Source organism: Brevibacillus laterosporus (genome assembly GCA_007833815.1).
In the GTDB taxonomy this organism is placed as follows: domain Bacteria; phylum Bacillota; class Bacilli; order Brevibacillales; family Brevibacillaceae; genus Brevibacillus_B; species Brevibacillus_B laterosporus_D.
This window is the reverse complement of record CP033464.1, coordinates 3928772-3986442: the sequence shown is the minus strand read 5'-3', so window position 1 is coordinate 3986442 and position 57671 is coordinate 3928772. Positions and strand designations below refer to the sequence as shown.

General features: G+C 44.1%; 31 protein-coding genes and 4 pseudogenes (1 of these 35 cut by a window edge). 23 read left to right on the top strand and 12 right to left on the bottom strand.

All coding sequences use genetic code 11. The features are described 5' to 3' along the window. The first annotated feature begins 172 nt into the window (after positions 1-172). The 7 genes from EEL30_19440 to EEL30_19410 all read left to right on the top strand — a co-directional run bounded on the left by EEL30_19440 (position 173) and on the right by EEL30_19410 (position 7242). On the top strand, positions 173-799 hold the full coding sequence (locus EEL30_19440) for a TetR/AcrR family transcriptional regulator (GenBank protein ID QDX94263.1): 627 nt from the start codon (positions 173-175) through the stop codon (positions 797-799). Beyond that, positions 796-1416, top strand: coding sequence for a DUF47 domain-containing protein (locus EEL30_19435; protein QDX94262.1), 621 nt, complete (start codon positions 796-798; stop codon positions 1414-1416). The genes EEL30_19440 and EEL30_19435 overlap by 4 nt, the downstream gene beginning before the upstream one ends. Before the next feature lie 17 nt (positions 1417-1433). Continuing rightward, entirely contained in the window at positions 1434-2432 is a 999-nt protein-coding gene (locus tag EEL30_19430; protein ID QDX94261.1) for an inorganic phosphate transporter, read from the top strand. Positions 2433-2609: 177 nt separating this feature from the next. After that, complete coding sequence (locus EEL30_19425; protein ID QDX94260.1) at positions 2610-3038, top strand: Rrf2 family transcriptional regulator; 429 nt, start codon at positions 2610-2612, stop codon at positions 3036-3038. A 113-nt stretch (positions 3039-3151) separates the two neighbouring features. Next, the gene (locus tag EEL30_19420; protein ID QDX94259.1) at positions 3152-5434 is read left to right on the top strand and encodes a DEAD/DEAH box helicase; all 2283 of its coding nucleotides are present in this window, start codon (positions 3152-3154) and stop codon (positions 5432-5434) included. Further along, positions 5424-6725: an exonuclease gene (locus EEL30_19415; GenBank protein ID QDX94258.1), complete on the top strand. Its 1302-nt coding sequence runs from the start codon at positions 5424-5426 to the stop codon at positions 6723-6725. The genes EEL30_19420 and EEL30_19415 overlap by 11 nt, the downstream gene beginning before the upstream one ends. 244 nt (positions 6726-6969) lie before the next feature. After that, on the top strand, positions 6970-7242 hold the full coding sequence (locus EEL30_19410) for a hypothetical protein (protein QDX94257.1): 273 nt from the start codon (positions 6970-6972) through the stop codon (positions 7240-7242). Positions 7243-7393: 151 nt separating this feature from the next. On the opposite strand, the pseudogene EEL30_19405 reads toward EEL30_19410, so the two are convergent. The 4 genes and pseudogenes from EEL30_19405 to EEL30_19390 all read right to left on the bottom strand — a co-directional run bounded on the left by EEL30_19405 (position 7394) and on the right by EEL30_19390 (position 11569). After that, positions 7394-8360 (bottom strand): annotated as a pseudogene (locus EEL30_19405) (MFS transporter). Between the two features lie 18 nt (positions 8361-8378). Further along, positions 8379-8652, bottom strand: a pseudogene (locus EEL30_19400) (hypothetical protein). 208 nt (positions 8653-8860) lie between these two features. Further along, on the bottom strand, positions 8861-10219 hold the full coding sequence (locus EEL30_19395) for a transposase (protein QDX94256.1): 1359 nt from the start codon (positions 10217-10219) through the stop codon (positions 8861-8863). A 159-nt stretch (positions 10220-10378) separates the two neighbouring features. Further along, a complete protein-coding gene (locus EEL30_19390; GenBank protein ID QDX94255.1) occupies positions 10379-11569 on the bottom strand; it encodes a F420-0--gamma-glutamyl ligase in 1191 nt (396 codons plus the stop codon). 120 nt (positions 11570-11689) lie between these two features. Between EEL30_19390 and EEL30_19385 the strand changes: the two genes are divergently transcribed. Beyond that, the gene (locus EEL30_19385) at positions 11690-12580 is read left to right on the top strand and encodes a LysR family transcriptional regulator (protein ID QDX94254.1); all 891 of its coding nucleotides are present in this window, start codon (positions 11690-11692) and stop codon (positions 12578-12580) included. Between the two features lie 835 nt (positions 12581-13415). Here EEL30_19385 and EEL30_19380 read toward each other — a convergent pair. The 5 genes from EEL30_19380 to EEL30_19360 are packed head-to-tail and all read right to left on the bottom strand — an operon-like array spanning position 13416 to position 19677. Further along, complete coding sequence (locus EEL30_19380; protein ID QDX95827.1) at positions 13416-15155, bottom strand: ABC transporter ATP-binding protein; 1740 nt, start codon at positions 15153-15155, stop codon at positions 13416-13418. Then, positions 15155-16966, bottom strand: a complete 1812-nt coding sequence (locus EEL30_19375) for an ABC transporter ATP-binding protein (protein ID QDX94253.1) — start codon at positions 16964-16966, stop codon at positions 15155-15157. Before EEL30_19375 ends, EEL30_19380 begins: the two co-directional genes overlap by 1 nt. Continuing rightward, the gene (locus EEL30_19370; protein QDX94252.1) at positions 16956-18401 is read right to left on the bottom strand and encodes an ATP-binding cassette domain-containing protein; all 1446 of its coding nucleotides are present in this window, start codon (positions 18399-18401) and stop codon (positions 16956-16958) included. The genes EEL30_19375 and EEL30_19370 overlap by 11 nt, the downstream gene beginning before the upstream one ends. Next, positions 18398-19078: an energy-coupling factor transporter transmembrane protein EcfT gene (locus EEL30_19365; protein QDX94251.1), complete on the bottom strand. Its 681-nt coding sequence runs from the start codon at positions 19076-19078 to the stop codon at positions 18398-18400. The genes EEL30_19370 and EEL30_19365 overlap by 4 nt, the downstream gene beginning before the upstream one ends. Then, entirely contained in the window at positions 19075-19677 is a 603-nt protein-coding gene (locus tag EEL30_19360) for a Trep_Strep domain-containing protein (GenBank protein ID QDX94250.1), read from the bottom strand. The genes EEL30_19365 and EEL30_19360 overlap by 4 nt, the downstream gene beginning before the upstream one ends. Before the next feature lie 691 nt (positions 19678-20368). Here EEL30_19360 and EEL30_19355 point away from each other — a divergent pair. The 11 genes and pseudogenes from EEL30_19355 to EEL30_19305 all read left to right on the top strand — a co-directional run bounded on the left by EEL30_19355 (position 20369) and on the right by EEL30_19305 (position 46055). Continuing rightward, positions 20369-21148 carry a thioesterase gene (locus EEL30_19355; protein ID QDX94249.1) on the top strand — a complete coding sequence of 260 codons (780 nt, stop codon included), beginning with the start codon at positions 20369-20371 and terminating at the stop codon, positions 21146-21148. Positions 21149-21646: 498 nt separating this feature from the next. Then, positions 21647-21838, top strand: coding sequence for a hypothetical protein (locus EEL30_19350; GenBank protein QDX95826.1), 192 nt, complete (start codon positions 21647-21649; stop codon positions 21836-21838). A 27-nt stretch (positions 21839-21865) separates the two neighbouring features. Beyond that, positions 21866-24859, top strand: a complete 2994-nt coding sequence (locus EEL30_19345; protein ID QDX94248.1) for a salicylate synthase — start codon at positions 21866-21868, stop codon at positions 24857-24859. Between the two features lie 29 nt (positions 24860-24888). Then, the gene (locus EEL30_19340; GenBank protein ID QDX94247.1) at positions 24889-33981 is read left to right on the top strand and encodes an amino acid adenylation domain-containing protein; all 9093 of its coding nucleotides are present in this window, start codon (positions 24889-24891) and stop codon (positions 33979-33981) included. A 129-nt stretch (positions 33982-34110) separates the two neighbouring features. Further along, on the top strand, positions 34111-35226 hold the full coding sequence (locus tag EEL30_19335; protein ID QDX94246.1) for a saccharopine dehydrogenase: 1116 nt from the start codon (positions 34111-34113) through the stop codon (positions 35224-35226). Positions 35227-35235: 9 nt separating this feature from the next. Then, positions 35236-37551, top strand: coding sequence for a methyltransferase (locus tag EEL30_19330; protein ID QDX94245.1), 2316 nt, complete (start codon positions 35236-35238; stop codon positions 37549-37551). A gap of 65 nt (positions 37552-37616) precedes the next feature. Next, on the top strand, positions 37617-43133 hold the full coding sequence (locus tag EEL30_19325; GenBank protein ID QDX94244.1) for an amino acid adenylation domain-containing protein: 5517 nt from the start codon (positions 37617-37619) through the stop codon (positions 43131-43133). Between the two features lie 69 nt (positions 43134-43202). After that, positions 43203-43382 carry a hypothetical protein gene (locus EEL30_19320; GenBank protein ID QDX94243.1) on the top strand — a complete coding sequence of 60 codons (180 nt, stop codon included), beginning with the start codon at positions 43203-43205 and terminating at the stop codon, positions 43380-43382. A gap of 842 nt (positions 43383-44224) precedes the next feature. After that, on the top strand, positions 44225-45091 hold the full coding sequence (locus EEL30_19315) for a hypothetical protein (protein ID QDX94242.1): 867 nt from the start codon (positions 44225-44227) through the stop codon (positions 45089-45091). A 187-nt stretch (positions 45092-45278) separates the two neighbouring features. Continuing rightward, a pseudogene (locus tag EEL30_19310) lies at positions 45279-45428 on the top strand (GNAT family N-acetyltransferase). Positions 45429-45515: 87 nt separating this feature from the next. Further along, positions 45516-46055, top strand: coding sequence for a GNAT family N-acetyltransferase (locus EEL30_19305; protein ID QDX94241.1), 540 nt, complete (start codon positions 45516-45518; stop codon positions 46053-46055). Between the two features lie 131 nt (positions 46056-46186). Here EEL30_19305 and EEL30_19300 read toward each other — a convergent pair whose 3' ends face one another. Beyond that, positions 46187-47623, bottom strand: coding sequence for a PLP-dependent aminotransferase family protein (locus tag EEL30_19300; protein ID QDX94240.1), 1437 nt, complete (start codon positions 47621-47623; stop codon positions 46187-46189). Positions 47624-47817: 194 nt separating this feature from the next. On the opposite strand from EEL30_19300, the gene EEL30_19295 reads away from it, so the two are divergent. Then, positions 47818-48012, top strand: a complete 195-nt coding sequence (locus tag EEL30_19295; protein QDX94239.1) for a hypothetical protein — start codon at positions 47818-47820, stop codon at positions 48010-48012. On the opposite strand, the gene EEL30_19290 is transcribed toward EEL30_19295, so the two are convergent. Together EEL30_19290 and EEL30_19285 are read right to left on the bottom strand one after the other, a co-directional pair. Further along, the gene (locus EEL30_19290) at positions 47991-48524 is read right to left on the bottom strand and encodes an MFS transporter (protein ID QDX94238.1); all 534 of its coding nucleotides are present in this window, start codon (positions 48522-48524) and stop codon (positions 47991-47993) included. The two genes, EEL30_19295 and EEL30_19290, sit on opposite strands and share 22 nt — an antisense overlap. Positions 48525-48527: 3 nt before the next feature. Then, positions 48528-49961, bottom strand: a pseudogene (locus EEL30_19285) (FAD-binding oxidoreductase). 252 nt (positions 49962-50213) lie between these two features. On the opposite strand from EEL30_19285, the gene EEL30_19280 reads away from it, so the two are divergent. The 3 genes from EEL30_19280 to EEL30_19270 all read left to right on the top strand — a co-directional run. After that, complete coding sequence (locus EEL30_19280) at positions 50214-52010, top strand: ABC transporter ATP-binding protein (protein QDX94237.1); 1797 nt, start codon at positions 50214-50216, stop codon at positions 52008-52010. A gap of 14 nt (positions 52011-52024) precedes the next feature. Continuing rightward, positions 52025-53815: an ABC transporter ATP-binding protein gene (locus EEL30_19275; protein QDX94236.1), complete on the top strand. Its 1791-nt coding sequence runs from the start codon at positions 52025-52027 to the stop codon at positions 53813-53815. Positions 53816-54436: 621 nt separating this feature from the next. Then, on the top strand, positions 54437-57671 hold the 5' portion of the coding sequence (locus tag EEL30_19270) for an amino acid adenylation domain-containing protein (GenBank protein ID QDX94235.1). The gene runs 33353 nt beyond the window's last position; 3235 of the gene's 36588 nt are visible here — the first part of the coding sequence; it begins with the start codon at positions 54437-54439; the stop codon falls past the right edge of the window.

Sequence of the window (57671 nt, the reverse complement as noted above, 5' to 3'; positions counted from 1 at the left end):
CCTCCTATTCAAGTATTCATAACATACTATAACAGATAAACCGAAATCATTACGATTTAATTTTTTTTCTAACACAGCTAAGTTTTCTAAAAAATTGACATCTGTTCTGTCTGTGAACTATACTTTTCCTTGCAAGTAAGTGCTTGCATTCATAAAACTAGGGTGAAAAGAGATGAGGAAAGAATCGACAAATGATAAAATTCTGCAAGCTACGATAGACTTGTTGAAAGAACAGGGCTACAGAGCTACGACTACGAAAGCAATTGCCGAAAAAGCCGGAGTTAATGAAGTGACAATTTTTAGAAACTTTGGTAGTAAAGACAAAATTATGGAAATGATCGTGCAAAGGCACACTTTTAAGATGGACAACATTAGAGATTACTTCACATGGGAACTGGAAGTGGACCTGTTACATATCGGCCAATATTTTTTGCGGCAACTTACCGAGATGCAGGATATTATTTCAATTAGTTTTCGTGACCCAACTGTGTTTGCTGAGCTTGTGAAAAAAATCTCGATCCAGCCGAATCAGTTTAAACAAATGCTGACTGATTATTTTACTAAGATGAAGGATAAAGGTAAGATAGCTGATATTGATTGTGTTGCTACGGCAGAATTATTTATTTGTCTCACCACGGGCTACTTTTTTATGCGACTGAGTATGTGTCAGTCGTTAATTACGTTGAATGAGCAAGAGATAATACACCATACTATAAACACATTCATCCGAGGGATATCACCTGGGACTCCTTCTGATTGTTTTGCACGAGATTTGGAGAAAGAGGAGGAGAATTTATGATTTTTAGACCAAAAGACGATAAATTTTTTAGCACTTTGAGCCAGGTTGTAAGCATTATTGAGGAGTCTGCCCAGTATTTTGCCCATTTTCCCGAGAAGAACGAGGAAGATCTGGTGACCTTCTCTAGTGTCATGAAAGACTATGAGCATAAGGCAGATACACATATACATAAAGTTATTATGGAATTAAACAAAGCATTTATCACACCGATTGAGCGCGAAGATATCTTGGCTTTGGCTGTGAAGCTAGACGATGTATTGGACGGTTTTGAAGAGCTTGCTTCTCGCTTAGAGATGTATAATATCAAAACGTGGGACGAGCATATGAAAGAATTTACTGTTCTGTTGCTTGCAGCTACTAAGGAGATTGCAGGGGCAACCGATCTGCTGTTTCAAAAGAAAATGCACGATATTCATCCTTATGTAGTAAAGATTAACGACTTGGAATCAAAAGCGGATGCTGTTCTGGATAGAAGTATTCGTCAACTTTTTGCTAATCAAAAGGACCCAATTGCCATCATGCAATATAAAGAGATTTATGAGATGTTCGAAGGCGTTGCAGATAGTTGTGAAGATGTAGCCAATGCACTTGAAACGATCATCATGAGAAATGTCTAAAGAAAAGGGGTTCCATGATGGATAGTGTACTTTTTATTTTGGTCTGTATCATCATCCTAGGCTTGGCTTTTGACTTTATAAACGGATTTCACGATACAGCCAATACGATTGCAACTTCCGTATCTACAAGAGCGTTGCCTCCTCATGTAGCAATCGTAATGGCAGCTTTGATGAACTTTTTAGGTGCCTTATTATTTACCGGGGTAGCCCAAACAATCACAAAAGATATTGTCGATCCTTTCTCCTTAGAAAATGGTTCGATTGTGCTCTTATGCGCTCTAATTGGAGCAATAGCCTGGAATCTAATTACATGGTACTATGGAATTCCTAGCAGTTCTTCACATGCGCTGGTTGGTTCAATCGCTGGTGCTGCTATCGCTTCAGAAGGATTGTGGAGCTTAAATTATTCAGGATTTATTCGTATTATGGAGGCCTTGCTGATTTCTCCTATCGTAGCGTTAGTCTTTGGATTTTTAATTATGTCTTTATTCAAGATTGTATTCCGCAATTCTAATTTGGCCAAAACGAATAAGGGATTTCGTATCTTTCAAATGATGACGGCTGCTTTGCAATCGTTTAGCCATGGAACAAACGATGCACAGAAAACGATGGGGATTATGACGATGGCCTTGATAACAGCCGGTCTCCAGACCACTACAGACATTCCGACCTGGATTCGAGTATCTGTTGCATTAGCAATGGGACTTGGTACTATGGTAGGTGGATGGAGAATTATTAAAACGGTTGGAGGCAAAATTACTAAATTAAAGCCGGTTAGTGGTGCAGCAGCAGATTTGTCGTCGGCCTTTATCATTTTTGGATTTACTTTCCTGCACTTGCCTGTAAGTACCACACACGTAATCTCCTCTTCTATTATGGGGGTAGGATCGGCACAGCGTGTGAAAGATGTGAAGTGGGGGGTAGCACGACGGATTGTGTTCACTTGGATAATCACCATGCCGATTACAGCACTGTTGTCCGCTGGTTTATTCAAGGTAGTCATGCTATTTGTGTAAAACAAGAACACCTAAAAGATAAAGAAAACCGATTATGTTCATAATAGAGCAGAGTCTGTTTGGAAGCTACCTCCTACATGTTATTTGGAGGTGTATCTTTTAGGTGTTTTTTTTGTGTCGAAAAAAGTATAAAGTAGGAGTAGCGACTATCCAAACATGGATATAGGGGGAGAGCAAATGGTAAATAGTCGTTTTGCAGTAGCTATTCATATCCTTTCATTAGTAGCATCCACTCCCTGTGGACAGGCTACATCAGCTTATATAGCTGGAAGTGTAAATACGAATCCGGTGGTTATTCGTCGCATTAGTAGTATGTTAAAAAAAGCAGGAATGTTAGAGTCTACAGTCGGTGCTCCCGGTGCCACGTTAACAAAAAGCCCAGAGGAGATAACTCTTCTTGACGTTTACAAAGCAGTGCAAAGCCCAGATGAGCTGTTTGCTATTCATGAGGAGCCTAATCCAGATTGTTCGATTGGGAAACAGATTCAACACACCCTGACCGACGTCTTTTCGAGTGCCCAGCAAGCGATGGAGAGAGAACTAGCAAGTAAAACCGTAGCAGATGTGTTGAATGGACTTGGTGTGAGTAAAAAGCTGACAGAGTAGCTCATCAACGGGTAAATAAGAGTACAAATACGTTGTGCATGTAAAGCTAGCGATCGACCGTCTATTCTTCTGCCTTCACTTGTACAATAGAAAGAGAAGAGGGTGATCAAAAAATGCTACGAAAGAAAAACATGACAGAACTCTTGGAAGAGTTTCGTTCCGACGAACGGATCAAACAAAACATCGTCAACTGGACGACCATTCCGCCCCGTGATCCAAAAGTGGTGCCGTTCCCAGAGCAATTGGATGAGCGCATCGCACTAGCTTTAAGTAAACGAGGAATTTCCTCTTTATATACACATCAAGAAACGGCTTTTCGCCATATTCAAAATGGGAAGCATATAGTCGCAGTAACTCCCACCGCTTCGGGAAAAAGCATGTGCTATCACTTGCCGGTATTGCAAACGTTGGCTCATGATGCTCAGGCGCGAGCGTTATATATGTTTCCCACTAAAGCCTTGGCGCAAGATCAAAAGAGTGAATTACATGAATTAATTAATGAGATGGGACTATCTATCAAAACGGAAACCTATGATGGGGATACACCAGCAAATATCCGGCAAATGGTGCGGAAAGCCGGCAATATTGTAATTACTAACCCGGACATGCTACATTCTGCAATCTTGCCTCATCATACCAAATGGGTGGCTTTTTTTGAACATTTGAAATATGTGGTAATTGATGAGCTGCATATATATCGAGGTGTGTTTGGGAGTCACGTTGCTAATGTTATTAGAAGATTGAAGCGTATCTGCGCCTATTATGGCTCACATCCGCAGTTTATTTGTACTTCCGCAACCATTGCGAATCCATTGCAATTAGCAGAACAGATTACAGAGGAGCAGATGGAGCTTGTAAACAACAATGGAGCTCCGACAGGGACTAAGCATTTTATTTTTTATAATCCACCTATCGTAAACCATCAATTAAATATACGACGCAGTGCAACTTTAGAAGCTAGGGACATTGCTTCCGCCTTTTTGACAAACGGAATTCAAACCATTTTATTTGCGAGAAGTCGTGTGCGTGTAGAGATTCTTCTTACCTACTTACAGGAGCTGATCCGTAAAAAACTGGGACCTAAAACGATTCAAGGCTACAGAGGCGGGTATTTACCAACGCAACGAAGACAAATCGAACGGGGACTGCGACAAGGTGACATTGTTGGGGTGGTTAGTACGAATGCACTGGAGCTTGGGGTGGATATTGGACAATTGCAAGCATGCGTCATTACGGGCTATCCGGGTTCCGTGGCTAGTACATGGCAGCAGGCAGGAAGAGCTGGGCGTCGTCAAGACGAGTCTGTTGTTGTCATGGTAGGTAGTTCTTCACCACTCGACCAATACATTATTCAACACCCTGAGTATTTTTTTGAACGAAATCCTGAATCAGCGCGTATTAATCCTGATAATCTGATCATTCTCGTGGATCACTTGAAGTGTGCAGCTTACGAGCTACCTTTCAACAAAGGAGATGCATTTGGTCAGGCTGAAATTGTAGAGATTCTAGAATTTTTAACAGAAGAACAGATTCTGCATTATTCTAAAGGGAAGTGGTTCTGGATGAACGACTCTTTCCCGGCGCATAACATCAGCTTGCGTTCTGCTTCACAAGAGAATGTGGTCATTGTCGACATTACCGAACGTGGACAGGAAAAGGTTATTGGAGAAATGGACCGTTTCAGCTCCATGACGCTATTGCATGAAGAAGCGATTTATCTGCATCAAGGAGTGCAGTATCAGGTGGAAAAACTGGATTATGAAGAGAAGAAGGCTTTTATTCGTGAGGTTCAGGTCGATTATTATACAGATGCTAACTTGGCTGTGCAGCTAAAAGTGCTAGAGTCAGATGCTACACGTATGCACAAAGAGACCGAATTGGCTTACGGAGAAGTAGCCGTCAATGCGATGGCAACGATTTTTAAGAAAATCAAGTTTGAGACGCATGAGAACATTGGATCAGGTCCGATTCATTTGCCAGAAGAAGAATTGCATACGAATGCAGCTTGGATTAGCTTTCCAGAATCCATCCTACAGACAATTGGACAAGAGGAAGTGGAGTTGGGGCTTGTTGGGGCAGGACATGTGTTGCAACACGTTGCGCCTTTGTGGGTGATGTGCGATCCTAAAGATTTACATGTAATCACCCAGCGAAAAGCTGTTCATTCTAGTCAACCTACTATTTTCTTTTACGATCGCTATCCAGGTGGCATTGGGCTTAGCGAACAGGTTTATAAACAGATGGAAATCATTCTTGCTAAAGCGGAAGAGATGATTAGCTCGTGTCCATGTGCCTCAGGATGTCCTTCTTGTATCGGATATGTAGAACAGGATGGAAAAGAACTAGCACTATCTCTGTTGCGTGTGGCGCAAGGAGGTGCAGCGTTTGTCTCTTAAAAACAAATTGCAGCGGATGAGAAAGCATCTGACGACTGGTAGTAACAAGGAGCAGGTGGACGGGCAGGAAAAACCGGAACAACCTGAATCCCAGATTCCGTATGCGGATACGTGGAGACGACTTCAAGCCAAACCGTTCTTTGGTGAGGAAGAGTATGCTATGGTGCGAGAAGTGCGCTATCCGTTAGACATGATTCATGGAAACTATGAATTTTCGGCGTTACTTGACGTCATTCATAGATGGAACGAAAGTGGTTTGGAGCATCCCTTATCTGCTGCTAACAAACGTCCAGAGGATTTGCTGTTTTTTGATACGGAAACAACTGGATTACACGGCGGAGTGGGCAATACCATATTTTTGTTAGGCTACAGCAAGCTCGAACAAGATGAAGTGGTAGTTCGACAGCATTTTCTGGCCGATCCTTTTTCTGAAATTACGTTGTATCAATCTTTTTTAGCAGATGTAAAAGAGTCCAAACAGCTTGTCACGTACAATGGAAAATCATTTGACTGGCCGCAGGTGAAAACTAGGCATACTCTGGTCCGAAATGATGTGCCTGCCCTGCCTGTATTTGGACATATCGATTTGCTACACGGGGCGAGACGACTATGGAAGAATGAGCTGGTATCTTGTCGCTTGTCCATTATAGAAGAACAAAAGCTGGGAATCAGACGCTTGGAGGATGTTCCGGGTTCACTTGCTCCCATGCTTTATTTTGATTACGTACGCCAGCAGGATCCAGAGCATATCGCTGGTGTTTTGCAGCATAACGAAGTAGATGTACTCTCTCTAATCACCTTATATATTCATATTTCTAACATGCTACTGTCTGTAGAGACTGTTACGATTTCTATGGAAGAACGCTATGAAGTGGCTCGCTGGTACGAAGCGATAGGAGCAGAGCAGATGGCTTTGTCCCATTATAAGGAAGTGGCACGGAGTACACATCCCTATGCAGGGCGGGCAAAAGCTGCGCTTGGGCACTTATACAAACGTCAAAGGGACTGGACCAAAGCGCTTTATTGCTATGAAGCTTGCATGAGAGAGAAAGAATGGGGCACCGAAGACATTTGTATCGAGGTAGCCAAGATATATGAGCATCAATTGAAAGAATATGATAAGGCATATGCGTATACAAAACTGGCATTCGAGCGCTGGCAAAAGAAAACGGCGTATTTACGACAACGCAATAAAGCAGAACGGGATATGTACGAGAAACGACTCATTCGATTAGAGAAAAAGCTGGGTCGGACTAGTGAGAGTTTGTTTCGAGGGGATTATGCCAAGTAATCTTTACTACGATTGTATGTCAGCTTATCAATTCATATAGTTTGAAAGGAAAGACTTTCTCTTAGTAGGCAGTGGCAGTACTGAGGGAGAGTCTTTTTGTCTTTCTCATATAAATTCCCGATAGTTCAGGCGCTCTATTGGTCCAGGAAGCGGGGATAGTTTACATCCATTCAGCATGTGCATGTTCCAATATGGGGCTGATCACTTCCATAGCTCCTAGATATCATAAAAGGAAGTGCAATGAATGACAGTTTTGAATTCAAAGCATTTCAAACAGGTTGATAATGTACTGAAAAAATTCTCTCCTGATACTGATAAAGATTTCTCTTCTTTTACTGTAAGCTTACCTTGGGGGATTAGTTGGAGCTTTGAAGCTGGGAGGAAAATCTCGTTAACAGTAGATGGGAATTATAGTGATGGCGATGTTAAGTGGAATGTTAAGACTCATTGGAGCAAGTTAAGCCTACCCGATATATTTCTGACATTGAGCTATTTCGTTTACCACCTACATTCATAGAACAATTTAATTCAGGGGCTATCCACTGTATAAGCTACGACCCGAACGCAAGACCACACCTATAAACAGCTAATTATAGTAAGCCTCACCACAGGTCATATAAGCCACATTCTTAACTGCCACCTTTTATTGAACTATCGTCCCCGTTAGTTTAAAGTACGTTTACTTCCTCTGCGCTCGATTTGAAAAATTTTATTTTTATCATAATCAATAAGAAAGCAAGCAGTGTAAACATAATTCCGCTCCAGAAGAGTTGATGTATACCCAAGTGAGAAATAAACCAACCACCAATAGAAGTCCCTACAGTAATTCCAAGATTGGAAAATGAGACAAACAAGCTGTTGCCGAATTCGGGAGCTTCTTTTGCCTCAGTCGTTAACCATGCTTGACTGACAATAAGCCCGCCAGAATGCACTGCTCCCCAAATGAACACGATAACAACCATCGGAATGAAATAAGAACCCAAATAAAAAATTTCCCAAAATCATAATTAGACCAAAAGCCATCAGCATGATACTAATCCATGATCCGTTCATATGTGTTACTTGTCCAAGATATTCAGTAAAGTAGCTGTACACAGAAAACATAGCTGCAAAGAGAAAAATAACTGTCACGATATTTAACCACAATTGAGGTTTGCGTAATATACCAAGCTGCTTGCCATAAGACATTTTTTCCTTAACAGGCATGGAGGGAAGCCAAGCTAATATTCCTACAAAGGCAATCACACTTACAAATGCTCCAAACAAGAAAGCAGCTTCTAACGAAAACTGTTCCGCGAGATAAGAAGTCATAGGCACACCAAAAGCAAACCCGACAGTTATTCCGGCAAAAACCTTTGTAACCGCTTTGCTGCTTTTTTCCGAAGGGACAAGTTTAGCTGCAGTCACAAGGGCTACTGAAAAAAAGACAGGATGAAAAATGGCAGGAAGAATACGGAAAGCTAGCATAACATCGAATTTCGTAGTATAGGCATAAACAATATTTGAAATCGCGAAAATAAGTACAGCAGTTAAGAGAATGACTTTACGATTAATACCGGAAGCGAGTAATGTCAGGAATGGACCTGAAATGGCAACGACTAAAGCAAATATACTTACAAGCCATCCTGCCTGTGAAGCCCAATAAGACTTGCTCTATTTGATTGGTTCAAAGTAAGTTACTTTCTTGCCATTTTGAATAGCATATCCAATCACCGATATATTCATTTACATTGATACATAGATTTCATCTGATATATCAATTTTGTGATAGTAAAGTCTTTCAAAGAGTTTAATTTGTTCCTCGGTTACTTAATATTATCTTTTGTCCGAAAAAGCCAAGACTAAGGACTATTTTTCGATTCAATGTCAAAACAGCTATTGCTTCTTCGAACTTCTTTTTGAACTATGTTGGACCGCAAATAGTAATTTATATGTATCCATGATTTTTCGTTAGATATGGATTAAGAAACCTTATGATGAGAGTAAATCGTATTGTGAACGTATAGAATAAAAAAAAGCAATACTAGTAAAAGCTAGCATTGCTTTTTTATATACAATTGAATCAATTTCATAAAGGCTTTTTTCAAAAATGATTAGACTATCCCTACGGGATCTATGCTGTTTTTTTGAAAAAATTAAGCTACTACTTTCATCCTACTTGCCAGTTCCTTACGAATTCGATCCACTGCTAACTTGGATGCATTATAAACAAGAGTAACCAAATCAAAATGGACTTTTGCCCTCTTTCCTGTGCGATATCGGACATTGTTTAGCTGAAAGAACTCCTTCAAATAAGCATGTACTCGCTCCACAGCTGTTCTCTGGTCATAGAGTTCTTCCCACGTTTTCGTTCCTCTGGCTGGCGCGGTGTACTTTCGAAGATCGGTTTCAGCCTTGATTTTATAGACTTTTTGACAGAGAGAATCTTGAGACAATGGACAGTCTTTACATTCTTTTGGCCGTACAAATTTCAACGTTTTGTACTTTTTATCATAACTGTCGTAACGATAAGAGCATTCTCGAACACAAGTTGGCGCAAAATGTGAATCGAACCCAATCATTTCTCCTTCATTCCGCTTGTTGTAAGCAATAATCGCTTGTGCGTTCATTCGTCCGATTTGTTGATAGATCGGGACATAGTCATATCCCGCATCCATGATTGCATATCGCATGTGATTGGGCAGGACAGTTTGAATTCCCTTCAACAAAGGAATCGCTGCTTTCCCATCGTTCATACTTCCAGAGGACATGAGGGAGCAAAGAATATACTGACTTTTCGTACTGACTGCAAGATGAGCTTTGTATCCAAACCAAAACATGTTCTTTCCATCACTATTTTTCTTAATTCCCCAATCAGGTTTGATAGGAACTTGGGACCGTAGGTCCTCCAACGTCACATCCAGTTGAGCTGCAATGGTTTTTTCATATAAGGACTTCTGGGCTTCCTTTTCTTGCTTTTGCTTGTCGTAGATATCTTTTTCTGCTTTTGATTTACGTCCGCGTTTTTTCAATTCTGGTTTCGTCTTTTTTTCTTTTTCCACACCACGATCACGGGATTCAAAATGGGTTGCATCGATGGCAATTGCTTCATCGCCTATGAACCCTTCCTGAATTGCTTGCAAGAGTAACTTGTCTTGGACTTTTTCGAGGTGTGCTGTTTCAGAAAGTTTATGAACCAGACGAGAGTACGATGCCTCGGAAGGAAGACTGTCACAAAATAGAAAACCGCATTCCATTCGAAAGATAAAGTCATGTTTTAAACGTTTCCGCAAATCTTTCACAGTTGGAATCCGTTCTACGATTCGAGCGACCAGAGAATACAGCATGGCAGCATAATTCAACTCAGTAGGAGCTCCATAGATCGATTTTTTGGAAATATAGAAAAGAATCGGTTCAATGTCAAGAGTAGAGAAAATAGCCTCAAAACGTTTGGGAGGTTCTAAGTCGAATAATTCTTGTATATCAAATAGGCTTCCTTGTTTTATAATAGACACTGGGAGTCACCACCACCTCTTAAGTTTAGATCGCACTTAACTTATTAGAGATTTGGGGAGGTACTCCTTTTTCTATGCTCAAAAACCCTTGAGCCCGTAGGGCTCTGATTTATGAAATTGATTCAATTATCTAATCAATTCATTCATTGATTAATAATATTATTTTGTATAATTATCAAAATAACCTTGTAAAAAGACAACGGGTGTTCCTTTATCTCCGCTTCCCGAAGTTAAATCGGATAGAGAACCTATAAGATCAGTAAGTTTTCTAGGTGTAGTACCTTGTGCTTCCATCGATCCTACAAGATCAGAACCTTTATTGTTAATGTATTGAGATATAGCTTGTTTAAGTTCTTCGCCTCTTAAATCAGCAAAGTTATTATCAGCAAGATATTTTAACTTTACTTCATTAGGTGTACCATCAAGTCCTGATGTGTAAGCTGGTGATACAACTGGGTCAGCAAGTTCCCATATCTTACCTACTGGGTCTTTGAATGCTCCATCTCCATAAATCATGACTTCAACATTTTTGCCAGTCTTTTCTTTGAGCATATGTTGTATTTTATCAACTATCGGTTGACAATTACGTGGGAAAAGTTTAACACTATCTTCTGTTGATTTATTTGATCCTAGCAGACCATATGCTTCATTACATCCACTGCCATCAATAGACTCTGATAATATGTTATCGAGGCTATAAATGTTAACCCCACCATTTGCTTTCAATATTTTCTTAGTTCTGAATCTTGTATGGATATCACAAGTAAGAACATTTTTTGTATAATCTAAAATGGTCTTTGGATTATTTGAGAATATAACCTCACATTCAACACCATATTCTTCAACTAACGATTTATAATAATCAATATAATCAACACCAGTAAAAGTATGTTTATTATATCCAAAATGATCACGGAATTGTTTTTCTGTTAAAACATCTGTCCAAGGATTAACTCCTTTTTCATCAAGCGTGTCTAAATCCACTAAGTGATTACCAACTTCATCAGATGGATAGCTAAGCATTAAAACAATTTTTTTAGCTCCTTTTGCAATACCGCGGAGACAGATTGCAAAACGATTACGACTTAAGATAGGGAATATTACTCCAACAGTTTCTTCCCCAAATTTTGAATTAATATCTTTAGCAATATTATCGATAGTAGCATAATTACCTTGAGCACGAGCAACAATTGATTCTGTTATCGTAACGATATCTTTATCATTAATGTTAAAGCCTTCAACTTCTGAAGCTTTTAACACACTATCTACAACGATTTCTTCTAAGTTGTCCCCTTGATTTATTATCGGGCAACGAAGACCTCTAACAACTGTTCCAACTACTCTTTCCAATATAATCACTCCTTTTAACTAGTAAAGTTAATTTATATTATGTAGATACTTGTAATATACATCGGCTTAATGATATAAGTAAAATTAATATATCGAATGGTAGGTATAAGGAGTGTTTATATGGTGAGTAAATTAGATTTGTATAAAGTATTTTGTAAGGTAGGGAAAAGTGAAAGTTTTTCCAAGGCAGCAAAAGATCTTTATATGACTCAACCAGCTGTTAGTCAAGCGATAATGCAATTAGAAAGAGAATTAGATATACGTCTATTTAATAGAACACCTAAAGGGGTATCTTTAACAACTGAAGGTAGCCTTCTATTTGAATATGTTAATTCGGCTATTAATTTAATTGAAGTTGGGGAAAAAAAGATTTTAGAGTTTAAGAATTTAACAACGGGGGAATTAAAGATAGGCGTAGGTGATACTATTTCTAGGTATTTTTTACTTCCCTATTTAGAAGCTTTTCATAATAGATATCCCAATATTAAGTTTAATATTGTCAATGGTACAACAATAGAGATCTGTTCTATATTAAAATCGGGAGAGGTTGATATTGCAATTTGTAATTTTCCGCTTGATGATCCTACATTAGAACTAAGATCATGTATTGATATCCATGATATTTTTGTTTGCGGGGAGAAATATAAGAATATATTTTCTAAACCATTAAGCCTTGATGAACTAGTAAAACTGCCATTAATATTACTTGAAACGAAATCAAATTCAAGAAAGTATGTAGAGGATTATATGATATCTAGAGGGATAAAGATTTCGCCAGAATTTGAATTAGGCTCACATGATTTATTATTGGAGTTTGCTAAAATAAATTTAGGGATAGCATGTGTAACTAAAGAATTTTCCCAAGAGTATTTACATAAAGGATTATTATATGAAATACGACTAATTGAAGAAATACCAAAGAGAAATATAGGAGTATGTTTTTTAAAAAGTGTGCCTCTATCACCAGCTTCAACAAAATTTGTTGAGATAATAGAAAATAAACAGGTTTGAACCTCTCATGGCTAAAGCCACGAGATTCCTGCGCTATCACATCCAACGAAGTGAGAATTAGCAGGCTATCCCCGTAGTCCCTACGGTTATTGAAAAAAAGTGTACGTTGGACTCTTCTCTCTGACCTACTGCTTGGTTTTCGCTTTTCGGTCAGAGAGGACGAAGGTGCTTGAATGTTTTACGCCACAAAGCATTCCTTATGGCAACCCCATACATTCAGTTTTCAATGAGCAATCTGTACAAGATTAGTATACCTGTTCTTGTTCGTTATTCAAAGAAGTAGTCGGACAATTAACGTGTCAGAAGACACGCTTTGTCCGAAGCCGAGAACACTCATGATTAAAATCACGAGTGTTCTCGGCTAATTCATAAAACAGTTCTCATAATTATGTTCAATAATAAAAAGGGACTTGAAAATACAAAAATTACTAATAAAGAGTATAAACAGCCGAATTTCAGCCATTTCATTGAAGGGGGGAGGGGATAATGCTTTTTTTAAGAATATTACAATAATAGCAACATAAAAGGAAAAAGCACCTCCTTCGAATCATACTTTGAATACGATTCAGGAGGTACTCCTTATAGGGCAGAAAGTGCATGATCCAGAAGAAGTGAAGTAACAAGAGGGTGCTATCCCTAATTGCAAGATAAAATATATAATCCGGATACATGTACTTTTTTCTGCGAGTGATTTTCTTTTTATTAATCGAGTCAAGTTTTCTAGTCTAATGCTTTTTTTTTCTAACATTTTTCATCTTGATAAAAATGATTCAGGGATAGTGTGTTTTCTTTGCTTGCCAGTAAACGACTCTTACAGGATCAAAGGGTAAAACCGTTATGCAGTAATCCTCCAGCCACTCGTTTTGGTCTGGAGCTCCCATAGCTTGGCGTATAGTCCGTCGTTTTTGATGAGCTCCTCATGCCGCCCCTCTTCGACGATTTTGCCTTTGTCCAGCACGATGATTCTGTCTGCGTTGACAATGGTTTTCAGCCGGTGGGCGATCATGATGACAGTGCGCCCCTTGATCAGGCGGCGGATCGCTCTCTGCATTTCTACCTCGTTTTCCGGATCGAGGGAGGAAGTGGCCTCGTCGAGCAATATAACGGGAGCGTTTTTGAGTATGGCCCGGGCGATGGAGATGCGCTGGCGCTCACCACCAGAGAGGGTGGACCCGCCTTCTCCCACCATGGTGTCATAACCATGGGGCAGCTTCATGATGAAATCATGGCAGCAAGCTTCTTTTGCAGCTTCCTCAATATCCGCTTGTGTGGCGTTCTCCCGCCCATAGCGGATATTATTGCGGATGGTGTCCTGGAACAGATAAACGTCCTGGAATACCATGGAGATTTTTTTCATGAGCTTTTCCGGGTCCATTTCGCGTTCATCACTGCCGCCAAACAGCACTTTCCCGTGCTGAGGGTCGTAAAACCGCGCAATCAGGCGTAGCAGCGTGCTTTTCCCGCTTCCCGAAGGACCGACGATCGCGGTAAGCGTCCCTTCCTTCATTTCCACGGTAACATTGTCCAACACGATGCTTTTGTCATAGCCGAAGGTTACGCTGTCAAAGCGGATATCGTGGTGTTCCGGCGGTTCTTTTTCGCCCCTCATGACAGGCTCATCCAGTAGGCTGACTATGCGTTCGCCCGCCATGGCGTCATATTTGAACGCAGGGAGGCGCATGATGGCAACCGACAGTGGATCAAAAACACGAGTGCCCACCAGCAGAAACATAGCAAACAAAGGGATCGTAATTTCACCACCCAATATGAGATATACTCCCACGATCGTCATCAAGGACACGCCGGTTTGCATAAAGGCCATTGCGACCAAAAAGAATGGACCAAGCACGCCCTCCAGCTTGATGCTTTCCTTCATATAATGAGAAAAAGACTGTTCCAATCTTTTAAAATTCTCACCGCGCAGGTTGTAAGCCTTGATAATTTTCATCCCAAACAGGTATTCCTGCAAACAATTGGCCTGAACGATTTTGGCCTTGGAATGACTCTTGCCGAGTTTTCGTTCCAAACCGGAAACACCCCATAGCAACAGCACAGCTACGGGAAACCCCGCAAGCATGGCCACAGCCATTCGCCAGTCCATAAAAAGCAGACCAAGAAAGGCCAAAATGGGTATAATCGCACCGCTTACAAGTTGCGGTAAAATATTCGTCGCGGCATTTTCTAAATGGATAAAATCATTCATCATCATATGGCCGAGTTCTCCGGGGTCTTTTCTCATGAGGAAGCCTAGAGGGAGCTTGCGCATATGCTCTGCTAGATGTGTCCGTCCATCAGCAGAAGACTCGTACGCACTGCGGTAAGTAGAACGGTAAGACATCCGTTCGCACAGAAACACAAGGACAAGGAATAACACCATGCACCCCCATGCGAGCCATAAGCCTTGCATATTCAAAGATGACTGTTCCTTTGAATAGTATGCGTAAATCATACTCACTGCGGCGGCCATGCACCCGAACGGAAATATATTGACCAAATTGGCCAAGACCGCCCAAAGGATGGGCTTCAACATTTTCTGTGGATCACCCGCAGTAATATTGCGTAGCTGTTTCATTATCACACGAATTCCTCCTTCTCCTGCGAAATGTCGATTTTCCATTCCGCGGAAGATGTGTAGGCGTCCCACATGCTTTTGTATAAACCCCCGTGAGCAAGAAGCTCGCCATGGGTGCCGATATCGTCGATTTTCCCTTCCTTCAATACAATGATCTGATCCGCCTCGCAAATGGTTGTCAAACGATGGGCGATGATCAGCACCGTTTTGTCCTTGATGAGCTCGCGTAACGCAAGCTGCATTTGGTATTCATTTTCCGGATCAGCGTAAGCTGTGGCTTCATCAAGTACAAGAATGGGTGAATTTTTCAAGATGGCTCTTGCGACGGATACCCGCTGTTCCTCACCACCCGACAGATAAACCCCACCCTCGCCGATCCGTGTATCGTAGCCATTTGGCAAACGCTCAATAAACTCATGGCATTGCGCGGCTTTGGCTGCTGCGTGGACTTCCTCTTTTGTTGCAGTCGGCCTGCCCGCCAAAATATTATTATAGAGTGTATCTGAAAACAGAAACGTATCCTGAAACACAAAGGACAGGGTATCCATCAGCTCGTTCATTCTCATGTCGCGGATATCCACGCCGCCAATAGTGATGCTTCCTTTTAGCACGTCCCAAAACCGGGAGATAAGCTGGGCAACGGTGGATTTTCCAGAGCCGGAGGGGCCGACCAGAGCCGTGATTTTTCCCTGAGGTGCAGTAAAGCTGATTTCTTTCAAAACCTCTGCACTGCCCTCACCGCCGTAAGAAAAGGAAACCTCATGGAACCCGATGTCATAAGAGGAAGGTTTTTTGCCGACTTCAGGCTCCTTTATGGTCGTTTCCTTGAATATTTCGTCAATGCGGTTGACCCCTTCGACAATGACATTAAGGGTGGAGGCAAAGCTGTTCAGTTTGAAAATTGGCGTAGAAATACCCGGTGTCAAAACGAGAAAAAACAAGAGCGTTGCGGCAAAGGCCACGTTATGCGGATCTGTGCTGATGAAAAACAGCCCGACAGGCAAAAAGAAAGTCGCCAGCGATAAAATGATGACTTTAAAGGATACATAACCGTTTTGAAAATTGTCCGTATACTTGACGCTGAAATTGCGGTAATGGAGCATGTCATCATGGAATTTCCGAAAAGAATGGACCGTCTGCCCGAAGATTTTGATGGAGGGCATACCCCGCACATACTGGATGGAGGAGGTATTGATGTTTTCCAGCGCGTCAAAATACTCCTTCAGTCCCTCCTTTGCTTTTTTCCCGGCCATCATGGAGTATTGGGAGGCAAATCCGATCAGCATGGGGATGACGCAGGCAAGTGCAAGCCAGATGTTCAATGAAAACATCGTGACAATGATTGCAACGATCATGACGACAGTGTTGATCAGATCGGGCAACTGGTGGGCGATAAACAGCTCGATTTTTTCTACATCTTGCTCAACGATTTTTTTGATTTTCCCCGTGGCATTTTTGTTAAAGTAGCCGAGAGGGAGCGCTCCAATGTGATCCGACAGCTTGACCCTGATGCCGTACAGGATACGAAATGCCGCAATATGCGAGCACATCCCTCCGACATACATGAAGAAATAACCCAGAACCATTCCCGCAATGCCCCAAATGGCCCACCGTAAGACGTACGCGGCGTCCACAGCGGAAATGTCCGAAGCATGTGTTAAAAGCTCAGCCATCACATAGTAGACCGAGACATACGGAACCAGCAACAAAAACACGCTCACGGTAGATAAAATCGCGGACCACACCATAAGCGATTTTTTTTCACCTGCAAGCTCCAACAGCCTTGAGATTCCCTTTTTCTCCTTAGCTTTCAACGGTTCTCACTCCCTTCTGCTGATGCTTCAGCTCAATGATCTGATCGCAGGCGAGTTCGGATAGGATTCTGTCGTGTGTTATGATAACGACGGTTTTGCCAGCTTGTGCAAGTTTTCTTACCCATGCAACAACTTTAAGCACACTGTCGCCGTCAAGTCCGCTGGTAGGCTCATCGAGTATAATTAGCTCCGCATCTGAGCAGTAGGCCGCAGCCATGGTGACCCGCTGCTTTTCTCCGCCGGAAAGGGAGGCAGGGTGCCGATCACGAAGCTCTCCCAGGCCAAAAGATTCCAGTGCTTCATAGGCTTTCAGACGAAGCGAATCATCGACAAGCCTACCCAAAACAATCTCGTTTCCGACGCTGTCCGCATAGAGCTGATAGTCAGCATCCTGCATGACAAGATAGCTGGAGGAGCGTCTTTGGCTTGCCGATAAGCGGATTCCCTGGCTGAAGATCGCTCCTTTGTGCTGGCGTAGAAGACCGCATAAAACTTTGCATAGGGTGGTTTTTCCTGTTCCGTTTTCACCAGTAAGGGCGGTAACGCCTCCTTTTGGGAGCGAGATGTCCAAATCTTTAATTCCGTCGCCGTTTCTTTTGTACTGATAGGTAAGCTTACGGCCTTCCAGCGCAGGGGCGGCTTGAGGTGCTTCTGATGATTGGTTTTCCGGTCGGCTTTTAACCATATCTGGATGTCGCAGACCGTATGGACGTACGTCTTCATAGGCAAGCTGAGAAAATTCCTCTTTTGTCCATGTTCGTGCGATTTTACCTTTTTCCATGCAGACAAAAATATCGGCAACAGGCAAGAGTGGATGCAGTCGATGCTCGCTGATGAAGAGGGTAGTACCGTTCTTCTTTAGCCTGCCGAGGATTTCGATTAGATTTTGTGTGGAGCGATGATCCAGATTGGCAGTGGGCTCGTCAAGAATCAGAAGCGGTGGTGAAAGAACGGATACAGCGGCGATGGCTACACGTTGTTTTTGCCCACTAGACAGCATATGTAACGGGCGGTCAAGCAAGTGGGAAATGTCCAACTCTTTCGCCTGCTTTTCAATCCGATTCATAATTTCTTTCGGTGAGATTCCAAGGTTTTCAGCTGAAAACGCCAGCTCGTCCCGCACGTTTTCCATAAAAAACTGGCTACGAGGATCCTGAAACACAACACCCATCATCCTAGTGCGCTCCTCTGGGCTAAGGGAATCAGGGCTTCTTCCACCAACGTTTACCTGACCAGTAAGGCTCCCGTAATAAAAGCTGGGTGCAAGCCCGTTGATCAGGCGCATGATCGTGCTTTTACCGCAGCCCGAACGGCCACAAAGCACGACACATTGCCCAGCCTCCACGGATAGATTGATTTGCTCCACACCGGTTTCGTTTTCAGCCTCCCCGCCTTCATAGCCATAGCGAAAGGTGACGCCGTTTAACTCAATCACAAGTTCAAACCTCCTGTCCAATAAATCGCCGCTCCGATCAGGGTGTACAGCCCTACCGCCATCCCATCTATGGCCCGAAAGCCTACGGGATGGATAGAGGTTCTGGCGCAGCTGCACTCAATTCCCCGCAGCTCTGCGGACGAGGCCAACTCTGCTGATAGTTTTAGGCATCGAACAATCAGCGGCATAAAAAAACACTCATAGGCCATGGCTGGGTGAATGAGAGGGCTGTACCACTGTGGGAATATGCCCCTGGACCGGATGCCGTCCCGAATTGCTTTCATTTCAAGCAAGACAACGGGGAAGAAGCGGATTAGAATGCAGATCATGATCAGCACAGATTTTGGGACGTATACCTTTTCAAAAGCGCACATGATACTGCTGGGTGTCGAATGCATCAACACAATCCCGATCATGACCATCGGAATCATTCTGGCAAACGTATAGAGAATAATGATTGCTGTTCCTGCGCCATCCGGCAAAATAGATAAAATCGACATTAGAGCTATATATAACAGCACAAAAAAAAGCGCCTTTTTGGGCAGTTTGTTGCAAAGCAAATACAGTGCACATGTAAGCACCATCAAATGTGCTTGCAAAGAATTGCTCACAAGCGTGGAGAGGATGCTTGCCAAAATAAGCACAAATAAATGCGTTTTGGGACCGAGCCTGCTCATACTAACTTTGCCTTTTTCACATGTTTTTTCATCAGCAAATTCCCGATATAGCAACCAGCTAGTCCACCGATAGCGGAGATTGTGCACATAATAAGAATCATGCTTGGCGTATCAAAATAATAAAGCATTGTTTCGAGCTGTTCCGGAGAGTAGCTTTTCTTCAAAATAGCCATGTATTGATCCCGGAAGAAAATAAGCGGTACAACGCCGCAAAGAGACCAACCCACATAAAAAATAGCGTAGCCAACGGCATTGCGGACAGGGTTCTTATAAGAATCGCCTCCCCATAAGATTAGTTCGCAGATAACTCCGATCACAGCTAGCGTAAGCAGATAATGGGCATAACCAAAAGCTACAAAATATAAGCCTGTAATGATGCAAGTAAAAAACAAAACTCCGCGTTTAGCGATTTTATTGGACATGACCATATAAATCGGCCCACTAAACAGCGCAGCGGCTCCTCCTACAACCAAATAAGAAACAACCGTAAAGATCGGACTAATCGTCATAATAATGAGCATCACCACATTAAAAATGGCAAGTGTAATGAAATCACGCATTTTCCATCTGTTTTGGTCGGCTGCTGTCTGTGTTTGCATGTTAAATCCTCCCTGTGTGGTAAATGTAGCCTATCGGCATCCGCCGAGGCGGTGGGACAAGATTTCCGGTACCACCGAATTGCTTTTCCTTTTCCTCCCGTTTCCTGACCTGAGCCTCATTTCAGCCCAAATCGCTTCCTTGACACCAAATCAGATTCTTCTCTATCCCCCTTTTTTAGAAATGCTGGTGAAACGGTTATGTAGCCAGTCTCGCATCCATCCCACCGATGTTGGTATAGGATAACAATATTGATAATGATAATCATAGTCAAAGTAAATTAAAAGTTGAAATCCCTATATTTTGGTATATATTTCTGCTATTTTCGCCAATTATCTCAATGTTTCTTCGTATTTCTTGATTAAAGTGAAGGAATGACTCACTCCTAACACAGTAATGTTCATCGGAAACGACCCCCTCATGTGCTACAAGGCTGGCATAATCTGCAAAAAAATCAATCTGGAGGACCTAGGACGAGATAATTGGAGAAAAACCAGCTAATTTTACAAAAAATAGATCAAAAGAAGATTTTGTAAATTCGCCAATAAATGTGAATATGATTATCATTATCATTATCATTGTTATATTCTCTACGGTCGAAGCAGCGCAGATATTAGTGACGATTGTTCAAGGGCTTGTCAGGGACAAGGTGGATCAAAGCGCCCGACTGATAGAAAGAATGGAGGAGTTACGATGGAAACTGATAAATCAGCCACTCCATGGCTGCTTACTCATCCTGAAGCGAAAGACATCATTCGCCTTTTCTGTTTTCCCTATGCAGGAGGAGGCGCCTCTGCTTACAGAGGATGGACAAATGCTTTTCCTAATGATGTGGGCGTTTACCCCATACAGCTTCCAGGCAGGGAAAACAGGATTACTGAACTGGCTTTGTGTGAAATGGAGGTGCTGGTGGAAGTAATTTCCGAAGCGATTTATCCGTATTTGGATCGCCCGTTTATCTTTTTTGGTCATAGTTTGGGCGCACGAGTCGCTTTTGAGCTGACACGAACGGTTCGAAGAAAATGGAAGCTCCAGCCTTGCCGCCTGATTGTTTCAGGAAGCCGCGCTCCGCACATACCAGAGCCAAAGCAAATGCACCATCTGCCGGATGATCAGTTTGTCAGGGAGCTACGTCGTTTTTCCGGTACACCCGAGGCAATATTGCAAAGCAGGGAACTCATGAATCTGTTCCTCCCAGTTTTGCGCGCAGACTTTACCGCTGATGAAACGTATGTTTATGCAAATGAGGAGCCGCTCGATTGTCCGATTTCTGCATTCGGCGGGACCGTGGATACAGAGGCAAATCGGGAGGAGATTGAAGCATGGGCGCCTTATACAAGCTCTGCTTTTACGCTTGAAATGATTGAGGGGGATCATTTTTTTCTGACGACAAAAAGGGAGTTGCTTTTGCGGTCTGTCGCAAGAATCATTGCACAGCATCGGGAAGTGATGTCAGCAAGAAGGGACAGCTGACGGATAAGAGGCCAACCGGTCTAGATGGAAAAATAAGCAGCAGTCATTGCTATAATTACACGAATAATGGAATGGCAGGAACCAATTTATCCTCGCCTCTGTGGCTAGCGGGCGGCGAGGTGCATATTTGGTTTGCCTTTGCGCAGGCATTTGAAGCTAAAGCAAAGAGCTGGAAGTACTCTTTTCTGGAGTTCGAAAATTGGCAGAACCGAACTGATAGCACTTTCAACAGAAAGCCGGCACTGTGCGGACGGAGTGATCCGGAAGCATTTTCTTTCAATCTGTCGTATTCGCACCATCCTGTGGCGGTTGCATTCTCGCGTTATCGTAGCCTGGGCATTGATGTAGAGCATATTTGGCGCATACCAGACTCAATGAAATCGTGAACTGCTTTCATCCAGACGAAAGAGCAATCAACGTTTATCTTTTTGCGAAAGGCAGCAGGCTTTTTTGAAAATGCAGTACGATAACGAAATGCAAGATTATGATACTAATCGAGTGAAACGAAGAAAAAGTGAGAAATTGGAAGGGAATCCGGCATGTTTTACCAATATAAAGAAAATTTATCGTCCAAAAAGTATTGACAATGATTATCATTATCAATATTGTATTGTTAGACAAACCAACACGATGCATGCAACCAGATTGACAGTACCCTGCATGATCCCGCTTCGGGTGCACAATGATTGACCCGCAGGTATTCAAGAGGAGGACAGAATGAAAGCAACTACAGAATGGTTTGAGGATACTGCAAAAAATTACGAACAACTCGGATTTTGGGAGCCAAAAACGCTTGGGCAGCAATTGCGCATATGGGCTGAACAATACCAGAATCGAGAAGCGCTAGTAGAAGAGGAGAACAGACTCACCTACAGGGAGCTCGACAGTAAGGTTGATGAGCTAGCTTCTGGTTTTTTCCAGATAGGAATCAAGAAGGGAGACAATGTGGCTGTACAGCTTCCGAATCGGATTTCCTTCGTACTCACATGCTTTGCCCTGTTTCGCATTGGCGCTTTGCCGATTCTGGTTTTACCGGCTCATCGAGAGGCTGAACTAGACGGAATTTTTACGCTCGCCAAGCCGGTTGCCTATATAATTCCAACTACGTTTCTTGGCTTTGACTACACAAAAATGGCGGAGCAGCTGGTTAAAAAGCATCCATCTGTCAAATTTATCATGACCGATGGAGACAGTGACATCGGCATTAATCTTGCGGATATCAGCGGGACGCCGGTAGAGCTAGAATCTCCGTCGTACAAAGACACCGCTCTCTTGCTCTTGTCTGGCGGAACGACCGGTACTCCAAAGCTGATTCCAAGAACCCATGCCGATTACGCATACAATGCAAAAGCAGCCGCGACACGCTGCAAGTTGACTCCGCAAAGCGTCTATCTTGCTGTTCTACCGGTTGCGCACAACTTTCCTCTCTGCTGCCCCGGAATCCTTGGCACACTGTCGGCTGGAGGCAAAGTCGTGTTATGTAAAACGACAAGCTGCGATGAAGCTTTTCCCCTTATTGAAAAAGAACGGGTGACCGTCACCGCCCTTGTACCTTCTATTGTCCATGTATGGCTTGAGGTGCTGGAATGGGATACCTCAAACGATCTCTCAAGTCTTGAAGTCCTACAGGTAGGCGGCTCCATGCTAGATGAAAATCTCGCGAAACGGATCATACAGGAAATGAAATGCAAGCTTCAGCAGGTGTTTGGGATGGCGGAGGGACTCATTTGTTGCACATCCCTCGACGATCCTGAGTCTGTCGTAGCCAACTGCCAGGGACGTCCACTCTCCGATGCAGATGAGGTTCGAATTGTTGACGAGCATGGAAATGACGTTGAGGCAGGCGCATACGGAGAACTTCTTGTGCGAGGACCCTATACAATAAGCGGGTACTACAGAGCTTTGGAACAGAACCGCGAGAGTTTTACTCCCGATGGCTTTTACCGTTCTGGCGACAAGGCGAGGATTACTCCGGAGGGAAATTTCCAGATCGGTGGACGGATCAAAGAGCAAATCAACCGTGCGGGCGAAAAAATCATGCCGGCTGAAGTGGAGTCGTACCTTCGTATGCATCTAGATATCAAAGACGCTGCCCTGATTACTCTTCCCGACCAGACGCTTGGTGAGAAAAGCTGCGCATATTTGATTACCGACAATCAGGAAATCAGTCTTGCTGATATTCATGCCTTCTTCCATGAAAAGGGAGTGGCACGTTATAAAATGCCAGATCAAATCGAATTCATCGATTACTGGCCGCTTACCAGCGTTGGCAAAGTCAATAAAGCCAAGCTCAAAGAGTTGGCGACAGCACCAAAGAACAATGCAAAGATGTGCGAGGTCTCCTATCTGGAGGAAATCGTTGCTTTTGAGGGAGATGCTCATTTGGCAGCTTCTCAAATTGTCGAGCAGGGTCTTTTTGAAAACTATCTGCTCTATGAAAACGGAGATGAGTTGTCGTTGGGAATGGGGATTCATGCCCTTGTATCCGTAGATGCCCAATATACAACCTTAGCCTACAATAACCAAACAATCCGCTTTGAAAATAACCTGTTAAGTGAAACGATTGACAAAGCGTTTGCATCCATCCCGCTAAAAAACTGGCGTGCCTATGGAACCGTTAACTTTGGAATGGCCCGCTATTATCAAAATCTGCCACTACTGTCTGAAGACGGTTGCCTTCTCAAGCTGTTTATACCTGAGGTGGAGATACGCTTTACAAAAGGCTCCATCCTGCTCAGAGCACTGAGTGAAGAAAAACGAAATGAATTCGGTGCGTTACTACGGGGGATTCAAGTGAATGGTCTAGACGAAGAGAAAAATGCTCTTGTGCAAAGAGTGGACAGTCACAAGCTGGATGTTCCTGAGGTTAATACGTATGGTGCTGAAGCCTATGTGCAAGGAGTAGCGGACGCCGTGCGAGAGATTAAGGAGCGCAAATATCACAAAGTGATCTTATCCAGAAAAATTCCGATTCACCAAGAGCTTGATATGGTGGCTAGCTATATCGCAGGCAGAAGAGTCAACACTCCTGCTCGTTCTTTTTTGCTTAGCCTCGATGGTCTGAGCGTGGCTGGCTTCAGTCCGGAAACAGTTGTTGAGGTCGATGGCAATGGATGGGTAAGTACCTTTCCGCTTGCAGGAACACGGTCGAGCGGATGCAACGAGGACGAGGGGTACAGGCTCAAGGATGAGCTCTTGAATGACCCAAAGGAAATTGCTGAGCATGCTGTATCCGTAAAACTGGCCTTTGAAGAGCTAAAAAGTGTCTGCGATTCTACGACGATCTTCTTGAGCGATTTCATGTCTGTTGCCAGCCGGGGAACAGTTCAGCATATTGCCTCAAGACTAAAAGGGAAACTAAAGCCGGACTTCAACTCATGGGATGCGTTTCGTGCGCTGTTCCCTGCTGTCACTGCTTCTGGTATTCCAAAAAAAGAATCGATCGATGCCATAGGCAGACTCGAGTCTGAGCCGAGAAATCTCTACAGTGGCTGCGTCATGACCTTTGACAGTGATGGTGCAATGGACGCTGCCCTGGTGCTACGAACAATATATCAACAAAACAACAGTGCATGGCTACATGCCGGAGCAGGCGTGGTAGAGATGTCTTTACCAACCAGAGAGCTGGAAGAAACGCGTGAAAAATTGAGCAGTTTTTCCAGGCAGCTGGTTATCTCCAGCCGTGAAGGAGAAAAAGTAAAACTAGTATAGGGGCATTGCCTGGAAAGGTGGTAACTGTAATGAAACATCTGCTAAATGACAACCAATCCGCAAGCCCCGTCTCCTCATTGAGCTATGAAGAGGTGCGGGGGCAGATTCAGGCCATGCTGCCTGCACCTGTCGAGTTTGCTGATGATCAGAATCTGATCGAGCTGGGCTTGGATTCGTTGCAAATGATGAGGATGGTCAACAAATGGCGAAAGGAAGGCGTGAAGGCTACGTTTGCCGAGCTAATTGTTGCCCCTCGCTTGAGTGATTGGTGGACGTTCTTGCAAAAAAACAGTCCAGAGCCTTCGCTAGTGGAGGAAAATAATATAGCAAGCCAAGCACAAGAGGACGCGAATAGTCCCTTTCCGCTTACGGATGTGCAATATGCCTATTGGATTGGACGTCGAGATGATCAACCGCTGGGCGGAGTTGGATGCCATGCCTATCTGGAGATTGATGGCAAGGGCGTGGAGCAAGGGCGTCTAGAAGCCGCGTGGGGACAGTTACTAATGCACCATCCGATGCTTCGGGCAAGATTTCTGGCTGATGGACAGCAAGAGGTGCTGAGCACTCCTTTTACAAAAACGGTGCCCGTTCATGACTTGCGTTTAAATTCTGAGGACGAGCTGACCCAAAAGCTGGAGAGCATACGCACCCGGCTGTCACATCGTCGTCTGAAGGTGGAAGAGGGAGAGGTAGCTGGTTTGGAGCTGAGCTTGTTGCCGGCTGGCCGTACCAGACTCCATTTTGATATTGATTTGCTTGTCGCTGACGTGCAAAGCTTGCACATTCTTTTACGAGATCTGGCAGCAGCTTATGCACGTGGTTGCCAGCCAACAGCACCTGTTCACTGGAGCTTTGCCAACTATCTCAAACATGAGACACAACATCGGGTCTCAGACAGACAAAAAGCCGCTCATTATTGGCAGGACAAGCTGTCAACGCTACCAGGTGCTCCTGGCTTGCCGCTGAAGGAAAAGCCGGAAATGATTAAGGCCCCTGTTTTTACAAGAAGGAATTATTTCGTGAAAGAAGCGGATTGGATGCTTTTGCAAAAACGATCCGCAGCTCAAAGGGTCACGCCGGCGATGGTACTGTTAACGGCATATGCGGAAATTCTTGACCGATGGAGCACCCATTCGCAGTTCCTCATCAATATCCCATTGTTTGATCGCCAAACGGGGGACGCTGGCATTGAAGATGTTGTTGCTGATTTTACCAACCTGCTCTTGCTTGCCGTTGATTTGCGTAACCCTCAAACTTTTCTGGATCGTGTGCGAATGGTCCAAGCACAGTTTCATCAGGATGTCGCACATGCAGCTTATTCCGGGGTACAGCTTCAACGTGATCTGGCGTGTGTCCGCCAAGGAGAGCGGGATTTTGCCCCTGTTGTTTTCGCATGCAATTTAGGTACTCCGCTGATCAATGAGGAATGCCGTCAGACTTTAGGACAGCTCTCCTATATGATCTCGCAAACTCCTCAGGTATGGCTTGATTTTCAGTCTTATGAAATGGATGGTGGCCTATTGCTGGCGTGGGATTCCGTCGATCAGCTGTTCCCGGACGGTATGATCGACCAAATGTTTGCCGCCTTTGGCCAACTCATGGACTGGCTAGTGGCCCAGGACAATGACTGGCAAGCTACACCGGAGCTTCTTCCTACTCTGGAGCAGCAAAGACAGAACAAGGATGACGAATCGTCACTTCCACAACCGAGTCAATGCCTGCATAGCGCATTCTTTGCTTATGCTGCTACAAATCCGCAAGAAACGGCGCTGATTGATAGTCATACACATACTTATATTTCGTATGGCGAACTATCTAGGTACTCGTTGCAGGTGGCGGCATTCCTTAAGGAACAGGGAATAAAAAAGGGTGACCCTGTTGCCGTCAGCATGCCGCGGGGGATCGAACAAATCGCCGCGGTGCTTGGCATAGTTGTACTTGGGGGCTGCTATGTCCCGATCGGCACCGGACAGCCGGCTACCCGGCGCGAGCGAATCCATAAAAAAGCGGGCATTCGTTACGTGCTTACCGATGATGAATGTGCTCAAACCTTAGATTGGCCTGACGACGCCGTTGTCTTGTCGATCGCAGATGTACAGAACATAGTTCCCTTGACTGAACCTGTATCCATTTCTTGGGATAGTCTCGCTTATATCATCTTTACTTCGGGTTCCACGGGTGAACCAAAAGGGGTTGAAATCAGCCATTCCGGAGCATGGAATACCATCGCTGACATCAATAGGCGCTATCAGGTTGGTCCAGCTGATCGGATCTTATCGGTTTCCTCTCTCGATTTTGATCTTTCTGTTTATGACATATTCGGATTGCTGAGCGTTGGCGGCTCTCTTGTGCTGATTACCGAAGAGACACGTCGTGATGCTGTACATTGGGTAAAGCTGGTTGACAAGTATCAGGTCACACTATGGAACTCCGTGCCAGTACTGCTCGATATGCTGCTGATTGCTGCGGAGAGCGGACAGTACGACAGTTTATCGATTCGCCAGACGATGCTTTCTGGGGATTGGATTGGCCTTGATTTGCCGTCACGTCTAAAACGTGTGGCCGCACACAGCCAGCTGGTTGCGATGGGGGGAGCCACAGAGGCTTCCATCTGGTCTAATTTCTTTGATGTTACATTACCTCTACCTTCACATTGGACATCGATTCCTTATGGACGCCCGCTAACCAACCAGGCTTATCGGGTTGTGGATGGAAAAGGAAGGGATTGCCCCGACTGGGTAGCGGGCGAACTATGGATTGGAGGAGCTGGTGTCGCACTAGGCTATCGGGGTGATCCGGTGCTTACCGCAGAACGTTTTGTCAATTGGAATGGTTCCCGTTGGTATCGAACCGGTGATCTGGGGAGATATTGGCCTGATGGCACAATTGAATTTCTCGGGCGTCAGGATTTTCAGGTCAAAATCAGAGGACACCGCATTGAGCTAGGCGAGATCGAAACGGCAATGAAGCAGCATCCGGGTGTACGTGATGCAGTCGTCACCGCTGTAGGCGATTCGCGGGAAAACAAGCATCTGATCGGCTATGTGGTTCCTGAACGTGAAAACGAATCATTCCTGTATGACAGCGTAAGCGCTGATCTGAAACAGAGCGAAGTGCTCTGGGATGCCCTGATGAAGGCGGGACGCGGACAGGAGCGACCCGATGAGATCAGTCCGGAAGATTTTCCTGTGTTTTGGGCATATATAGAGCGTCTTGGCGTTCGTTATATTTGCCGTGCGCTGAAACAAGCAGGGGTAGATTTGCAGCAAAACCAAAGCTACACGCTCGATGCCCTGATGCAGTGTTGCAGTATTCAGCCGCGTTACCGCGAGTTGATCCGACAGTGGCTTCAGATATTAGCTGACGAAGGATTTGCCAGAATAGACGCATCGGATACATTTGTTATCGTTCGCACGATACCGGAAGAATTGCTCGAAAAGCCGCTGGAAAGCAAGGCGCCTCCTGCATGGGAGCAGCATGCACAAGCACTATTGCGCTATTTGCAGCAAATGGACGACGCCAATGTCGCGCTTTTGACAGGAGAGCTTGACCCGCTGGCCTATTTCTTTTCAGATGAGCTATGTTTGACTCCAAATGATCTGATGCAAGCACTCCCTGGCACAATGCACAGAGACAGTATTGCGCGGTCCATCATCGAAGGTCTCCAACATGGTCTGCAAGCCAAATCGGAACCGTTGCGCATCCTGGAAATCGGCGCGAGGAGCGGAGCGCTAACCGAGTCATTACTACCTTTACTGAGCTCTGATGAGACTCTTTATACGTGCACGGACAACTCGACCTTCTTTATGAATGCGGCTAAAACCAGATTCAAAGAGTATCCGTTTGTGCACTACCAGTTGTTGGATATCGACCAGAATCCACTGGCTCAAGGCTATGATGCACACCACTATGACGTTATTATCGCTGCGGATTCCCTGCATCGTGCGCGGAATATCGGAACGGCTCTTTTACATATGCAATCCCTTCTCGCCCCTGGAGGCTTGCTGATTTTGCTGGAAATGACTCGTAATAGCCGTTTGCAGCAAGTAAGTACAGGGTTCCTTGAAGACGGATTTATCTATTTTGAAGACGAAAGACATGCAGAACAGCGTCCGCTCCTATCGGTTGAAAAGTGGCAACAATTATTGCAGTCGCAAACATTCGCGCAAGTTGCTTCCTTCCCGGAGCAGGATGATCCGGCCAGTGTTTTTGGTCAGCATGTAATCGTTGCGCAGGCACCGCATCAGGTTACACAATTCAATCCGGTTAAGCTATCTGGTTTTTTAAACCAAAAGTTGCCTGATTACATGGTTCCGTCTGCTTTCATCCTACTGAGTGAAATGCCACTCACTTCTAATGGTAAGGTGGATCGGCAAGCACTGCCGACTCCTGACAAGCTGATCAAGGCAAAAGAGGAAAAAGCCTATACAGCTCCGAGGACGCCGATCGAAACAGCTCTTGCGGCGATCTGGTGCCAGCTTTTTGGAATGGAACGTGTAGGTATTGCTGATAACTATTTTGAATTGGGCGGCGATTCGCTCTTGGCTACCAGACTAAGTGCGCTGGTACGTAGCAAGTTTGAGGTGGAGCTGTCATTGGGCCGGATTTTTGAAAAGCCTACCATTGCAGGGATGGCTGAGCAAGTCCAGACGCTTATGGAACAGAAAGGGAAGTATGACGAGCCTACGGAAAGCTTGCCTCAAATCATACCGGCTTTACAGGATCGGAACCAGCCTTTCCCAATGACCGATATCCAGCAAGCGTACTGGGTCGGTCGAAGTGGCCTTTATGCATTGGGCAATGTCTCCACCCATTGCTATTTCGAGATTGAAGGACAGAATTTAGATCTTGAGCGGATCAACCGTGCCTGGCAGCGACTTATTGATCACCACGAAATGATGCGGGCGGTCATCATGCCGGATGGCTGGCGCCAGCGAATTTTGGAGAATGTTCCTGATTATCAGATTAATGTCAATGATTTGCGAGGCAAGGCTCCTGAAGAGGTCGAGTCCGAATTGAAACGGATTCGGGAAGAGATGTCACACCAGGTGCTATCTACAGACGTGTGGCCTTTGTTTGACGTACGGGCATCCCGCTTTGGAGAAGAGCACGTTCGCCTTCATATCAGCTTTGATAACCTGATTTTTGACGGGTGGAGCATGTTCCATCTCCTGAGCGAATGGACTAGGCTCTATCATGAGCCGGATGCACCATTGGCTACACTAGACCTGTCATTCCGCGATTATGTTCTTGCCTTGGAAGAGCTTAAAGCATCTGAGCTGTATCAACGCGATCTCGACTATTGGATTACCCGTTTGCCAGAATTGCCCCCTGCTCCACAGCTACCTTTGGCTCAAAATCCAGAGTCTCTTTCCGAACAACAATTCAGTCGTTTGGAAGCAAGGTTGTCTAAACAAACATGGCAGAAGCTTAAAAAACGGACGGCGGAGGTTGGGCTTACGCCATCGGGAATTCTGCTGACAGCTTATGCTGAAACGCTTGGTGCTTGGAGTAAGAGCTCCCGCTTTACCATTAACCTGACACAATTTAACCGACTGCCTCTGCACGCACAAGTCAATGATATCGTAGGGGATTTCACCACGTTGACCTTGCTAGCTGTGGAGCTTTCGGAAGGAAAGACAATGCTGGAACGGGGCCGGAATTTGCAGCAACAGCTTTGGAGAGATTTGGATCACCCTTATGTTGGGGGTGTCCAGGTGCAACGCGAATTGTCTAAACAAACTGGGGAGCATCATGGTGTGACGATGCCGGTTGTCTTTACGAGCGCACTAGGTGTCGACCAGTGGAGCGGAACCGAATCCGACGGAAAGTGGCTGGGCAAGCTCGTGTATAACATTACACAAACACCGCAAGTATGGCTGGACCATCAAGTGGTGGAGCAAGACGAGGAACTGCTCTTGATTTGGGATGCGGTCGAAGGGCTTTTCCCTGAGGGAATGCTTGCCGACATGTTTAGTGCCTATTGCCAATTGCTACAGCGACTGACCGATGATGATGCAGTATGGAAGAAAGAGATGCCTAGCCTTATAGCTGTCCCACGTCTAGAAGCAAGGACTGAGGCCAACGATACAGAAGTACCTGTATCTTCAGAAACGCTTACAAGATTATTTACAAAACAAGCTGTTCAGCAATCGAATCATCCAGCCATCATTTCTACTAATCGAACATTGACCTATGAAGAGCTGTCTCTCTCTGCTGATGAAATAGGCAATTTGTTGCGGAAAATGGGAGCCAAGCCCAATACACTGGTTGCCGTCGTAATGGAGAAAGGCTGGGAGCAGGTTGTGGCAACGCTTGGAATTCTGAAGTCCGGAGCAGCTTATCTGCCGATCGATCCAGCGCATCCTGAAGCGCGCCGTTCACAGCTTCTGCGTGACGGGCAAATCCGCATCGTACTTACTCAGTCTTGGCTGGACGAGCAATTGAACTGGCCTGAGAATGTTGAACGACTGATAGTAGATCAGATGACAGCAAGGGATGAGGCAATGAGCTTACTGCCGCTTGCAGAGCAGCTGGATGATTTGGCCTACGTGATTTACACCTCAGGGTCAACAGGCTTGCCAAAAGGGGTTATGATCGACCATCGAGGAGCTGTTAACACCATTGAAGATGTGAACCAACGTTTTTCTGTAGGACCAAAAGACCGGGTACTGGCCCTCTCCAATCTGAATTTTGATCTATCGGTGTATGACATTTTCGGCATGCTTGCAGCAGGTGGAACGATCATCATGCCGGAGGCGGATAAAGCAAAAGATCCTGCTCACTGGATTGAATGGATGAAGCAGGAGCAAGTGACGGTTTGGAACACGGTTCCGGCACTGATGCAGATGCTGATCGAGTACGCTTCTGGACGAAACCTAGAACTACCACAATCTCTGCGTCTGGTCCTGTTGAGCGGTGACTGGATTCCATTGGATTTGCCGGACAAGATCAAGGCTTATTTTCCGAATGTACAGGTGATCGGTTTGGGAGGAGCCACGGAGGCGTCGATCTGGTCGAACCTGTATCCGATCGAAGACATTGACCCGAGTTGGAAGAGCATTCCGTATGGTCGCCCGATGGTCAATCAGCGCTTCTACGTGCTTAACGAATGGATGGAAGATTGTCCCGTATGGGTGCCGGGGCAGCTTTATATCGGTGGAATTGGCCTTGCTAAAGGCTACTGGCAAGATGAAAGCAAGACCAATGACAAGTTTATCCTGCATCCTCGAACAGGTGAACGTCTCTATCATACAGGCGATTTGGGCCGTTACTTGCCGGACGGCAATCTGGAGTTTCTCGGTCGAGAAGACTTTCAGGTGAAAATTCGTGGCCATCGGATTGAACTAGGAGAGGTTGAAACGGCACTGAAGCGTCATGATGGGATAAAGAACGCTGTCGTTGCAGTGCCGGACGAATCAAGCGAGGAGAAGCGCTTGGTGGGGTATGTGGTGCTTGACCAGCAAATGGGAGCTGAGCTGTTGGAAACCGAGCAGGTAGATCCGTCTGTTTGCGCATCACGCTGGCAGGCAATTAGCAGTGCCGGTCAGCTACAGGCATCTAAACTTCCTGCTTCCGTCGATGCTGACGCAATCACAAAGTTCCTCCATGAAGCAGATCGTGTAAGCACTGCCTACATGTGCCGCACGCTGGATGCCATGGGGATGTTCTCGGATGAAGGTGGGAGCTATTCCCTTGATGAGCTGATGCAACGTTTTCAGATTCATCCTCGTTACAAGACCTTACTTCTTCACTGGCTGGATGTACTTGTGGAAGAAGGGATACTCGAAAAAAATGAGGGCGGTATATACCGGAATCTTCGTTTGCTAAGCGAAGAACTGCCTACATTCACACAGGAAGGCATACTATCGGTTTCATCTGGGGGTTCGGAAGCGGTACAGGCTCTTGAAGACGGTTTTTTACGAGACTATCCACTGTTTATCAGTTTATTAACAGGCAAGCTTGATCCACTTGAGCTTTTCTTTGCGGAAGATGCTTCTTTGACACCGGCAGGCTTGAGCAGGTTTGACTTTACGCGGGAGTATTACAGCAATCTTGCTAAAGAGGTGTTCGGCACTTTAGTGAGCAGCTATCCACCTGATAAAGAGTTGCGGGTGCTAGAGATCGGCACACGGGCCGGTAATTTGACACAAACGCTTGTGTCCGCTTTACCTGCGGATCGTGCCCGATACATATATGCCGACGAGTCCTCCTTTTTTACAGACAGGGCAAGGCAGGCATGGGGAGAGAAGGCACCGCTTGAATACGGTCTGTTTGACATGAATACAGCGCCGCTTTGGCAAGGCTATGAGCCGCATTATTTCGATGTGATTGTTGCGGATAATACTCTGCACCGCACCCGAAATCTGAACATGACACTTGAGTACCTGAAAGGAATGCTGGCACCCGGTGGAGTTCTGTTTCTGGTAGAGTCAACTCGGAACAGCCGCCTTATGCTGACCACTGTCGGGTTTTTCGAAGATGGATTCAGTCATCTAGAGGATGAGCGGAAGGCGAATTATCTTCCTTTACTAGCGGCAGATCAATGGTGCGAGGTATTGGAAAAACAGGGCTTTTCAAACGTGCTGGCATTCCCGCAAAACGGTCAGGTCGCAGAAAAATTCGACCGGCACCTAATCGTGGCACAAGCACCTGAAACGGTTAGGGTGTTTAGACCGGAAAAATTGTCCGATGCCATGCAGAAAATGCTACCTGATTACATGGTGCCAACCGAGTATGTGCTGCTTGATAAGCTACCTCTTTCGGCCAATGGGAAAGTAGACCGTAAGGCACTTGCGAAACTCGGAGGGAAGAGGGAGAGCTTGCCGAAAAAAGCGCATGTCGCACCTTCCACCGAGACAGAAATCAAAATAGCGAGTGTTTGGGAAGAGGTGCTTCATTGTAACTCTATCGGAATACATGACGGTTTCTTTGCACGGGGCGGGGATTCGTTACGTGCCATTCAATGCATCAATCTCCTGAAAGAGCGATATCAGATTGAATTGTCTATGCAAAGTCTTTTTGAGTATTCCACGATTTGCATGCTTGCCGGGTTCATCGACACGAGTGCTTCAGCAACAGAACAGCTTGAAGCAAATTATGACGAGGGAACCATTTGATTAACTAGAACGGAACTGCGTTGTCTTCAAGGAGAATGAACAAGGGAATCGCGACTTTATGGCAAACGTCAGCCTTGTCTTCTCTTTGGAGGCTGGCGCAGGAAACAGGCTTAGAAGGGGGAGAGAACACTGGATAAAAAAACGATTGGTATCCTGGGAGCTAGTGGAATCGTAGGCAGAGAAGCCGTTCAGACCATTCTTGCTTTTACGAACCATCATGTTGTGCTAGGGGGCAGAAATCCAGATAATCTTTGCGAGTCTTTTAAAGAGATGGAAGCGAGGATCGAATGCCTCCATGTAGATGTTTATAACGAGGAGCAGCTTCATCGCTTTTGTAGCCCCTGCGACATTGTCATCAATTGTGCTGGGCCTTCCAAACAAATTGTCGATACCGTAGCTTCTGCATGCATCGAACATGCAGTCCATTATGTAGATGTTTCTGGAGATGAGCATCTTTACCGCCAACTGCTAAAGAGACAGCACGAGATCAAAGAGAAAGGACTGCTGTTTCTTATCTCTGCAGGGGTTTACCCCGGGTTATCGGAAATCTTCCCGGCTTACATCGCTGAAAACGAGTTGGAAGAGATCGATTTTCTTGAATTGTTTTTTGCAGGTCAGGGCGATTTTTCCTTAAATGCAGCCTACGATATTGTGTGTAGCATTGAGGAAGATACCGGTTTGGGAATGACCTATTGCAAGCAAGGTGAAGCAAAAAAAATAGACGGTTCGTTTCATCGGAATTATGAACTGCCACTTCCGGCAGGCAAACGTGACACTTATCCGGTCTTAACCCAGGAATTCAGCCAAATGGCAAAACAAAAGAAAATATCATCTGCTTACTTTTACAACAGTTATCAAAACAATTCTGTTTTGAATCAATTTGTGATGATCAAGGCTTTGCAGCAATACAAAACCGAAGAAGAGAAAAAGGCGTCAGCTAAACGGCTGGTTGAGCAGTTCAGTGCAAAGAAGCAGGGTGTGGAGGATTTCACCATGTTCCATCTGATTGCCACCGGAAACCGAAACGGCAAAAAAATGCGGTTGGTATCAACTCTCCTGTATCGGGGGGACTGGAATCGGTTATCGGGCATCATTGCCGGAACGGTAGCTCGCTTGATCGCGGAGGACAGAAGTAAGGAATCAGGTTGCTTCTTTGTGTCAGAAGGCGTATCGGCGACTAGATTGATCGGTGCTTTACGTAAGCAGACGATTGACCTTACGCATTCATTAATCGAAATAAAATAGAGGTGGCATATGACAGAGAATCGTAGGTTGCGTACCGTGGTATGTGGTTCCCGATTTGGACAGTTCTACCTTGAGGCTGTAAAGGCATTGCCGGAACAGTTTGAATTGGTAGGTATATTGGCAAAGGGCAGTGAGCGCTCCCAAAATTGCGCAGAACGTTACGGAATTCCGTTGTACACAGATGTTGAGCAACTTCCTGCCGACATTGACCTTGCTTGCGTCGTATTACGCTCCACAGTCATGGGCGGCAATGGCACCGAGATGTCGCTTAAACTGCTTGCCCGCAACATTCATGTCATTTCTGAGCAGCCGATTCATCACAAAGATCTGGCTCTTTGCCTGAAGCTGGCACGGCAACAGGGGGTAAATTTCAAGACAGGTGATCTCTACGTGCATCTGCCTGCTGTGCGTCGTTTTGTTGCGTGCGCCCGCACAATGCTGGAACAACAACCAGCGCTCTACATTGATGCTGTGTGTGCCACTCAGGTTTCTTTCCCGCTCATGCATATATTGCAAGAAGCATTGCCTAGTATTCGTCCATGGAAAATCAGTCATGTTCTCAAGGATGAGGGGCCGTTTCAAGTAATAACCGGCCTACTTGGAAAAATTCCGATTACGTTGCGGGCCCATAATGAGGTCGACCCGAACGATCCAGACAACCATCTTCATTTACTGCACCGAGTGACGATTGGTGTGGCAGGCGGTAGCTTGTCACTCACAGATACGCATGGTCCTGTTGTGTGGCAGCCACGTTTGCATGTTCCAGATCTTTCGAATATTCATGGTGAGCTGGCAGAGGCACCGCCAGCACACATGCTTGAGAATAGCACGCAAATACTGGGGCCAGCAGAGCCTACCAGCTATAAGGATATTCTCATGACACAATGGCCGCGGGCAATCGGTAAGGATTTGGTAGCAATGCGAGACATGATTTTGGGACAAGTCAACAAATCCGCTATGGATACGCAAGCGCAGCAGGAGCTTTTGTGCTCTCGTCAGTGGCAAGATTGGACCCAGGCATTGGGATATCCGGTGTTACGCTCCAACAGCAGTCATCAACCGTTATCAATAGAGTCTTTACAAAAAGCGGCCCTGAGCATAACGGAAGATTTATGCGATCATACTGATTCGGCAACCGATCCTGAGGTGAAAAACAATGTATTTGCTTGCACTGCATATGCCGAGGGAGAACTGAGAGGGATTGATGCCGGGTTGGTGAGAATGTGCGTCGAGCGATTGGATGAAGCAGCTTTGTCTTCCATGCTGTTTGCTTTGCAATCACTAGGAGCGCTGACAACACCGGAACATGGATACAGTGAGGACGATATTTTCTCTGCTGTGAAGGTAGCGCCACGTCATCAGCCTGTCATTATGCGCTGGCTACAGATATTGACGGAGCGAGGTTATCTAGCACAGTCCGGTAGGGAGTATCAATGTGCGATTCGGATGACAGCAGACGAGGTACAGCGTCGTTGGGATTCAGTTAAGAAAGCATGGAACGGGAAACTAGGCTCTCCGATTGTCATCGACTATCTCATGGCTAATGCAGACAAGCTTCCGGAACTGATAAATGATAGCCAGCAGGCCGCACTGCTATTATTTCCCGAGGGCCGCATGAATGTTGCTAATGCTCTGTATCGGGATACGCTTATGGCGCGGTATTTGAACAAGTCGGTAGCGGAAGCGGTGATGCGGATCGCTGCTATAAAACAAGCTACCTCCTCTTCTTTGTCGGCTACCTCGAAAGTGTCCCTCCGCATTCTGGAGGTAGGCGCAGGGACAGGAGCAACTACCGATGTGGTTGTGGAGAGACTGAAAGCATCTGTTTCTAAGCAGTTGAACCTGGAGTATCTGTACACAGATGTGTCTCACTTTTTCCTATCAACAGCTCGCGAACGCTTCAAAGATTACCCTTGGATGCGTTTCCAGACTGTCGATATTGACAAAGATCTGTTTACGCAGGGATTGACACCCGGAAGCGTCGATATCGTGATTGCGGCAGGCATGCTTAACAATGCTCGCGACACGGATCAGGTTATGAACAATCTCATGCAAAGCCTTGCCCCGGGGGGATGGTTGGTCATCACGGAGCCTACTAGGGAATTTGTGGAAATGCTCATTTCACAGGCCTTCATGATGACTCCTCCCGAGGACGATCGAAAAAATACGCAATCCACCTTCATGTCTGTCCAGCAGTGGACTGATGTAATACAGCGTGCAGGCGCCAAGGAGTTTGTAGTACTACCAAATGAAGAGCACCCGCTCGCTCCTCTTGGACAAAAACTGTTTGTTGTAAGGAAGGAAGCGGATGCTGACGTGCAGTAGCATGTGCAGTAGCGAAATCAATCCGTAACGAAATGGCTAAGCTCAAAAAATAGGAGTGTGTACATATGCCCCAAAACATCAAGACGAATTGTGCCCGGTTGCTGACGCGTCTTCGAAATGAAGGAATTTTTCTATGGGAAGAAAATGGGAGTCTGCGCTACAGGGCACCCAAAGGAACGCTTGCAGCTGGTGATTTACAAGCGCTAAAAGAGCATAAAGTGGAAATTTTGGCTCTATTGAGTGCCGAAACCCGATCGTTGACGGTCATACCTGATCCAAAAGCCCGGTTTGAACCTTTTCCGCTGACAGATGTGCAGTCAGCTTACTTGCTGGGGCGGCATGACTTGTTTGGCTATGGAGGTGTGGCGTGCCACATCTACCTGGAATTAGACTATCCCAAGCTCGATCATAAGCGAACACAAGAGGCTTGGAACCTGCTCATAGCTCGCCATGATATGCTACGGTCAACGATTGATCAGAATGGAGAGCAGTGCGTGATGGCGAACGTGCCGCACTTGGAAGTGACTTATACAGACACAAGCGGCTTACATAAGCAGGAGGCAGAAGCCAGACTTGGGGAAATTCGTGAAAAAATGGGGCATCGTATTTACGATACAGCTCGTTGGCCCTTGTTTGATATTGGCTTGACTAAAATGAATGACCGTGCTGTGCTCCATGTATCCATGGAATTTCTTATCGCGGATTGGGCGAGTATCTGGCTACTCTTGTCTGAATTTGAGACGCTCTACAAGGAGTCAGGACAGACGTTGCCCGAACTGTCCCTTACGTTCCGCGATTATCTGCTCGCCGAACGCAGCTTAAAGGAAACTACGACGTATTTCAGAGATAAAGAGTATTGGCAACAACGAATGGATATTTTGCCTGCGGCTCCAGATCTGCCTTTAGCCAGACAGCAAGCCAAATCAGGTGAGGCACGCTTTCGTCGTCGCTTTATCCGGCTGGATAAAACCGCATGGGATTCGTTCAAGCAACGTGCCCAAAAACGGGGATTGACGCCAACAACTGCTGTAATGACTGCTTATGCAGCTGTGATTGAGCGATGGAGTAGAAGCAGGGCGTTTTGTCTAAATCTGACGTTATTGAACCGGCAGCCATTACATGAACAGGTCCATGACATTGTCGGCGATTTTACATCGGTCAATTTGCTTGCGGTAGATTGGGATGCGGAGCGTTCCTTCCAAGAACGGGCACGTACCATTCAAAAACAGTTATTTGAAGATTTGGATCATCGCTTGTTTTCTGGAGTAGAGGTTATGCGGGAGGTGGCTCGCAGACGAGGGCGTGAAGCCGCTTTGATGCCTGTAGTGTTTACCAGTGCGATCGGACTAGTTGAACCGGCGGAGGGTAGTCAGTTGACAGGTGAAATCGCCGGGTACGGCATCAGCCAGACACCACAGGTTTTCATTGATTGTCAGGCCATGGACAGTTCAGCCGGGCTACAGGTTAACTGGGATGTGCGAGAGGGCGTTTTCCCTGATCAAATGATTGACGACATGTTTGATGCCTTTGCAGAATTGCTCCATGCATTGGCTAGAACCGAGCAAGTCTGGGAGGCAGGGGATGTGATTGCTTTGCCTGCCTGGCAGATTGCAGAGCGGCACGGTATCAACGAGACAGCGGCTACCTTGCCGGATCATTGCTTGCACCAGCAGGTACTGAAGCAAGCAATGGCGGCTCCAGACCGCCCTGCCGTGTTTGACAGCGAAGGGCAGGTTTCATACGGGGAGCTGGTGAAACGTGCTGCAGTTGTGGCTAACAAACTAAAAGAGCTCGGCTGCGAGGATCAAGACCGCGTTGCTATCGTGATGGACAAATGCGCACATCAAGTTACAGCGGTGTTGGGTGCTTTGTTTGCTGGAGCCGTTTACGTCCCGCTTGACAAGAAGCAACCGGAATTGCGTCGTCAGGCTATGCTGGAGCAAGCGAACGTCCGCTTTGTCTTGACGGTGTCGACCATACAATTCAAATGGGCAAATAACGTACAAACAATTGAAGTGGATAAAGTAGAGCCACATCAGGATAAGTTGATCCTGTCTGCGGGAAATCCGGACTTACCTGCTTATATCATTTACACCTCTGGTTCCACAGGGCAGCCGAAGGGAGTCGTCATCAGCCACCGCGCAGCAGCCAACACCATTGTGGACTTGAATCGCCGCTTTATCGTCAACAGAGAAGACCGGGTGCTGGGGCTTGCCCAACTGAGTTTTGATCTGTCCGTCTATGATATCTTTGGTCCGCTGTCCGTTGGTGGCGCATTGGTTTATCCGAGTGCCGATCGACAGACCGACCCATCTCATTGGGCTCAGCTAATGGTTGAGCATGGGATTACCGTGTGGAATTCGGTACCGGCCTTGATGCAAATGCTGGTCACTTATTTAGATTCCGAGCCCAGCTTAAATGTACCAAAATTGCGTCTGTCCTTGCTTTCCGGAGATTGGATTCCTCTGACACTGCCAGACATGATGCAAAAGCGCCTGCCTTCTGTACAGGTTGTCAGTCTAGGCGGTGCCACTGAAGCCTCCATCTGGTCGATTTATCATATATACAAAGGTCTTGAGGCGGACTGGCACAGTATTCCTTACGGTCTGCCGCTCGCAAATCAGGGATTCCGTGTTCTGGATTCGCAGATGCGCGATTGCCCTGTGTGGGTAACCGGAGAGCTGTATATTACTGGACATGGCTTGGCCGAGGGCTATGTGGGGGATCAGGCACTCACTCAGGAGCGATTTTTGCTGCACCATGCGGATGGAGAGCGGCTTTATCGCACAGGAGATTTAGGCCGTTACACCCCTGGTGGCGAAATCGAGTTTCTTGGTCGTGAAGATAACCAAGTCAAAATCAGAGGACATCGAATCGAACTAGGTGAAATCGAGTCGGCCTTGCTTAAGCATCCTGCCGTCGCCGCAGCTGGTGTTGTGCTGGATGGTACGAGCGATGAACACATCCTGTTGGGCGTTGTGGAAACCGACCGCCAAAAAGATCGGAACCCTGAAGCAGAAAAAGCGGAATTTACGATGCTGGTAAATGGGATCGGCGAACAAGCCAGCGCTGTAGCAGATCGACTGAGTAGAGCGGAAATCGAGTCAGCAATGGCAGACCTTGATCAAGCAGTGCTCCACTCCATGTTATATGCACTACAAAAGCTAGACTTCTTTACCAATAGTGAAAAATATACTATGGAAGACATACTGCAATCCGATAAAATTCTTTCCAACTATCACTGGCTGGTTCGACGTTGGGTCGCAAAGCTGACGGAAGCTGGCATGCTACATGAGCACCCTGCAAAACAGTTCAGTTGCTCGATACTACAAGACGATAAGACGGTAGACGAATATTGGGCACAGGCAGAGACAGCGTGGACGAACATGCTTCAAACAGCGGGCTTCACCGCCTATGTGCGAAAAAATGCGGAAAAGCTACCGGAACTACTAAGTGGTCAGCAGGATGCTGTTTCCCTGTTATTCCCTGAGGGCAAGCTCGACCATGTTCGCTCCTTGTATGTTGATCATGTCATGGCCAACTATCTCAATCAGTGCATGTGCACACTTTTGCAACGCATTGCCCAGCAGCAGTCGGGCAAGACCTTGCGGATTTTGGAAGTCGGTGCGGGTACTGGTGCAACGACAGAGAACGTGTTAAAAGCGTTGGAAGGCTTTGATATTGAATATGTATTTACAGATGTTGCAGCCTTTTTCATTCCGGGAGCTAAATCCCGTTTTGGACAATATCCGAATATCCGCTTCGGTGTTTTTGATGTAGACAAGGATTATCGGGCACAGGGATTGGCTCCTAACAGCTTTGATGTCGTACTAGCTGCCGGAGTATTGGAAAACGCACATGACATTCCGACAAGTATGAATAGGCTGAAAGAACTCATTTGCCCCGGCGGATGGCTCGTATTTACGGAACCGACTGTGGAGCACTTATGGATACTGGCTTCGCAGGCGTTTATGATGATGGAGCCGGGGGATCTTTTGCGGGCAGAGACTTCCTACCTGGACCGCGGGGGATGGATGCAACTGTTACAGGAAGAGGGAGAGGAACACGTTTTATCGTTACCAGAAGAAAATGACAAACTCACCTCTCTGGGCTTTCATCTATTTGCTAAGCGCTTTAAGCAGGACAGGGTGCCGGTAAGAGCCGAAGAGCTGGAAACCTTCCTTTCCTTGCATCTGCCTGCCTATATGCTTCCTTCCCATCTGCAAATAGTAGATGCTCTACCGCTGACCGGAAATGGCAAGGTTGACCGGCGCGAGTTGGCAAAATGGCGCCCCGCATCGCCCGTACAGAATACCGCAGCAGAAACGGACGAGGACGGGCAGGACATGCTGGAAGAGCAGCTTGCCCAAATTTGGGCGGAAGCATTAGGAATCCCTGGAATTGGTAGATCTCAAAGCTTTTACAAACATGGGGCTGACTCACTCATCATGGCGCAAGTAGCCGGAAAGCTACGTGACAAACTGGCTGAGGACCCAACACAGGAAGGAATCCCTTTTGATGCTTTGCTTAGACAAATGCTGAACTATCCGACCGTGGCTGCACTTGCAGAATTCATACGTTCGCGTAGACAGGAAACGGAACGCAGTCCGGAAGTCTCTTGGCCCAAAGTTCAAAGCAAGTCAAGCAATGCTGTGCTTATTCCGTTTGGAGGCGGGGAGGCAGGACCGCTGAGAGTTGTGTTTCACGCTGTCTTAGGTACAATGGACAGTTTTCGTCCGCTTCTGGAACAGCTGAAAGCACAGAATTTGGGGAGCGTAGTGGGAATTACAATCGCGGATATTGAGCAATATTGCGCGCTTGAACCGTCCGAGCTAATTGAAACGGTTGCGGATGATTATGCTGAGTGCCTGCTGAAAAGCGGTCATAGGCAGATACAGCTCATCGGATATTCCTTAGGCGGCCTGATTGCAATCGAAGTGGCCAGACGCCTTGTTGAGCGAGGAATCCATCTCGCCGACCTGGTTTTGATTGACATTCCTCCGATTCTTACGGATGTCGATGATGATCTGCTGATTGAAACACTCTTTGTTCACAATCTGAATATTACGTTGGAACAGGCTGGTTTTGGCGGAATTGATCAAGGTGATTTGGCACGGGGCGTCATGCAACTTATCGAAAGGGATGGCAATCGCATTCCGCAAGGCTCTGCATGCACTATTGGTGGGGATAAAGGGCTTGACAAGGTAGGCGACCTGTTTCACAGGCTATCCGCGCTCGACAGGAGAGAACGCTTCACGGCTTATGTCGATGCAATTGCCCAATCTACTGGAGAGCAAATGCCGGTTGAGATGGCGGAAGGTTTGTGCAAGGTCTTTCGTCAAAGTTTTAAGGCTGCCCGCTTTACACCTCCACCGTACATGGGGAACATCCGTTTCTTACTGGCAAGCGAGCCGTTTTTGTTCTTGCCGCGCACCGATGAAACGACCCTTGATTTCTGGAGAGATGTTTGTCTGGGCGAACTAGAAGTGACAGAAATCGCCGGGAATCATTTCAGTTGTATGGTAGCACCGAATGTAAGCAATCTGGCACGGTTGCTAGCAGCACCACTTGACCAAAAATAAACACTCCTCGAGAACTGACTCGGGGAGAAGGCAGCAAAAAGGGGGGGTGTCTTAGGTGTATCTGCTGGCGTGGGTTCACGAAAGAAGGCGGCATCCCCCTTCCTATGGCTTGATCCACGCGGAAAGGTAAAAACTCAGTTGCTGGAGCGGACTGATCCAAAATCATTGGATGATCTACCATTTCCATTTTTTAACAAGAACACTAATGAACTAGTGTTCTTGTTTCATTTAAGAGATGTAATTTTTTAAAACATATTGCCATAAATTTTTTTGTAACAAGAAATACAAAATTCACTACTTTAGTAGTCGTATTATCTTACTAAAAAGTTGCAAAAACTTCTTAAAAATATGATCTGTATGTAAAGGAACAGGAACCACACCCAACAGTAGAGGAACTTTCAGATGTAGCAAATTATTCCGAAAATTTTCCGGTTGCCTTTAAAGGATATCCCAAATTAGAAAAAATCTAAATAGTAGTGCTTGTATCTTCAGGTTTTTTGGTATTTCTGTCTCACTAAAATAGAGCGATTAAAAAACCTACAACAACAGCGACTGTAGTTAATAAGGCAGCAAAAAGGTCAAACTGTGAATACGGAATGGGTTGGCTAACCAACCCAACAAGAAGATAGACGTATTCCGATAGCATCAATATCTACGGCGGATTAGGATTTAAATTCACATGCAAGGCAAAAGACGCACTATAGTTGGAGGTAAATTTTATGTAAGGTGTGGCTTATGCTACATCCTTTTTTGTTGGCCAAAGTTATGAAAGGATGATTTACTAACAAGAGGAAACAAAATTTTCATAGTGTAGAAAATATTAATTATATACCGGAAATTATGTAAAATATGAAGAATATATCAAATAAGTGTAACTTCAACCAACGAAGTAGCTAATTGTAACACGAAGCCTTGAATGAAATAATAGGCTATACATCTCTTTATCATTCATATACGACCGTACCGCTTGTGAACCGTTCATCATGCACAGATGAATGGATTTACAAAAACTATAAATAATTCCGGTATTTTTTCATAATCATTTTCTACCATGTTTCCTAACGAATTCCAAAATAAAAGGAGCTGTTAAAGTGAAAACCATCCACGCATTCAAGCATGCAACTATGGCATTTGCTGTCTGTCTTGGCCTTTGTTCCTCCTTTTTTGGCACTTCTGAAGCCGTACAAGCGGCCGGCAATCTGGAGCCAGACTATGAAGTGAAGCTGCTGCTGGACCCTGATCAAGTGCTGTCCTCTGACCATAAGCTGTTGCCAGAAGTCCTTAAAGCATTCAACATGCCTGACTCCGTCATAAAAATGAATGTGCAGTTTCTGGATACAGATGATCAGGATTTGAATCAAGAAGGCTGGATCAGCCGCATCCGCAAATCGGACAGTAAAGAACATCTGGAATTAACCTATAAGAAAAGATATCCCATCAAAAACGATGACATTGCTGCTGCCTTGACACAGGCTAATAAGGATGGCTTTGATGCTACAGACACCGATTATGAAGCGCAGGTGGAATGGGGTTACAAGCAAAAAACCTTAAGCATCTCCAGAGAGAAAAAAGTAAAGCAATCAGGTTATCAAGGAACAGAGTTGCCTTCTCTTGCCGACTCTATTAAACTAGTGACCACCAATATTCCAGGAAAACTGGATAAATGGCTCTACGCCGGCTGGGGGAAAGAAAAATTAGAACAAGCGAGAATCTACGGTCCTGTTTTGGCAAAACGCTACACAGGAACATGGAATGGGCTGAAAACCTATGTGGAAATTTGGCCGATTAAAGCTGCCTCTGGAAATAGTGTGGAATATATTGTAGAAGCATCCTTCAAAACCGCCAAAAGCAGTGTAGCGGTAGAGGAACAAAAAAAATTAATAGTGTTCCTGAAAGAAAAGGGATGGTTTTTGCCAAAAGACTCTTTGAAGACGGCTTTGATTTTGGAAAGATACTAGTGCCAACTTATTCATAGCGTCACTGCAAAAAAACCTTAAAGCTCATCTTCAGGGTTTTTCTGCTTTTCTAATTAAGAAACCCAATTTTCTGACAAGTATGCTGTTTTTCTAGTACAAGTTGTCACTTCTCACATAGAATATAGCAAGTTTGATTCTGGAGGCGATACCTGTAAGCAGATGCCGATATGTGAACCCTATCTTACGAGATATTACTTCCCAAAATTGGGAAGAATGCATTGCTTTGCAAGTGCATGAAGATCAGAAAAACTTTATTGCCTCCAACCTCTATTCGCTTGCACAATCAAAGGTCTTGCCCGATTTTGAAACGCTGGCGGTCTGTGCAAACGACATGATCGTAGGTTTAGAGATGATGAATTGGTTAATCTGTCCGAGTGATTAATATGAGACCAATGGAGGGTTTGTCGTGATTTTTCAAAAGGAGAAAGTATTGGTTAGGAAATTAGTGGAGGCACATAAGCATTGGTTAGTAAAATGGCTTACGAATCCGGTTGTATTAGAATACTATGAAGGGAGAGACAATCCTCATGATCTGAACAAAGTAATGCAACACTATTACGAAAATAATGAAGAAGTGACTCGGTGTATCGTAGAATATGATTGGCAAGCAATCGGCTATTTACAGTTTTACCAGATAGATGAACAAATGAAGCTGGATTATGGGTACACCGAAAAAGAAGTTGTTTATGGGACAGATCAATTTATAGGAGAGCCTGAAAGGTGGAACAGTGGCATCGGCAGGCTTCTCGTTAGTGCTATGGTGGAATATTTACATAAGGAAAAAGGAGCACATAAGGTGGTTATGGACCCTCAAGCCTGGAACGAGCGGGCCATTCGTTGTTACATTCGTTGCGGATTCAAAAAGGTAAAATTGCTTCCTAAACACGAAAGGCATGAAGGGGAATTAAGGGATTGCTGGTTACTCGAACACAAGAATCATGAATAACAACAAAAGCTTGGTGCCGTGACCAAGCTTTTTGCCTTTCAATCAGGTGATAAAACCGCTCATTTTCAGGAATAAAAGGCCAGATAGGTCATTCTATTAAAGAAAAATACTAAACAAGGTGAAAAGAGTAATCATTCAATCGCAATACTAAGGGCTTGAGCAAACCGGTCTATTCCTTCTTCGATGAGATCATCTTCAGCTCGTCCAAAGGTAAATCGTACGTAACCTTCCTTAGAACCTAGCACGCTTCCAGGAACAAATACTACCCCATGCAAAATGGCTTCTTTTATCAACGCGCTCTCGTTCACAGGTTGATTTAATTTGCACCATAAATGAATCCCCCCTTGTGGCACCAAATAGGAGACTTTATCTGTCAATTTGTTTTGCAAGGCTTGCATGATAATATTGCTCTTTTGCAAAAGCTTAGCACGCATGTCATCTATATGCGTGTCGAATATCTCTGAAGATAGAAAGTGATGGGAGATCCACTCCGGAAAAATACTATGCCCGAAATCCACCTGCTGCTTGGCATCGGCTAAGCGCTCAATAACTGTTTGCGGTCCAATTACCCAACCGATTCGAAGTCCAGAGGCAGCTAGCTTTGTAAGGGAGCTTACATATAATACGGTTCCATGCTGATCCATTGATTTGAGCGTCATCACGGGTTCACCGCTAAACGAAGTTAAGCTGTAAGGATCGTCTTCCACAATAGGAATTCCATATTTAGCCGATATTTCTAACAGATGAAGCTTTCGTTCCATTGAGAGCAATGTTCCTGTCGGATTCTGAAAGTGTGGATTTACAAAGATCATTTTAATACGATGCTTTTTATACAAACGCTCTACATCATCTGGATTAATCCCATCTTGATCTGTAGGCAATAAAAAAATTCGTAGACCGGCTGATTGAAATAAGGGTAAGGAATAAAAATAGGATGGATCTTCAATTGCTATTGCATCGCCAGCCCTAAGAAGGCATTGGATGACTAAATGCAGGGCTTGCTGAGCACCGGATGTAATCAGAATAGAGGCAGGTGTCACCTCAATCTGTTTTTTCTTCTTTACATGAGTGCAAATCGTTTCACGCAAGGTGATGTTACCTTGTGGTTTTTCATACCCAAGATGCCAGGTGAAGGGCTTTGTGGCCATCAGTTCTTGAAAGAAATGACTGGGGAAAAGATCGGGTGATAGCTCTCCGCTAGCCAAATCAATGATTTGGCTATGATGAGTTTCTTGTTGTATTTGTCGGAAAAGAGGAACATTTGGTAATAAAGAACCTTGTTCTACAATGTGTCGCCAGTTTGGAATTCGCTTGTATGAGATCCCCCATATATCACTACTAACCTTTGTGCCGCTCCCATGCTTTCGTTCCACCAGACCTAATGCCTGCAACTCTTCATATGCGGCTACAATTGTACTGCGATTTACTTGTAATTGCTTGGCTAGTTCTCTTTCGGATGGAAGCTTACTACCCGATGGAAACTCTCCGCATGCAATCTGATTCTCTAGATGAGAAGCAATTTGTTTATAGATAGGTTTTACGTCATGACGATCTGATTGCCAATTCATAATGCTCATCACCTTCCTTTTTGAAAACAGAACTTGACTATGCATTGATTACATTACAGTGACCATTTGTCGTTGTATATGTATATTAGTTTATTATAGTAAAAGTGGATGAGCAAAATAAAGATAAAGTGGATGGTCTCGAACCTTACTGACATGAGGTATGATAAATAAAACGGTGGAAAGAGTGGAAAATAATGACTTACATCATACCTTTAATTATTATTATCGTTTTAGTAGCTGCCATTGGAACCATCATGGTTGGAATAAAACCGAAAGATCGTGATTACGGTACGCGAACAAAAAGAAATCTAACGAGACTAACCATGTTTTATGTCATATGTACGGTTATATTTTTGGGAATCTTCTTTTATTTTTTTAGGGTACGATAGACTGCCCAAGAACTACATCCATATAAAAGTGCACTAGTATAAAATAAAGCATTGATTGTGAGCCAATCGATCAAATAGCCGCCAAGAATGACTGCAAAGCCAGAAGCGACGGAAGTCCAGAAATGATAGGACCCAATGATTGCACCGCGCGAACCAGATACGGTGTTGTCGGCTAGTAGAATGCGTTCACTCATTTTTTGCATCGCATTGCAACTTCCCATTATGGCTTGTAATATAAGTACCCATATATACGAGGATACCCAAGGGAAGGCGAACATGACTACCATCATTCCGAGAGAGCTTATCGCTAGAATAGGAGCACTATGCCGATCCAAACGGGGGGCAAGCCATTGAGAGACGGCTGCTGAGCTCACAGTAAAAACGGCAAAAGCTAAACCGTATTTTGAGTAACTATTTCCTAGATTTTTCAAAAATAACAGATAATAGGGGTATATCATACCGCCCGCTAGAGTAACAATACTTTGTGACCGAATGAGCCATGTTATATTCATATATTATTCTCCCTTATATTGTTCATAGAAGTAGTTCGTAAAAAGATGATCAGGATCATATTGATTTTTCTTTATAAAAAATTCCTTATATTTTGGATAAACCGTTTGGAATTGTTTCTGGCTTGGATAGGCAGCATAAGGTAATTAATACGTTCCCTGATGACGAATCACAGCATCGAGTACTTTTTGAATCCCTTGCTTGGTTTTCACTTGTTCTGGATCTGAAAGTGGTGTGTGAAACAGGCAGACGAGTGCAAACATATCCTCACGTGCATAAGATAACACTGCCTCTTCATCCTTAGTTACATGTCGAACGGTAATGTTTAAAACATGCAAATCTTCCTTGTTAAGTACTGACTTTAAGCTTTTTATAAAGCTTGTAAACTCATGTATTGGAACAAAATATTCTTGTAGCAGATCGTTCTGTCCAGCCTCTTTATATTCCATAAATTGCGACTCCGAGCGCATTGCGTTATTTCGACTGATGAGGGAATCTTGTTGTTTAGAGAAATAATACTGTTGAAGCGACCAGAACGAGTTTTTTCCCCAATCAAAAGAGCGATTCAGATGAAAGAGAATTTTTGTAGGGATGACCCAATCTTCACGGTTCTTTAACGTATTGTTTTGATAGAGAGGGACGGACCTATCTATACGATAATTAATGGTATACATGTCAGTAAGAAAACTGTCGGGTGCTACCGAAATGCGCGCGAGATGGAGGTGATTATCTGGGTCTGACTTGACTTTGTTTCGGAAATATTCTGTGTATCCTTCAACTGTTATGGCATTAGTTGTTACTCTGTATACAGCGTCTTCCGTAAGAGTCAACGTAACATCCAAAATAAGTCCAAATAACCCATAACCTCCAAGCGCAAGGGTAAATAATTCTGAATTTTCCGTTCGACTGACCTGCCTTATTTGGCCGTCTGCTGTAAGTAAACGAAAGGAGTCTACACTTTTGATTAATGATCCATTTCGGATATCTCTACCATGGGCGTTTATACTAATGGAACCTCCAACAGTAAAAATATTCTGCGACTGCATGGTCTTTACTGATAGTCCATATGGATTAATTGCGTCTTGAACATCTTTCCAAGTGGCACCAGCTTGAACTCGAATCTTTTTTTCTTTTGGATGAATGGACATGATTTTATTAAAGGGAGTCATGTCTACTAGAATTCCGTCTTTATAGTAGGTGTGGCCCCCTTGACTATGTCTCTGTCCCGCAATAGATATGGTTAACTTCTTTTCAGTGGCTTCTTTTACTAGATTGATTAACTGGTCTTCTTCTTTACCTTCAACCACCCGTTCTACTTTAACAGGATGAAGTCGGCTATAATCAGTAACGAGAAATGGGTTTTGATCAAGTGAATCATATTTTAGATAATTGAACAGGCATAACGCAATTAGTATTAACAAAGCAATCCTTTTTTTCATCGTCATCTCCTTATGCGAGGTCGCCTACTTTCCGTATGTACACGAAAAACTTGTTATTTTCCATATTAACATACAATTGAAGGTGTCTTTCATTAACAATCCTGCCTTGGTAATAAACATTTGTAAGGAGTAAAAAATTGCTTAATTTAAATTTTGGAGAAATATTGTAAAATATTAACTTAAAAACCATTTAATAATAGTGTACTCTTATTACAGGTAGAAAAATCAAGGGAGTCTTGAGGAGAGAACAACTTGTTGAAAAGAATAAGTAGTCACATGCAAGAATCAATCTGGGGAAAAATAGTATCAATTATCTTTACGTATTGGTATTATCTTGTTTTAATCGTGCTATTTAGTATAGCAGCAGTTTTCGTAGAAGTTGTGATTGGATACAATATTCAGCAGATGGTCTCGTATACTATGAATGACACTCAAGACCGTATGGGTACCTTATTGTATGTGTTTGTCATATGCGTGATTATTGGGATGATTTCACACTTTCTTGTGAAATGGATGTCTACGAAGTTCAGTTCCTCTATTATAAGAGATTTGCGGAATCGATATGCTGAAAGACTAGAACATACATCATTTTCCTCCATAGAAAAATACAATACTGGAGACCTTCTATCCCGCTTTTCTAACGATTTAACACTCGTACAACGTTTTTTATCTGAACATTTTCCAAAACTTATCATTGAGCCTCTGATGTTTATTGCTGCTTTTATGTATCTATTTATGATTAACTGGAAATTAATTTTGTTTAGTTTATCTTTGGTTCCCTTTGCACTACTTTTTGCAGCTTTGTTAAGTAAGCCTCTGAATACCTACTCCTACGAACTTCAGCAACAGGTTGGTCGTACAGCCTCTATTATGAAGGATACCATTTCAGGAATCCCAATCATTAAAGTGTTTCATTTATACGGACATTTTTTCCACAAATTCCAAATAACGATTGAACAAATGCTACAGAAAAGTCTGCAGATCGAACGCAGGCATGCTTGGCTGAATCCTCTTCATATCATCTTTATGTCTAGCCCTTTGGTATTCTGCATTTTGTATGGAGCTTACTTAATTGCTCATCAAGAATTGAAAGCAGAGGAGCTAATTGCTTTTGTTTATTTCTTGGGGCATATTTTACAGCCTGTTTCTGTGATTCCTGAATTAATTATAAATTTTCAACAGGCACTTGGCGCGTATAAACGTTCGGGGGAAATCTTATCATTACCTGAAGAGAAAATACATTCGTTACGTTCCTTTCCAAAAGCTGACACAACAAGTAACCTTTGCTTGCAATTTGAACGAATATCCTTTACTTATGATGGACAAAAACATCCAGTGTTGCATGATGTGAATTTTCAATTGAAAACAGGACGTCATATCGCGCTCGTCGGACCAAGTGGGGGCGGTAAATCAACCATTGTGAAACTGCTTTGTGGCCTATATGTTCCAAATGCAGGCCATTTGCGGGTGAATGATGATGACGATGGTCCAGAAAATTGGGATGTTTCCTTGATGCGTTCATTAATTGCTTATGTTCCGCAGGATGTCTTTCTGTTCTCTAAGTCGATCGCGGAGAATATCGCTTTTGGAAAAGAAGGCGCTTCTATAGGAGAAATTGTAGAAGCGGCGAAATTGGCCAATGCCCACGAATTTATTTCAGAGCTGTCTCAAGGCTATCAGACTGTTGTTGGTGAGGGCGGTTTTCAATTATCTGGTGGTCAGAAACAGCGAATCGCCGTTGCGCGTGCATTTATTAAGAACGCTCCATTTATTGTCATGGACGAACCTACTTCAGCATTGGATGCTCAATCGGAGCTTTTGTTCCAAGAGGGACTAAAAAAGCTTTTAGATAAAAAGACGGTTGTGATGGTGGCACACCGCTTTTCTTCCATTCGATATTGTGATGAAATCTGGGTATTGGATCGTGGGAAAATTGTAGAGCGGGGAACGCATCAAGCATTAATAGAAGAAAACGGATTGTATCGAGAGCTTTATGACCCACAGTTTAAGCAGCGTTACATCGTGCAACCGAGCCTTTTAGTGGAGTAAACGGGAGGAATACAATGGAATTGCAGGGATTTAGAAAAGCCTATATGGAATGGAAGGACATGTTAGTCTTTCTAAAGACACGGCGTCGAGCCTATCTTTTCGCATTATTTGCCGATTGTATTATTATGGGCTCTTTACCAGTTGCAATCAGTTTTGCGCTTAATGAATTAATTACAGCATCGGTTAACGGAAGCATGGAGTTGTTAATTCGTTCTGCCACACTGATTAGCATAACTTTTCTTGTGTTTAGTGCAGTTGTTCCTGTTATTCACTACTGTCTGCAACGAATCATTAAAAAGACGATGGCTGATATTAGAGTAACGCTGTACAAACATCTTACTAAGCTTCCCGTTTCATATTATGAAGCTAATCATCCAGGAGAAATGGTTTCCCGTATCATTAACGATGCACATAACATGGAAGAGGCATATGGCGAAAGTATGCGTAATATTTTGCAAAATGCGATGACCTTGGTTATGGTAACAGCTACAATGCTGATCATGGATTGGCGATTTTCTCTTATTTTTATTGTTTTAGGTATTGGTATCACTCTTGTTAATGTCCGTTTTGTTCAGCCGTTAAGAGAGACAAATGATCGATTGCAAGCAAAATTAGGTGAAATAACAGCAAAAATAGCCGGATTTATAGAAGGGCTGCCAGTCGTTAAAACATTTTCTGCCGGGAAAGTAGTTAGGGAGGACCTTGCCCATACCAACAATGAGTTAGCTCAAACGGCGAATAGCCAAGGTTTTAAGACCGGCTTATTAGATGCCATCAATTTTGTATTCAGTTTTGTTATGTTTGGCGGTATGCTGGTTGTCGGATTGTTTATCTATTCCAAAAATGAATTAGGGATTTTAGGGCAATTGGTGCAGTTGCAGACGACTATGGTATTTATTTTTCTTGAATTTGGCAGGATTATTGCTTCTTTACAGCGCTCCTTATCAGGGTCAGCTAGGGTTTACGGCTTGTTAAACGAACCAGTTGAAGAAATCGGGCCTTTGGTTGCTGACGATTCATTGAAAAAGCCATTATTTTATCCAAAGAATCCCTTGTCTATCGAAGCATTTTCATTAGATTGTGTCGTTATACAACGTGGAGTGGACAAGGTGTTAGATCGTGTGACTCTGTCTGTCGGGGTGGGGGAAATAGCCGCTGTTGTGGGAACGAGTGGTTCAGGGAAAAGCACATTATTAAAGGCGCTACTTGGATTTTATCCGCCCGCGAAAGGTGATATTTATTTCTTTGATAACAATGTAAAAACTCATACGCTAGCGCAGATAAGAGAATTGATAGCATACGTTCCACAAGACCCGCATTTATTTGAAGGAACGATTGAAGAGAACATCAGATTTGGAAGACCGGAAGCAGAGGAGCTTGAACTTGTCGAAGCAGCACAAGCTGCCTTTGCCCACGAATTTATTTTGGAATTGCCTGACGGATACAAAACGATTATTGGAGAGGATAAGGCACGCTTATCAGGAGGACAACGCCAGAGAGTCGCTATTGCGCGTGCTCTATTATCAAAAGCTCCAATCATCCTTTTTGATGAACCCACATCTGCTCTTGATTCACACTCAGAAAAGTGTGTTCGTGATACGATCCGCTCATTAAAAGATAAAAGAACTGTCATGATCGTAACGCATCAAATGCAGACAGCTGAAATAGCGGATGTCATTTTTGTGATGGAGCAAGGGTCTATCGTAGATCAAGGGACACCTTTGGAAATGAAAGAGAAAGAAGGACCATATCTCCGCCTATTTGCAAGCGAAAATACTTATAGTGAAGCAGTCACGATAAACTAATGACATGTTTATGCACAATGCTAGGGTAGTCGCATTTTGTATCTTCTGACTTGAAATTTACAGAAAAGATATGTTGAAGTTCATAAAATTTACAAATACTTCAATGGAAGAATATAACTGATATGTTATAATTAGTAGTAAATGTTTATTTTTACTACAATGAATTTACCGTACAATAGGCACGACTTTGTTTTTACAGCGAGGATAAAGGTTTTTCAATGTAAAAACATGTAAATGACTAAGAAAGGAAATTGAGCATGGTAAAATTCAAGCGATTCAACTATCCATGAAAAGAAGGGATGATGGTATAAATCACGTTGATTCCTCCAGTCAAAATACGTCTTTCCTCAAGCAGTCCTACATCACTAGACATATACACCCAAGAATCATAGATTAGAGTCATTTTTACTATCATACAATCGAACCTTGCAACATGCTGTTTCACATATACATAGGTAAAGAAATCTCAGAACCTTTTAACAAGCTAATTTTGTACCGACAATAATTGGATTGGATGGGACAGCTAATTGGCTCATACCATATCTGAAAAGTGTATTGAATATCAGCGATTATTGTGAATTTTTATAATAAAATATATTTTCTAACAAGAGGTGTAGCAATATGAATAAGGATTTGATTCAATTATTTTCGTTGACTCAGCCTCAACAAAGGATATGGTATTCTGAATTACTTTATCCGAACACGGGTGTCTCGACGATTTCATTGACAATAAAAATGAAAGGTAATATCAGACTGAACGCTTTACAACAAGCTTTAAATATGGTTATTCGACAGTACGATGCCTTTCGAATTAGAATAACTGCTAAAAACGGATATCCTCAACAATATGTGGAAGAGCATATTGACAAAACGTTTGAATGTTTGGATTTTTCAAGTGCTGATGGCGAAGCTCAAGCGTTGGAACGGCTGGATCATCATAATAGAACACCCTTTGAACTTTTTCATTCAGATTTATATCAATTTATCATTTGCAAGATTAGCGACCAAGAATATTGGTACAATGTCAAAATTCATCATATTGTAACCGATGGAATCTCTGCGAGAATGCTCATAAATCAAGTGAATGAATACTATTCCGACATAACAAATGGTACGATTCTAGAAATATCAGAGAATCATTCTTATTTTGAATTTATACAGACAGAGCAAGATTACGAAGAGTCTGATCGCTATCAAAAAGATAGAGCATATTGGCTGGACAAATTCAGAACCTTGCCTGAAGTAATAGGGGCTAAATCATACAATCCTCTTACCTTAAGTACGGCTGGAAAAAGGAAAAATATTATCTTAGAAGACAGCATGTATAATAACCTGCAAGAGGTTTGCAAACAAACCAATAGCAGTATGTTAACCGTGTTTATGGCTGCTATCTACATCTACATGCATAAAAAAACAACTCAGAATGATGTGTCTATAGGTACATTCTATGCGAACAGAACAACAAAGAAAGAAAAAGAAATGATAGGTATGTTCGTTAGTACAGTACCAACTAGAGTATTCGTAGATCCCGATATGGACCTGCTTTCATTCTTGCAAGTTGTGTCAAAAGAACAGGTTTCGATCCTGCGCCATCAAAGATTTCCATACAACAAAATAATGGAAGACTTGCGAGAAACACATCAACACAAGGATCTACAGCGTTTATTTGGCGTTTCTGTACAGTACCGCCCAATGAATTATTTGCAGTATGAAAATGCTGAAATTGAAGTTAACGAGAACTTTTGTGGGGATGTCATTAATGATTTTGAAATGAATGTGATTGATGGGGTAGATAATCAAAAAATCTTGTTTCAGCTTAATTATCGCGCACAGTTGTTTACAGAAGAGGAGATCGAGCAGCTTGTTCAGCAGTTCTTTACCATTATTGAAACAATCATTCATTATCCTATTTCAAAAATAGCTGACATATCCTTACTTCGCGAGGAAGAGAAAAATAACATTTTATCTGTATTCAACAATACACTAGCCGACTATCCACGTGAAAAGCTGATTCACCAACTGTTTGAAGAACAAGCAGCACGTACACCAGAACAAGTAGCTGTAATATGTGAAGGGGAACAACTTACTTACCGGGAATTAAATGAAAGAGCGAATCAGTTAGCGCGAAAGTTGCGTGCTGAAGGAGTAGAAGCAGACCAATTAGTCGGAATCATGACAGAACGTTCCTTGGAAATGATGGTTGGAATTTTTGGGATATTAAAAGCAGGCGGTGCATATGTACCAATTGACCCGGAATTTCCAGAGGAAAGAATCCGCTATATGTTAGAGGATTCGGAAGCAAAACTACTCTTGGTACAACATCATTTGTTGGATAGAGTCTCTTTTGCTGGGAAAATGGTAGATATAAATGATGCTGAAAACTATTGCCAAGAGAGTTCGAATCTGGAAGCGGTAAATGGACCGAATCACTTAGCTTATGTCATTTATACATCAGGATCTACAGGCAAGCCTAAAGGGGTCATGATCGAACACCACTCGGTTATCAATCGACTGATGTGGATGCAAACAAAATACCCTATTTCAGCAACCGACACTATTCTACAAAAAACAGCGATTACATTTGACGTGTCGGTATGGGAGCTATTCTGGTGGTCGATGGTGGGTTCCAAAGTATGCCTTCTATCTGTAGGAGGAGAGAAGAACCCTGAGCGAATCTTAGAGACAATAGCTGAACATAGCATTACAACAATGCATTTTGTTCCGGCAATGTTGCACGCTTTCTTGGATCATGTTGAACAACAGCCAAGTGAGATCGTAAAGGCAAAACTTGGTTCATTACGTCAAGTATTTGCGAGTGGAGAAGCTTTGCCTCCACAGCATGTTGACAGATTCCAGCGAGCGGTTTCATCAGTAAGTCAAGCAAGGCTGATCAATCTATATGGACCAACTGAGGCTACTGTCGATGTTACGTATTTTGATTGTCATGCAGATGAGCAACTCGCTATCATCCCAATTGGTAAACCCATTTTTAATACCCAACTCTACATTGTGCAGGCTGACTCAGAGTACCTACAGCCGATCGGGATAGCAGGTGAGTTATGTATTACTGGGGTCGGGTTAGCAAGAGGGTACCTGAATCGACCGGAGCTTACGGAAGAGAAATTTGTGCAAAATCCGTTTGTACCGGGAGAACGAATGTATAGAACGGGAGACTTGGCAAGATGGCTACCGGATGGAAACATTGAATATTTGGGTCGGATTGATCACCAAGTAAAAATCCGTGGCTACCGCATTGAGCTTGGCGAAGTCGAATTGCAGCTATTGAAATTGGAAGCCATACAAGAAGCAGTGGTTATTGCTAGAGAAGATGCAAACGGCCAGAAGCAAATGTGTGCGTATTTCATAGCGAACAAGCAACTAACTGTAGGTGAGCTAAGAGCCGAACTCTCCCAAGAGCTACCTACGTATATGGTTCCATCCTATTTTGTGCAATTGGATAAAATGCCACTTTCTCCAAATGGAAAGATTGATCGTAAAATTCTACCAGCACCAGAGGAAAGTATCCAAACAGGTGTAGAATATGTTGCACCTCGCACGGCTATGGAACAAACATTGGTATCCATTTGGCAGGCTGTACTAGGAGCTAAGAAAATTAGTGTTTTAGATAATTTCTTTGATCTAGGAGGAGACTCCATTAAGTCTATCCAGATCTCTTCTAGGATGCTTCAAGCGGGCTATAAGCTGGAAATGAAGGATTTGTTCACCTCTCCAACCATTGCACAATTAAGTCGACATATTCAACTTATTACGAAAGTTGCTGATCAAGGTGAGGTAGTGGGGGCTGCCTTACTGACGCCGATTCAGCACTGGTTCTTTGAGCAAAAATTAGTTGAAC

Coding starts and splice junctions, on each gene's coding strand:
- EEL30_19420 (QDX94259.1), top strand. CDS start 3,152: ATGCTACGAAAGAAAAACATGACAGAACTCTTGGAAGAGTTTCGTTCC.
- EEL30_19340 (QDX94247.1), top strand. CDS start 24,889: ATGAAACATCTGCTAAATGACAACCAATCCGCAAGCCCCGTCTCCTCA.
- EEL30_19440 (QDX94263.1), top strand. CDS start 173: ATGAGGAAAGAATCGACAAATGATAAAATTCTGCAAGCTACGATAGAC.
- EEL30_19355 (QDX94249.1), top strand. CDS start 20,369: ATGGAAACTGATAAATCAGCCACTCCATGGCTGCTTACTCATCCTGAA.
- EEL30_19385 (QDX94254.1), top strand. CDS start 11,690: ATGGTGAGTAAATTAGATTTGTATAAAGTATTTTGTAAGGTAGGGAAA.
- EEL30_19300 (QDX94240.1), bottom strand. CDS start 47,623: ATGAATTGGCAATCAGATCGTCATGACGTAAAACCTATCTATAAACAA.
- EEL30_19425 (QDX94260.1), top strand. CDS start 2,610: ATGGTAAATAGTCGTTTTGCAGTAGCTATTCATATCCTTTCATTAGTA.
- EEL30_19325 (QDX94244.1), top strand. CDS start 37,617: ATGCCCCAAAACATCAAGACGAATTGTGCCCGGTTGCTGACGCGTCTT.
- EEL30_19330 (QDX94245.1), top strand. CDS start 35,236: ATGACAGAGAATCGTAGGTTGCGTACCGTGGTATGTGGTTCCCGATTT.
- EEL30_19430 (QDX94261.1), top strand. CDS start 1,434: ATGGATAGTGTACTTTTTATTTTGGTCTGTATCATCATCCTAGGCTTG.
- EEL30_19295 (QDX94239.1), top strand. CDS start 47,818: ATGACTTACATCATACCTTTAATTATTATTATCGTTTTAGTAGCTGCC.
- EEL30_19360 (QDX94250.1), bottom strand. CDS start 19,677: ATGCAAACACAGACAGCAGCCGACCAAAACAGATGGAAAATGCGTGAT.
- EEL30_19365 (QDX94251.1), bottom strand. CDS start 19,078: ATGAGCAGGCTCGGTCCCAAAACGCATTTATTTGTGCTTATTTTGGCA.
- EEL30_19410 (QDX94257.1), top strand. CDS start 6,970: ATGACAGTTTTGAATTCAAAGCATTTCAAACAGGTTGATAATGTACTG.
- EEL30_19435 (QDX94262.1), top strand. CDS start 796: ATGATTTTTAGACCAAAAGACGATAAATTTTTTAGCACTTTGAGCCAG.
- EEL30_19345 (QDX94248.1), top strand. CDS start 21,866: ATGAAAGCAACTACAGAATGGTTTGAGGATACTGCAAAAAATTACGAA.
- EEL30_19290 (QDX94238.1), bottom strand. CDS start 48,524: ATGAATATAACATGGCTCATTCGGTCACAAAGTATTGTTACTCTAGCG.
- EEL30_19275 (QDX94236.1), top strand. CDS start 52,025: ATGGAATTGCAGGGATTTAGAAAAGCCTATATGGAATGGAAGGACATG.